The sequence below is a fragment of the Undibacter mobilis genome (genome assembly GCF_003367195.1).
In the GTDB taxonomy this organism is placed as follows: Bacteria; Pseudomonadota; Alphaproteobacteria; order Rhizobiales; family Xanthobacteraceae; genus Pseudolabrys; species Pseudolabrys mobilis.
In genome coordinates, this window is the sequence record NZ_QRGO01000001.1 from 649,659 (window position 1) to 707,329 (window position 57,671).

General features: G+C 64.1%; 45 protein-coding genes and 1 pseudogene (1 of these 46 only partly in view). 22 read left to right on the forward strand and 24 right to left on the reverse strand.

Annotated features, from left to right (window positions below; genetic code table 11):
- Together tldD and lepB are read left to right on the forward strand one after the other, a co-directional pair.
- A protein-coding gene (tldD, locus tag DXH78_RS03090) for a metalloprotease TldD (protein ID WP_115515685.1) crosses the window boundary here: on the forward strand, positions 1-33 show its 3' end. The gene continues 1,389 nt to the left of window position 1, outside the view; 33 of the gene's 1,422 nt are visible here — the last part of the coding sequence; its start codon lies off the left edge, out of view; its stop codon occupies positions 31-33.
- Between the two features lie 4 nt (positions 34-37).
- Positions 38-814 carry a signal peptidase I gene (gene lepB, locus DXH78_RS03095; RefSeq protein WP_115515686.1) on the forward strand — a complete coding sequence of 259 codons (777 nt, stop codon included), beginning with the start codon at positions 38-40 and terminating at the stop codon, positions 812-814.
- 25 nt (positions 815-839) lie between these two features.
- Here lepB and DXH78_RS03100 read toward each other — a convergent pair whose 3' ends face one another.
- Entirely contained in the window at positions 840-1,382 is a 543-nt protein-coding gene (locus DXH78_RS03100) for a PAN domain-containing protein (protein ID WP_115517692.1), read from the reverse strand.
- Positions 1,383-1,658: 276 nt separating this feature from the next.
- On the opposite strand from DXH78_RS03100, the gene DXH78_RS03105 reads away from it, so the two are divergent.
- Complete coding sequence (locus DXH78_RS03105; RefSeq protein ID WP_115515687.1) at positions 1,659-3,326, forward strand: glycosyltransferase family 39 protein; 1,668 nt, start codon at positions 1,659-1,661, stop codon at positions 3,324-3,326.
- Positions 3,327-3,497: 171 nt separating this feature from the next.
- Here the strand turns inward: DXH78_RS03105 and DXH78_RS03110 are convergent, their stop codons facing one another.
- Positions 3,498-3,857 carry a DUF1127 domain-containing protein gene (locus DXH78_RS03110; protein ID WP_115517693.1) on the reverse strand — a complete coding sequence of 120 codons (360 nt, stop codon included), beginning with the start codon at positions 3,855-3,857 and terminating at the stop codon, positions 3,498-3,500.
- A gap of 237 nt (positions 3,858-4,094) precedes the next feature.
- On the opposite strand from DXH78_RS03110, the gene DXH78_RS03115 reads away from it, so the two are divergent.
- Positions 4,095-4,976 (forward strand): LysR substrate-binding domain-containing protein, encoded by an 882-nt coding sequence (locus tag DXH78_RS03115; RefSeq protein ID WP_115515688.1) that lies wholly within the window; start codon positions 4,095-4,097, stop codon positions 4,974-4,976.
- A gap of 16 nt (positions 4,977-4,992) precedes the next feature.
- Here DXH78_RS03115 and DXH78_RS03120 read toward each other — a convergent pair whose 3' ends face one another.
- From DXH78_RS03120 to DXH78_RS03150, 7 genes are all read right to left on the reverse strand, one after another.
- Positions 4,993-5,928 (reverse strand): DMT family transporter, encoded by a 936-nt coding sequence (locus tag DXH78_RS03120; RefSeq protein WP_245416715.1) that lies wholly within the window; start codon positions 5,926-5,928, stop codon positions 4,993-4,995.
- A gap of 88 nt (positions 5,929-6,016) precedes the next feature.
- The gene (locus tag DXH78_RS03125; RefSeq protein ID WP_115515689.1) at positions 6,017-6,898 is read right to left on the reverse strand and encodes a DMT family transporter; all 882 of its coding nucleotides are present in this window, start codon (positions 6,896-6,898) and stop codon (positions 6,017-6,019) included.
- A 142-nt stretch (positions 6,899-7,040) separates the two neighbouring features.
- Entirely contained in the window at positions 7,041-7,511 is a 471-nt protein-coding gene (gene ybaK, locus DXH78_RS03130) for a Cys-tRNA(Pro) deacylase (protein ID WP_115515690.1), read from the reverse strand.
- A 58-nt stretch (positions 7,512-7,569) separates the two neighbouring features.
- Complete coding sequence (locus tag DXH78_RS03135) at positions 7,570-8,940, reverse strand: glutamate--cysteine ligase (RefSeq protein ID WP_115515691.1); 1,371 nt, start codon at positions 8,938-8,940, stop codon at positions 7,570-7,572.
- 101 nt (positions 8,941-9,041) lie between these two features.
- Entirely contained in the window at positions 9,042-10,271 is a 1,230-nt protein-coding gene (arsJ, locus tag DXH78_RS03140; RefSeq protein ID WP_115515692.1) for an organoarsenical effux MFS transporter ArsJ, read from the reverse strand.
- 5 nt (positions 10,272-10,276) lie between these two features.
- Entirely contained in the window at positions 10,277-11,320 is a 1,044-nt protein-coding gene (locus tag DXH78_RS03145; protein WP_115515693.1) for an ArsJ-associated glyceraldehyde-3-phosphate dehydrogenase, read from the reverse strand.
- Positions 11,321-11,338: 18 nt separating this feature from the next.
- Complete coding sequence (locus tag DXH78_RS03150; protein ID WP_210209501.1) at positions 11,339-12,202, reverse strand: metalloregulator ArsR/SmtB family transcription factor; 864 nt, start codon at positions 12,200-12,202, stop codon at positions 11,339-11,341.
- A gap of 573 nt (positions 12,203-12,775) precedes the next feature.
- Here DXH78_RS03150 and DXH78_RS03155 point away from each other — a divergent pair.
- Both DXH78_RS03155 and DXH78_RS03160 read left to right on the forward strand, forming a co-directional pair.
- Positions 12,776-13,894 carry an ATP-dependent DNA helicase gene (locus DXH78_RS03155; RefSeq protein WP_115517695.1) on the forward strand — a complete coding sequence of 373 codons (1,119 nt, stop codon included), beginning with the start codon at positions 12,776-12,778 and terminating at the stop codon, positions 13,892-13,894.
- Positions 13,895-14,039: 145 nt separating this feature from the next.
- Positions 14,040-14,927 (forward strand): amidohydrolase family protein, encoded by an 888-nt coding sequence (locus DXH78_RS03160; RefSeq protein ID WP_115515695.1) that lies wholly within the window; start codon positions 14,040-14,042, stop codon positions 14,925-14,927.
- A gap of 45 nt (positions 14,928-14,972) precedes the next feature.
- Here DXH78_RS03160 and DXH78_RS03165 read toward each other — a convergent pair whose 3' ends face one another.
- From DXH78_RS03165 to DXH78_RS03185, 5 genes are all read right to left on the reverse strand, one after another.
- Positions 14,973-17,183, reverse strand: a complete 2,211-nt coding sequence (locus tag DXH78_RS03165; protein WP_115515696.1) for a 3-hydroxyacyl-CoA dehydrogenase NAD-binding domain-containing protein — start codon at positions 17,181-17,183, stop codon at positions 14,973-14,975.
- Between the two features lie 28 nt (positions 17,184-17,211).
- A complete protein-coding gene (locus DXH78_RS03170; RefSeq protein ID WP_115515697.1) occupies positions 17,212-17,673 on the reverse strand; it encodes a cupin domain-containing protein in 462 nt (153 codons plus the stop codon).
- A gap of 103 nt (positions 17,674-17,776) precedes the next feature.
- Positions 17,777-18,988, reverse strand: coding sequence for an acetyl-CoA C-acetyltransferase (locus tag DXH78_RS03175; RefSeq protein ID WP_115515698.1), 1,212 nt, complete (start codon positions 18,986-18,988; stop codon positions 17,777-17,779).
- Positions 18,989-19,116: 128 nt separating this feature from the next.
- Entirely contained in the window at positions 19,117-20,274 is a 1,158-nt protein-coding gene (locus DXH78_RS03180; RefSeq protein ID WP_115515699.1) for an acyl-CoA dehydrogenase family protein, read from the reverse strand.
- A gap of 159 nt (positions 20,275-20,433) precedes the next feature.
- The gene (locus tag DXH78_RS03185) at positions 20,434-21,600 is read right to left on the reverse strand and encodes an ABC transporter substrate-binding protein (RefSeq protein WP_115515700.1); all 1,167 of its coding nucleotides are present in this window, start codon (positions 21,598-21,600) and stop codon (positions 20,434-20,436) included.
- Between the two features lie 115 nt (positions 21,601-21,715).
- Between DXH78_RS03185 and DXH78_RS03190 the strand changes: the two genes are divergently transcribed.
- A complete protein-coding gene (locus DXH78_RS03190) occupies positions 21,716-22,729 on the forward strand; it encodes an LLM class flavin-dependent oxidoreductase (RefSeq protein ID WP_168192691.1) in 1,014 nt (337 codons plus the stop codon).
- A 49-nt stretch (positions 22,730-22,778) separates the two neighbouring features.
- Positions 22,779-24,017, forward strand: coding sequence for an MFS transporter (locus DXH78_RS03195; RefSeq protein ID WP_115517696.1), 1,239 nt, complete (start codon positions 22,779-22,781; stop codon positions 24,015-24,017).
- Positions 24,018-24,073: 56 nt separating this feature from the next.
- Here the strand turns inward: DXH78_RS03195 and DXH78_RS03200 are convergent, their stop codons facing one another.
- Entirely contained in the window at positions 24,074-25,864 is a 1,791-nt protein-coding gene (locus DXH78_RS03200) for an acyl-CoA dehydrogenase C-terminal domain-containing protein (RefSeq protein ID WP_115515702.1), read from the reverse strand.
- 393 nt (positions 25,865-26,257) lie between these two features.
- On the opposite strand from DXH78_RS03200, the gene DXH78_RS03205 reads away from it, so the two are divergent.
- The 3 genes from DXH78_RS03205 to DXH78_RS03215 all read left to right on the forward strand — a co-directional run bounded on the left by DXH78_RS03205 (position 26,258) and on the right by DXH78_RS03215 (position 31,592).
- Positions 26,258-29,650: a tetratricopeptide repeat protein gene (locus DXH78_RS03205; RefSeq protein ID WP_115515703.1), complete on the forward strand. Its 3,393-nt coding sequence runs from the start codon at positions 26,258-26,260 to the stop codon at positions 29,648-29,650.
- 242 nt (positions 29,651-29,892) lie between these two features.
- A complete protein-coding gene (locus DXH78_RS03210) occupies positions 29,893-30,816 on the forward strand; it encodes a sulfite exporter TauE/SafE family protein (protein WP_245416716.1) in 924 nt (307 codons plus the stop codon).
- Positions 30,816-31,592 (forward strand): TIGR02186 family protein, encoded by a 777-nt coding sequence (locus tag DXH78_RS03215; RefSeq protein WP_115515704.1) that lies wholly within the window; start codon positions 30,816-30,818, stop codon positions 31,590-31,592. Before DXH78_RS03210 ends, DXH78_RS03215 begins: the two co-directional genes overlap by 1 nt.
- A 140-nt stretch (positions 31,593-31,732) precedes the next feature.
- Here the strand turns inward: DXH78_RS03215 and pdeM are convergent, their stop codons facing one another.
- From pdeM to DXH78_RS03230, 3 genes are all read right to left on the reverse strand, one after another.
- On the reverse strand, positions 31,733-32,437 hold the full coding sequence (pdeM, locus tag DXH78_RS03220) for a ligase-associated DNA damage response endonuclease PdeM (protein WP_430727488.1): 705 nt from the start codon (positions 32,435-32,437) through the stop codon (positions 31,733-31,735).
- 107 nt (positions 32,438-32,544) lie between these two features.
- Positions 32,545-35,082: a ligase-associated DNA damage response DEXH box helicase gene (locus DXH78_RS03225; RefSeq protein WP_115515705.1), complete on the reverse strand. Its 2,538-nt coding sequence runs from the start codon at positions 35,080-35,082 to the stop codon at positions 32,545-32,547.
- Entirely contained in the window at positions 35,079-35,996 is a 918-nt protein-coding gene (locus DXH78_RS03230) for a methyltransferase domain-containing protein (RefSeq protein ID WP_115515706.1), read from the reverse strand. Before DXH78_RS03230 ends, DXH78_RS03225 begins: the two co-directional genes overlap by 4 nt.
- A 43-nt stretch (positions 35,997-36,039) precedes the next feature.
- On the opposite strand from DXH78_RS03230, the gene DXH78_RS03235 reads away from it, so the two are divergent.
- Genes DXH78_RS03235 through DXH78_RS03250 form a run of 4 tightly spaced genes read left to right on the forward strand, consistent with a single transcriptional unit; the run spans position 36,040 to position 40,478 of the window.
- Positions 36,040-37,104 (forward strand): ligase-associated DNA damage response exonuclease, encoded by a 1,065-nt coding sequence (locus DXH78_RS03235; RefSeq protein WP_115515707.1) that lies wholly within the window; start codon positions 36,040-36,042, stop codon positions 37,102-37,104.
- Entirely contained in the window at positions 37,101-38,801 is a 1,701-nt protein-coding gene (locus DXH78_RS03240; RefSeq protein WP_115515708.1) for a cisplatin damage response ATP-dependent DNA ligase, read from the forward strand. The genes DXH78_RS03235 and DXH78_RS03240 overlap by 4 nt, the downstream gene beginning before the upstream one ends.
- Positions 38,802-38,837: 36 nt before the next feature.
- Complete coding sequence (locus DXH78_RS03245) at positions 38,838-39,146, forward strand: DUF6460 domain-containing protein (protein WP_115515709.1); 309 nt, start codon at positions 38,838-38,840, stop codon at positions 39,144-39,146.
- Between the two features lie 12 nt (positions 39,147-39,158).
- Complete coding sequence (locus DXH78_RS03250) at positions 39,159-40,478, forward strand: MATE family efflux transporter (protein ID WP_245416717.1); 1,320 nt, start codon at positions 39,159-39,161, stop codon at positions 40,476-40,478.
- A gap of 6 nt (positions 40,479-40,484) precedes the next feature.
- Here the strand turns inward: DXH78_RS03250 and DXH78_RS03255 are convergent, their stop codons facing one another.
- Complete coding sequence (locus tag DXH78_RS03255; RefSeq protein ID WP_210209502.1) at positions 40,485-41,594, reverse strand: quinone-dependent dihydroorotate dehydrogenase; 1,110 nt, start codon at positions 41,592-41,594, stop codon at positions 40,485-40,487.
- Positions 41,595-41,873: 279 nt separating this feature from the next.
- On the opposite strand from DXH78_RS03255, the gene DXH78_RS03260 reads away from it, so the two are divergent.
- Both DXH78_RS03260 and DXH78_RS03265 read left to right on the forward strand, forming a co-directional pair.
- On the forward strand, positions 41,874-42,503 hold the full coding sequence (locus DXH78_RS03260) for a S24 family peptidase (protein ID WP_115515710.1): 630 nt from the start codon (positions 41,874-41,876) through the stop codon (positions 42,501-42,503).
- 229 nt (positions 42,504-42,732) lie between these two features.
- Positions 42,733-43,485, forward strand: a complete 753-nt coding sequence (locus tag DXH78_RS03265) for a carbonic anhydrase (RefSeq protein WP_115515711.1) — start codon at positions 42,733-42,735, stop codon at positions 43,483-43,485.
- A gap of 37 nt (positions 43,486-43,522) precedes the next feature.
- Here the strand turns inward: DXH78_RS03265 and DXH78_RS03270 are convergent, their stop codons facing one another.
- Positions 43,523-45,172 (reverse strand): lysine--tRNA ligase, encoded by a 1,650-nt coding sequence (locus DXH78_RS03270; protein WP_115515712.1) that lies wholly within the window; start codon positions 45,170-45,172, stop codon positions 43,523-43,525.
- A 77-nt stretch (positions 45,173-45,249) separates the two neighbouring features.
- On the opposite strand from DXH78_RS03270, the gene DXH78_RS03275 reads away from it, so the two are divergent.
- A complete protein-coding gene (locus tag DXH78_RS03275; RefSeq protein ID WP_115515713.1) occupies positions 45,250-46,491 on the forward strand; it encodes a BaiN/RdsA family NAD(P)/FAD-dependent oxidoreductase in 1,242 nt (413 codons plus the stop codon).
- Here DXH78_RS03275 and DXH78_RS03280 read toward each other — a convergent pair.
- The 3 genes from DXH78_RS03280 to DXH78_RS03290 all read right to left on the reverse strand — a co-directional run bounded on the left by DXH78_RS03280 (position 46,478) and on the right by DXH78_RS03290 (position 49,713).
- Positions 46,478-47,401, reverse strand: coding sequence for a transporter substrate-binding domain-containing protein (locus tag DXH78_RS03280; protein ID WP_115515714.1), 924 nt, complete (start codon positions 47,399-47,401; stop codon positions 46,478-46,480). The genes DXH78_RS03275 and DXH78_RS03280 overlap by 14 nt on opposite strands.
- A 99-nt stretch (positions 47,402-47,500) precedes the next feature.
- Positions 47,501-47,944 carry a host attachment protein gene (locus DXH78_RS03285; RefSeq protein ID WP_115515715.1) on the reverse strand — a complete coding sequence of 148 codons (444 nt, stop codon included), beginning with the start codon at positions 47,942-47,944 and terminating at the stop codon, positions 47,501-47,503.
- A 95-nt stretch (positions 47,945-48,039) separates the two neighbouring features.
- A complete protein-coding gene (locus DXH78_RS03290; protein ID WP_115515716.1) occupies positions 48,040-49,713 on the reverse strand; it encodes an acyl-CoA dehydrogenase family protein in 1,674 nt (557 codons plus the stop codon).
- 1,169 nt (positions 49,714-50,882) lie between these two features.
- Between DXH78_RS03290 and DXH78_RS20335 the strand changes: the two are divergent.
- Positions 50,883-51,929 (forward strand): annotated as a pseudogene (locus DXH78_RS20335) (methyl-accepting chemotaxis protein); the annotation flags it as partial.
- Between the two features lie 108 nt (positions 51,930-52,037).
- Positions 52,038-52,931: a YihY/virulence factor BrkB family protein gene (locus DXH78_RS03300; protein WP_115515718.1), complete on the forward strand. Its 894-nt coding sequence runs from the start codon at positions 52,038-52,040 to the stop codon at positions 52,929-52,931.
- A 15-nt stretch (positions 52,932-52,946) separates the two neighbouring features.
- On the opposite strand, the gene ccrA is transcribed toward DXH78_RS03300, so the two are convergent.
- Entirely contained in the window at positions 52,947-54,227 is a 1,281-nt protein-coding gene (gene ccrA / locus DXH78_RS03305) for a crotonyl-CoA carboxylase/reductase (RefSeq protein WP_115515719.1), read from the reverse strand.
- Between the two features lie 208 nt (positions 54,228-54,435).
- Between ccrA and DXH78_RS03310 the strand changes: the two genes are divergently transcribed.
- Positions 54,436-55,596 carry a glycosyltransferase family 87 protein gene (locus tag DXH78_RS03310; protein WP_168192693.1) on the forward strand — a complete coding sequence of 387 codons (1,161 nt, stop codon included), beginning with the start codon at positions 54,436-54,438 and terminating at the stop codon, positions 55,594-55,596.
- A gap of 37 nt (positions 55,597-55,633) precedes the next feature.
- Positions 55,634-57,619: a protein meaA gene (locus DXH78_RS03315; protein ID WP_115515721.1), complete on the forward strand. Its 1,986-nt coding sequence runs from the start codon at positions 55,634-55,636 to the stop codon at positions 57,617-57,619.
- The last annotated feature ends 52 nt before the right edge of the window (positions 57,620-57,671 follow it).

The following is a 57,671-nucleotide window of genomic DNA, read 5'->3' on the forward strand; positions in this document are numbered from 1 at the left end:
ATGGACAAGATCACAGTCGGCGGCACGGCGTAACGCCATGAGCGAGACGTCGCAGGCCGGCACAAAACCCTCGCGAGCGCGCGCGCTCGCCAAAGGCATTGTCGATATCGTGTCGATCCTGCTCGTGGTGACGGTCGCCAAGACTGCGCTCGCCGAACCGTTCTATGTGCCATCGGGTTCGATGGAGCCGACGCTCATGATCGGTGACGAACTGCTCGCCACCAAGTTCGCCTATGGCTACAGCACGGCGTCGCTGCCCTCTTTCGTCTCGCTGCCGCAGAGCGAACGCCTGTTCGGTGCGCTGCCCAAGCGCGGTGACGTGGTCGTGTTCCGCTGGCCCGGCGACCGCAGCCAGGCCTGGGTCAAGCGCGTCATCGCTCTTCCCGGCGATCATGTGCGGCTCGAGCGCGGCACCGTCTTCATCAACGGCGAAGCGGCAACGCTGACACCGGACGGCATCGGCCAGGCCGAGAACGAGGACGGCTCGCAGGCCCCGGCCGCGCGCTATATCGAGACGCTGCCCGGCGGGCGCAAACACATCGTTTTCAAGCTGACCGCGTTCAATCCGCTCGACAACATGTCGGACACCGTCGTGCCGGCCGGCCATGTCTTTGTCATGGGCGACAACCGCGACAACTCCGCCGACTCGCGCGTGGCGCTCAAGGCCGGCGGCGTCGGCATGCTGCCGACCGCCAATCTCATCGGCCGTGTCGATGCCATCGTCGGTTCATGGGATCTGGGCATGAAGAACCAGCCGGTCTGGACCTGGCCGAAGGGTCTGCGCCTGTCGCGGTTCTTCAGCGGCGTGGAGTAACGGCGCGCCGCTTCGGGATGGCGGATTACCTCACCACCCCTGAAATGCAGCACGGTTTCTGCCGCGGCCGGGTGATCTTATCCTTCAGGAAACAGCGCGCCGACGCGCCGATATAACCGGGCCGCACATAGGTCCAGGCCCGGCATTTGTTGTCTGCCGAGCAGGCCTGCCCGCAGGCCGCGCCGACCGGATCCGCCGGCAGTTCGAAATCGCGATAGTCACCGCCCAGACGATCGATGGAAAATTCAGTGGTGCCGAGGCGCGGTTCGACGACGCCGGCACCCTTCACGCCGGAAACGCAGCAAGCGTCATCATTGCGCGGCGGCACCTTGTTCTTGAGCCAGCAGGTCGCCATGGCATTGGCCGTGCGCGGATAGGAAAAACTCCAGGCTAGACAGCGGGAATCGCGCTCGCAGCGCGCGGCGCAGACTTCCGGATCGCCGGTCCTGATCTCGAACTTGGAATAGTCGCCGCCGCGCCGGTCGAAGCCGGACTGGGCCTGTACGGCTCCCGATGACAGCAACGCAACGGCCAGCGCGGCGAACAAAACGGCCGCACGCCACATCATCCCGGTCGGTTTGAGCCACAGTCTCATGCCGGCCTGCAATCTACGTGCCCCACCTGGAGTATCGGCTTCCGCTGTCTGCGTTGCCAGCGCCCGCGCAACTAATTGTGCAGGTGCAGCATGACAGATGCCACAGAACAAGACAAAATCCTCATCACGACGATGGGAGGACGTCCTGCCGGGTACCCGCCTGTCGCCGCGGCCGATCATCGCGGCCGGACCGTGCGAACCAACGCATGGCCTGACGCGAGCCTGGCGCTGCGGCGTCCCGAGGCCCCAATGATGCATGCCCTTGCCGATCGCTCATGGAGCCCATGGGCGCGCGTGGCGCGCTTGCGCGACCATATGGCGGCGATGGATCGTTACGATCTCGCCTCCTTTGTGTTGTTCGCAGGGCTGCTGGCGCTGGTCTTCACGACCCTGCACGCTTACGCCATCACCAACGACGAAGACGTCCAGCAGCGCTACGGCGAGATGATCGTCGCCTATTACACCAGCGGCTTCAAAGACCGTTCGTTGTTTCACTTCGTCAATCTGTATCTCTATGGCGGCCTGTTCGATGTATCCGCGGTGCTGACGCAGCGCCTGTTGCCGATGATGGACCCCTACACCGTCCGTCATGTGCTCTGCGCGATTATCGGCGTCGGCGGTATCATCGCGGCCTGGGCAAGCGCGCGGCTTGTCGCCGGTCCACGCGCTGCGGCGATCGCCGCTTTCGCGCTCGCCGTGTGCGGGCCCTGGTACGGCTCGATCTTCAATCACACCAAGGACATTCCCTTTGCCGCGGCGATGATGACGTCGACCTTTTTTCTGTTGCGGCTGAGCCGCGACCTGCCGCGGCCGCGCTGGGGCGATGTCATCGGCTTCGGTCTATGCCTCGGCTGCGCACTCGGCATCCGGGTGCTCGGCCTGCTGCTTATCGGTTACACGGCACTCGCAATCTTCGTCAGTTGTCCGCGCTGGCGTGGCAATTGGCGTGACGCTTTCGAATTCTTTGCCCGTTCGGTGACGGCGCTGCTGCCGGCGTTTCTCATCGGCTACGTCATTATGCTGCTCGCCTGGCCCTGGTCGGCGCTGTCGCCGCTCAATCCGATCCGCGGCCTCATCGACTTCGGCGCATTCCACTATCAGATCCGCACGTTGCTCGACGGCCAGGTTTATGAAATGGCCAACGTACCGCGCTGGTACATCCCTGCTTATCTCCTCTACAAGTTGCCGCTGATCATGCTCACCGGCGCCATCGTGTCGCTGGGCTTCATTCTGTGGCCGCGCGACGGCAAGTCGGCTGCGGCGCTGCGACGGCGCAATGAAATGCTGCTGCTCGCCACGATTGCCGTGTTTCCGGTGCTCTGTCAGGTGATCGATCGCGGTCCCGCTTTCTGCGGCCTGCGGCATTTCCTGTTCGTTGTGCCGGTGCTCGCGGTGCTGGCCGGCATTGGCTTCGACGCGGCGTTGAGCCATGTCGCGCTCTGGCGGCCCTGGCTGGCCCGTACCGGCGTGATTGCCATCGTCGCGGTGTTCGGCTGGAACGCAGCCCAGCTCGTGGCGCTGCATCCCTATCAGTACCTTTTCTACAATCCGCTGGTCGGTGGATTGCCCGGTGCGTCGGGACGTTATGAGGGCGATTACTGGGTCACCATCATGCCGGAGGCGGTGACCGATCTCGAAAGCTACATCGCGACGCTCGACACCATCGGCGATCATACACGCCGCTATACGGTCGCGGTGTGCGGTGACCGTCTGCCCTTCGAGAAGGAAGCGAACGCCCGTCTGCAGTGGGTCTCGGACTGGAGCAAGGCGGAGTTCTTCATCGCGCCGACGCACATGAACTGCGACCGCGCGCTCGGCGGCCACGAGATCGTGCAAATCAAACGGCTGGGCGTCACGATCGGGGTCGTCAAGGACCGCCGTGGGCTGCTGACAGCCGAACTCGCAGGCCTGCCGTAAAAATATCTGCTTGAAAATTAAAGCGCCCGCCGGAGGGGCCAGCGGGCGCTTGTTGATCCGGGCGCGAGAGGGGAATTTCGCGTTAGCCTCGGATCGACGGCCGATGAGAGGGATCGGCCGTTTATCGGGAGTGCGCCGCTCAGGCGCGCTCGCTGTTCCTTTGGCGCCCGATCAAACCGCCTGACGCGCAGGTCGATTGGTCGGCGGGCGACGGAAAGCCTTGTTGTCGCCGTCCCAGGCGATGGTACGCAACCGGGCGCGATTCATCCGCCGTTCGATGGCGCGCTCCGAGAGCAGCGTCGTCGGGTCTTCCCACAGCGGCGCCGCAAAGGCGTCGTTCACGTCGGAGCGGGTGATGCCGATATCGGCCAGCATGCGACTGTCGAGACCGGCCAGCATACGGGCATCGCGGCGATGGCGGATGGCGCGGGTGGCGGCTTTGACCGAGACGACAGCGAAATTGAGGACGTTACCCAGGACGCGAGCCAGGGTTCCGGCGGCAAGCGGCAAAACGGGGTATGCGGTCGTCATGGTCAGCTCCATTTCATGCGTACGATCAAAGCGTTAATCGCCCTGATCGGACCGGCAGAACACCCGGTTCCTGCACCCGATTCCTTGCCGGCAGGGTCAATATGCGCCTGCGGTATTGATTAGTGAAACGAATGTTTTTAATCTGACCGATCAGAAACCGTGATGTGATACCGGGCCCCACGAAAACGCCCGGAATCCGTCAGCACTGCTTCTCGAGATTTGGCCCAGGAGTCGCCCATGACCGCGTTGCTCGACGCCGACCAGTTGCGCACTTTCATCGCCATCGCGGAAACCGGCAGCTTCACCAAAGCCGCCGAAGTCGTGAACAAGACGCAGTCCGCCGTGTCCATGCAGATGAAGCGTCTGGAAGAGCGTATCGACCGCCCGGTGTTCGTTCGCGACGGCCGCGCCTCCAAGCTGACCGAGGACGGCCAGCGTCTGCTCGATTACGCGCGGCGCATCATCAAGCTGAACCTGGAGACGATCGCCGCGTTCGGCGATGAGGAACTGTCCGGCCGCGTACGGCTCGGCGTGCCCGACGATTACGCCGACCGCTATTTGCCCGAGATCATGGCGCGGTTCTCGCGCGCCTATCCCGGTGTCGAACTGTCTGTGACGTGCGAGCCGTCGGTCGAACTGTGGGAGCGGATCGACGGCAACGAAATCGATCTTGCCATCGTCACCAATTGCGAATCCCAGCGCGCCGCTGAAACCTTCCGCCGGGAACGGCTGCTGTGGGTGACATCGAACCGCCACCCCACGCATACCGAAGAAATCATTCCGCTGGCGCTCGGCCGGCCGACCTGCGCGTGGCGTCGTACCGCCATCGAGAGGCTCGATGTCATGGGCCGGCCTTATCGGCTGCTTTATTCCAGCTCGAATGCCGGCGCTGTCGCCGCTGCCGTGCTGTCCGGGCTGGCTGTATCGGTGCTCGCCGAGTCGGGGCTGCGCCCCGGCATGCGCGTGCTGACGCCGGCCGATGGCTATCCCGACCTGCCGAGCTGCCAGATCGGGCTGGTGCGCAACGCGCATGAGAGCTCGACGCTGGCCAATGCGCTGGCCGAGCACATCATCTCTTCGCTCGACAACCTCTCGGAAGCGGCGATCGCGGCGGAATAAGGTCGTGAACCGCCCGCTATCCTTTCGGCGTGCGCAAGATCAGCACATTGCCGAGCAGCACGGCGGCAAGACCGCAGGCGCCCAAGAGACTCCAGCGATAATCCTCGGCAAAGGTCGAGACCATTAGCGCGACCACGGGATACATGACCGTGGTGTAACCGGTGCGGGCCGCGCCGATGCGGCCAAGCAGGGTGAAATAGACGCCGAAGGCGACGAACGAGCCCAAGATCGATAAATAGGCGAGACCGCCGAGATAAGTGACGCTCCAGTCGATCGTGAACGTCTCGCCGCGCGCCAGCGCCAGCACCGTCACGAAGCTGACGCCATAGGTCATGCCCCACGCCGCCGAGGCGAAAACCGGCAGCCGCCGCCGCTGCGCCGCAACCGACACCATGTTGGCGCTGCAGAACGACAGCGTGCCGCCGAGCGCCAGCAGCAGCCCGAGCATCGCCGTGCCATTGAAACTGAGCCCGCCCAGTTCCGGATAGAACATCGCTGCGACACCGGCGACGCCGAGAACACCGCCGACAACGATGCGGCGCTCGACCCGGGTGCCGAACACCAGCGCACCGAGAATGACGTTGCCGACCGAGGCCAGCGAAAACACGATCGACAGCAGCCCCGACGCCACATGTTGCGCGGCGTAATAAAACAGGATGAAGTTGGTCGAGAAGATCGCGGCGCCGAGCGCAACGAAATAGCGGTGATCCGCGAGCGGAAACCGCAGGCGCTCGCCGCGGGCCATCGCCAGCATGAACATCAACGGCGCGGCAATGGCAAAGCGCCAGATCACCGACACTTCCGGCGCGACCTTGCCGACCTGATAATGCATGGCGATCCAGGAAAAGCCCCAGATCAGCACCGAGGCCGCATAGAGGCCGTAGTCGAGCGGCGTCAACGCCCGCGCGTGAGGCTCGCGAGCAACGGCCGGTTTGCTGATGTCTTGCGGCACAGGTTCAATCTCACAGCGAGGGAATGCCGCTTGTGCCCGTCCTGGCGCCACCGCACAACCCGATTCCCGCGAGCGCGGTGCAAGGCGATCAGGCAGGCCGCGGCCGCAGTACGAGGAATACGCCAATCATGACGCTGACGAGCCCTGCGACGGCCAGCGGCGTCCAGCGATATCCCTCGAGGACCGTCGAGGCGGCCAGTGCCACCACCGGATAAAGCACGGTGCTGTAGCCGGCGCGCGCCGGGCCGATGCGGCCGAGCAGCGTGAAATAGATGGCGAAGCCGGCGAACGACCCAAGCAAGCTGATATAGGCCAGCGAAATCAGATAGGGCGCGCGCAGGTCGATGGTGAATGTCGCGCCCTTGAAGAAAGCCACCACGGCGACAAGGGCAGTGCCGTAGGTCATCGCCCAGGCCAGTGTGGCGAACATCGGCAGCTTGCGGCGCTGTGCCGCGAGCGAGATCATGTTGCCGCCGCAGAACAACAGCGTCGCCAGCAGACCGAGCATAAAGCCGAGGACCGCGCCGCCGTCGAGCCGCAGACCTTGCACCTCCGGAAAGAACATGGCGGCGACGCCGGCCATGCCGAAAAGCCCGCCAACGACGACGCGGCCCTGGATCCGGGTCCGGAAGAAGATCGCGCCCAGCGCGGCGTTAAAGATGGCGGCGAGCGTGAACTGGATCGAGAGCAGCCCCGACGGCACGTGCATCGCCGCATAATAGAACAGCAGATAGTTCATCGAGAACACGGTCAGGCCCAGACCCGCGAAGAAGGCGTGGTCGGACAGGCGGTAGCGCAGACTTTCGCCACGCGCGATGGCGAGAGCGAACATCATCGGCGTGGCGATGAGATAGCGCCAGACGATCGAGACCTCCGGGGCGACCACCCCAACCTGGAAGTGCAGGCAGATCCAGGACAGGCCCCATATCAGTATCGAGGCCGAATAGAGACCGTAGTCCAGTGGCGTCATGGCGTTCTGATATGACGCCGGCCTGGGTTCTCTGTTCTGGGACATCGGATGGGTTTTCGCGGCGAGGACCTGAGCCTTGTGCCGACTTCGCCGGCGTTCGGCAACCCGCCCGTCCCGACAACAGCTATGCGCCGCGGATATCTCAGCAGATATCTGCCGCCGTCGCGCCAAGCACGCGGACGAGATCGGCCGGCGCAAGTTCCACCTGCAGGCCGCGGCGGCCGCCATTGCAGAGAACGGTCGGGAATTGCAACGCCGATTGCTCGATGAACGCCCGCGCTCGTTTCTTCTGGCCGAACGGCGAAATGCCGCCGACGTGATAGCCGGTGATGCGCTCGGCCTCGACCGCGCCCAGCATCGCAGCGCTCTTGGCGCCGGCGGCCGACGCCAACCGTTTCAAGTTCACCTCGCGGTCGGACGGCGCCAACACACAGACGACGTCGTTGCCGGCTTTCGCCATCAAGGTCTTGAGCAGCCGCGCCGGCTCGATGCCCAGCGCTTCGGCCGCCTGCATGCCGATACGCTCGGCATTCGGATCGTACTCATATTCGTGCAGCTTGAAGGCGACCTTGGCCTTCTCAAGCGCGACCGTCGCAGGCGTGGATTTGGCCATCTGAGCAACCTATCTCGGCCTCATCCTGAGGAGCGCTGCTCCCCACCATGAGACGGAGCTAATACATATACTCATCGTAAATGTGATCGACGGAGCCGCCCCACTCGCCGTGGTACTTTTCCAGAAGTTCCTCGGCCGGCGTGATGCCGCGCGCGATCGATTCTTCCAGCGGGCGCAGATAGCGCGTCTCGTCGCGGCCGTTGCGGTCCAATCGTTTGCGGCGGGCGAGCCCGCGCGCCGACACGCGCAGCGTTTCCTGCGCCAATGTCAGCACATTGCGATTGCGGATCTCGGCCTTGAAGCCGAGCTTCGGCACATCGTCGCGCAGCTTCTGCCGCTCTTCGGCCGTCCAGTCCTTGACCATTTGCCAGCAGGCGTCGAGCGCATCGTCATCGTAGAAGATACCGACCCAATAAGCCGACAATGCCGGCAGCCGGCGCCACGGACCGCCATCGGCGCCGCGCATTTCGAGATAACGCTTGAGCCTGACTTCCGGGAAAATCGTCGAGAGATGGTTGGCCCAGTCGGAAATGGTCGGCCGCTCGCCCGGCAGGGCGTCGAGCTTGCCGGCGAAGAAATCGCGGAACGACTTGCCGGAGACGTCAATGTAGCTGTCGCCGCGCTTGACGAAATACATCGGCACGTCGAGCGCGTAATCGACATAGCGCTCGAAGCCCATGCCGTCTTCGAAGGCGAAAGGCAGCATGCCGGCGCGATTGTTGTCGGTGTCGCGCCAGATTTCCGAGCGCGCCGACAGATAGCCGTTCGGACAGCCCTCGGTGAACGGCGAATTGGCAAACAGCGCTGTCGCGACCGGCTGCAGGGCCAGCGACACGCGCAGCTTTTTCACCATGTCGGCTTCGGATGAGAAGTCGAGATTCGATTGCACCGTGCAGGTGCGATACATCATGTCGAGGCCGCGCGTGCCGACCTTCGGCATGTAGTTCGTCATGATCTTGTAGCGGCCCTTCGGCATCACCGGCATGTCGGCGCGCGACCAGGTCGGCGTCATGCCAAGACCGATGAAGCCGATGCCGAGCGGCTTGGCCACCTCGCGCACCTGCGCCAGATGCGCGAACAGCTCAGCGGCGGTCTGGTGGACGTTGTCGAAAGGCGCACCGGAGAGTTCGAACTGGCCGCCCGGTTCCAGCGAGATGGCGCCGCCGCCGGTGACGTCGAACATGCCGATGATGTTATCGCCCTCCATGATCGGCTCCCAGCCGAGCAGACCATGCATGCCGTCAAGCAGCGCGCGGATCGACTGGTGCCCGGCATAGGGCACGGGCTGGTGATCCTTCAACGTGAAGACGAATTTCTCGTGCTCGGTGCCGACGCGGAACTGGCTTGGTGGCTTGCAGCCCGCCTCCAGCCAGGCGACGAGTTCGTCGCGCGTCTCGAGGGGAGTCATGTCGATCTGGTCACGCGCCATCAGGGTAGGTCCGGCAAATTGGGCCGCGAACTAAACATGAGCCGCGCCAAAGGGCAATGTGGAAGGCGGAAGCGAGCCATGCATGGCCGGTTGCGGCCTGCTCAGGCCATCCGCTTGACAGGCGCCGATGACGCCACGCTGGCCGGTAGCAGGAATGTGATGAGCCAGCAGACAACCAGCATAACCGCCGAACCGATCAGGCAGGCCGCGATACCGCCGACCTGATAGAGAAGGCCTGATAGTACAATGCCCATCAGCCGGCCTGTCGCGTTGGCGGCGTAGTAGAAACCGACGTCTTCCGCGGCCTTCTCGGATCCGGCGTAAGCCAGGATCAGGTAGGAGTGCAGCGATGAGTTGACCGCGAAGGGCAAACCGAACAGCGCCAGACCGCAAACCAGTACGATATCGGGGCGCCACAATCCCGGCGTTTGCATCACGACGATCAGGATGATCGGCACCGCGGCGAGAATGGCCGCCCACAGCCGGGCGGCGGGAATTTCACGACTCAAACCATCGGCGCTGCGCGCCACCAATGCCGGCGCGATGGCCTGAATGCCGCCATAGGCGATGGTCCAGGCGGCGAGAAAGCCGCCGACTTCAAGAAAGCGCCAGCCGCTGGCATAGAGAAAAACGGGAAGGCCGACGACGAACCAAACATCGCGCGCGCCGAACATGAAGATGCGCGCCGCCGCCAGGAGATTGACCCCGCGCGACTTGCCGAAAAGCTCCTTCATGCTCTTGGATGATTTGGCCTTGCCAAGCGTGCGCGGCAGCGACACCAGACCGACAACGAGAATGACCGCGAGCAGCGCAGCCATCAGCCAGAGCGCGGACCGGAAGCCGACCAGTTCAAGCAACAGGCCGCCCACGAAGAAGCCGACGCCTTTCATCGCGTTCTTCGAGCCGGTAAACCAAGCGACCCAGCGAAACAACTGACCGCTGCCCTCGGCGGAGGTCGCCTTGATCGCCGACTTCGATGCCGTCTTGGTCACGTCCTTGGCGACGCCGGCGATGCCCTGCGCGGCAACGACCCAGGCCACCGACGCGGCCGCGCTCCAGCCGGGATCGAGCAGCGACAGCATGATGAGGCCGGCAATCTGCAGCGACTGACCGACCGCAAGCATGCGCGGAATGCCGAACCGCGACGCCAGCCAGCCGCCCGCCAGATTGGCGGCAATGCCGGCGGCCTCGTAAAGCAGAAACAGGAAAGCAAGGGCGAACGGCGTGTATCCGAGCCTGAAGAAATGCAGAAGCACCAGCATTCGCAAGGCGCCATCGACGAGCGTGAAGACCCAATAGGACGCCGTGACGATGAGGTAGTTTCTGACCATCAGCCTCAGGCTCCGGCCCTGGACACGATGTTGGCAAGGTCCACCATGCGGCAGGCATAGCCGACTTCGTTGTCGTACCACGCATACACCTTCAGCAGCGTGTCGTCGGTCACCATCGTGCTCAAGGCGTCCACGATCGAACTGCGCGGATCGTTATTGTAATCGGCCGACACCAGCGGCCGCTCCTCAAAACCGAGGATGCCGGCAAGCGGCCCGGCCGCGGCGGCGGCAAAAAGATCGTTGACCTCGCGCACGGTGGTCGGCCGCGCCAGTTCGAAAACGCAATCGGTCAGGCTCGAGTTCAGCACCGGAACGCGGACGGCGTGGCCGTTCAGCTTGCCCGTCAATTCGGGATAGATCAGCGCGATCGCGGTCGCGCTGCCCGTCGTGGTCGGCTGCATCGACAGCATGGCCGAACGTGCGCGGCGCAGGTCCTTGTGCGGGGCATCGACGACAACATTGGTGTTGGTCGGATCGTGAATAGTCGTGATCTGTCCATGGCGAATGCCGATCGCCTCGTGAATGACCTTGACGACCGGCGCCAGGCAATTGGTGGTGCAGGACGCGGCGGTGAGCAGACGATGGCGCCCGGGATCATAGAGATGATCGTTGATGCCGACGACGACATTGAGCGCCCGCTCGTCCTTCACAGGAGCGGCGACGATGACGCGCTTCACGCCGCGATCGAAATAAGCTTGCAGTTGCTCCGGTTTGAGAAATTTGCCGGTGCATTCGAGCACGATATCGCAACCGAGATCGCCCCAGGCGATATCGCCGGGCTGGGCCGCCTCGCTGAAGCCCAGCCGCCTGCCATCGACGACGATCGCCTTCTCGTCTTCCACCGCGAAGGACGCGTGCCATCGGCCATGGATGCTGTCGAACTCCAGGAGATGCGCGGTCGCGGAAACGCCGCCCTTGAGTTCGTTGACATGCACGACATCGAGCCGGTTGTCGGCCCGCGGATCGTCGGGACCGCGCCGAATGCCGCCAAGCGCGGCCCGCAGCGCGAGCCGGCCGATGCGGCCCATGCCGTTAATTCCGATAGCCATGACACGAATCTCCCGGTCCTAGGCGCGCGCGGTGTCGCCGATTTCGTCGAGCCGGAGCCCGAGCGCGATCTTGTCCAGCGATGTGAACGGCAGGCTCGTGAAGGCTTCGAGGCGACGTCGGATCATGGCGTAGAGTTCGTTGAGCAGCGTCGCCCGCTCGGTCGCTGTACCGGTGAACTTGGCCGGATCCGGCAAGGGCCATGCGGCGGTCATCGCCTTGTTGCCGAAATCCGGACAGACCTGCCCTTGCAGCGTGTCGCAAAGCGCAATGACGAAATCCATGCGCGGCGCGTCGGGCCCGGTGAATTCGTTCCAGGACTTGCTGCGCAGATTGCTGACATCGTGTCCGAGCGCCTTCAGACGATCGATCACTTCGGGCATCGGATGCGCGGCCGGCTCAGAGCCGGCCGAATAGGCGTTGAAGCGCCCCTTGCCGATCTTTTGCAGCAAGGCCTCGGCCATGATCGAGCGGGCTGAATTCTGCGTGCAAAGAAAAAGCACATTGAACGCAGGCGTCTGTGTGTTCTGTTCCATGTCATCGACCTCTTCAGGAATGAGCCGCGCGAGATCGCCGCAGATTTCCGGCCGCCCGTTGCAGCAATCGGTGGCCAGAAATCGGATGAGTTCACGAAAGGTCCGAAGATCGGCTCGGTATTTCATCAATCGGCCGTCACGTTCGACGGTGACGAGGCCGGCGCGATGAAGAACCGACAGATGCGTGGACATCGTGTTGTGCGGCACCTCGCAGGTGCTGGATATCTCGCCGGCTGCCAGACCGTCCGGATGGGCGGCGATGAGCATGCGAAAAACCTTCAGCCGCGTCGTTTGCGCGAGCGCTGCGAAGACGGCTTCGGCTTCCTCAATATCCATATGTCGAGACATATCGACATATTATGACAGAGGCACGACAGGAGCAAGGCCCTGAAGTCACGAACGACCGATAACACGGTAAAGTACCGTCAGAACGTGCAAATCCGGCCCTGTTGTTTGATCGGCCCAGGCGGGCCGGCTTCCCCTTTTTCCATGTCCCCGAAGGGATGGAGCGCCGGGAGGCGCCAAGGGGTTTGCGAGACCCCTTTTTGGGCTTCCCTTGCGATCGGGAAGCCCGCACGCCGGACCGAAGCAGGTTTGCGAGACCTGCTCCGTGGCGCGCGCGCCGTGGCGCTTCGGGTTTGCGAGGCCCGACGCGGCGGCGCTGCGCCTCCCGGCGCTCCACCATCGGATCGGCAACGCGCCGGCCCGATTGTCACGAGGCGCACTGTCGGCGCCCCGCCCTTCCCGCCCGGCCCCGGCGCGTCATGACGGCGCCGGACCAAGCGGAGAGGGATTTAGGAAAATAGTCTATTGCTGCAGTCTATCAAGACTAAATTCCTTGACACGGGCCGCCAGCCTTTCCGCACAGCCAGTTCCCAATCTGTTCTTGCCATCGCGGCGGCATGCTCTATGCATCCGCCCATGCAGTTCACCCCCCATCAGGACGACGCCCTGAAGGCCGTCGCCGCCTGGCTCAAGGCCAAGCCGGGCACCGGCTCGACGCCGCAGATTTTCCGGCTGTTCGGCTATGCCGGGACCGGCAAGACCACGCTCGCCACCCATCTCGCCGACGCCGTCGATGGCGAGGTGAAGTTCGCCGCCTTCACCGGCAAAGCGGCATCCGTGATGCGCGGCAAGGGCTGCCGCGGCGCCACCACCATTCATTCGCTGATCTACCGTGCGCGGGAGAGCGGCGAGGAAATCCCCAGCTTCGATCTGTGGGACGAAGCGCCGGCCTCCAAGGCCTCGCTCATCATCATCGACGAATGCTCGATGGTCGATGCCGAGCTCGGCCGCGACCTGCTCTCCTTCGGCGTGCCGCTGCTGGTGCTGGGCGATCCAGCGCAGTTGCCCCCGATCACGACAGGCGCCAATGGCGGCGGCTTCTTCACCGAGCATGAGCCCGATGTGATGCTCACGGAGGTCCACCGCCAGGCGCAGGACAATCCAATCATCCGCCTGTCGATGGAAATCCGCGCCGGCGAATATCTCGAGCCCGGCCGCTATGGCGAGACCGAGGTGGTGCTGAAGGGCGAACTCGATCCGCAGCGCGTGCTGGACGCCGATCAAGTACTGGTCGGCCGCAACAACACAAGGCGCGCCTATAACCAGCGCATGCGCGAGCGCCGCGGCTTCAAGGATCCCATGCCGGAAGCCGGTGACAAGCTGGTGTGCCTGCGCAACAACCGCAAGAAAGCGCTGTTCAATGGCGGGCTATGGAGCGTGAAGGAGCGCGGCGGCCGCAAGACCGGCATCATGACCTTGCGCCTGATGCCCGACGACGAGACCGCGACGCGCGGCGTCAAGGTGTCGGTGCGGCCGGAATGCTTCACCGGCGGTATCGAGCAGATCGACTGGCCGCGCCGCAAGCCCTATGACGAATTCGACTATGGCTACGTGCTCACCGTGCACAAGGCGCAGGGCTCGCAGTGGGACGACGTCGTGCTGTTCGACGAGAGCTTTGCATTCCAGGAATCGCGCCAGCGCTGGCTCTACACCGGCATCACCCGCGCCGCGAAGCGGCTGACGGTGGTGATGTGAAAAGGCGGCAGCCTCGTCAAAAAATGAGACGCACAGCCTAGCCGTGTTCCTTTGACGACTTTTCCATCGCCGGCGCGGATGCCACGCTGTCCGCTGAAGAGCCTCCCGGCGATTCCACTCCGGTTGTTGTGACGAGGGCCCGCCCATGGAACCGATCATCGACGCGCATCACCACATCTGGCGCCACGCCGATCAGCCGTGGCTGCAGGGCCCGGCCGTGCCGCGCATCTTTGGCGAATACGAAAAGCTGCGGCGCGATTATCCGGTCGAAGATTTCCTTGCCGATCTCAATGGCACCGGCGTCGTCAAATCGGTTTATGTGCAGACCAACTGGCTGCCGGGCCGCGAGATCGAGGAAGTCGAATACGTGCAGGAAGCCGCCAGCCGCAGCGGCTGGCCGCACGCCATCGTGTCCTTCGTCAACTTGCAGAACGAGGATGCGCCGCAGGTGATGGCGGCGCAGGCCAAGGCGTCACCGCTGATGCGCGGCGTGCGCCAGCAACTGCACTGGCACGCCAACCCGCAATACAAATTCGCACCGACGCCAGACCAGATGAACACGCCGATGTTCCGTAAGAACTTCGCGCGGCTCGAGGAGCGTGGCTGGCTGTTCGAACTGCAGGTGTTCGCTTCGCAAATGGCCGACGGCGCGGCCTTGGCCAAGGCCTTTCCCGGCACCACCATCGTGCTGGAGCACGCCGGCATGCTGGAGGACCGCTCGCCGGACGGCCGCAAAACCTGGCGCGAAGGCATGAAGCGGCTGGCCGATCAGCCCAACATGCACACCAAGTTTTCCGGGCTCGGCACCTTCATCCGCAAGAACGACCCGCAGCACATCGCCGACATCGTCGGCGAGACGCTGGAATTGTTCGGCGCGCAGCGTTGCGTGTGGGGCTCGAACTTCCCGGTCGAGAGCCTGTGGACCGATTACGCCTCGATCGTCACCGCGATCCGCGCCGCGCTGGCTTCATCTTCGGAAGCCGACCGTCGCGCCGTGCTGCATGACACGGCGAAGCGGCTGTATCGGCTGTAGTCCCATTGTCATCCCCCGCGAAAGCGGGGGACGACGGCGTGAGAATTACGCCGCCTTCTTCTTCGGGGCGAAGCGGGTGTGGAAGCTCTCGCCCTTCTCGGCCATCTCGATGAGCTGCTTGCCCGGGGCGAAGCGCTTGCCGAACTTGGCTTCCAGCTTCTTGCACAAGGCGACGAATTTCTTCGTGCCCATCATGTCGATGTAGGACAGCGCGCCGCCGGTGAAGGGCGCAAAGCCCCAGCCGAGGATCGAACCAACATCGGCCTCGCGCACATCCGTCACAACATGTTCCTCGAACGTACGCGCGGCTTCCACCGCTTGCGCGACGAGAAAGCGCTGCTTGAGTTCCTCGACGTCGATGGCTTCGACCTGCTCGCGCGACAGTTTCTTCGGCGAGAGTTCAGCAAGGCCCGGCCACAGTTTCTTCGGCTGCCCTTGCGGATAGTCGTAGAAACCCTTGCCGTTCTTGCGGCCGAAGCGGCCTTCCTTCTCGACCAGATCCTCCAGCAGCTTCTTCTGCGCCGGCGGCACGATGCCGGCGCCAAGATCGGCTTCGGTCGCACGCAGAATCTTGAGGCCGAGATCGACGCCGGTTTCATCGTTCAGCGACAACGGCCCGACCGGCATGCCGGCCATGCGCGCGCTGTTCTCGATCATCGCCGCCGGGATGCCCTCGAGGAACATCAGGTGACTTTCCTGGATGTAGGCGAGCACGCAGCGGTTGGCATAGAAGCCGCGCGTGTCGTTGACCACGATCGGCGTCTTGCGAATGGCGCGGATGAAATCGAGCGCGGTGGCAAGCGCCGCATCCCCAGTCTCTTTGCCCATGATGACCTCGACCAGCATCATGCGATCGACTGGCGAGAAAAAGTGGATGCCGATAAAGCGCTTCGGCTCCTTGAATTCGGCCGCCAGCGAAGTGATCGGCAGGGTCGAGGTGTTGGAGGCGAAGATGGCCTTGTCGCCGATCACGGCCTCGATCTTCTTGATGACGTCGGCCTTGACCTTGCGGTCCTCGAACACGGCTTCGATGATCAGATCGCAGTCTTTCAGAGTCGCGTAGTCCGCGGTCGCCGTGATCTTCTCGAGCAACGCGTCGCGCTCGGCGCCCTTCATGCGGCCTTTCATGACGCGGTCCGACATCGCCTTGTGCAGGCCGGCCTTGCCTTTGTCGGCGGTTTCCTGGTCGCGATCGACCAGCACGACGTTCAGGCCGGCGGCGGCCGACACCTGCGCAATGCCGGCGCCCATGAAGCCGGCGCCGACCACGCCGATTTTCTTCAGGTTCGTCGCCGGCACATTGGCCGGGCGGCGCGCACCCTTGTTGAGGTCCTGCATGTTCACGAACAATGTGCGGATCATGGCTGCCGCTTCCGGCGAGCGCAGGATCTTGGCGAAGTGGCGCGACTCGACGCGTAGCGCGGTGTCGATGTCGAGCTGCAGGCCCTCATAGACCACCTGCATGATGGCGCGCGCGGCCGGATAATTGTCGTAGGTTTCGCGGCGATAAATGGCATTGGCCGGCGGGAAGGTCATCATGCCGGCCTTGGAGTAAACAAGCCCGCCGGGGAATTTGTAGCCTTTCACATCCCACGGCGCTTCCGCCTTGCCGCCGGCCTTGATCCACGCCTTGGCGGTCTCGACAAGCTTGTCCTGCGGCACGACATTGTCGACGAGCTTCATCGCCTTGGCGCGATCGACCTTGAGCTGGTCGCCCTTGAGCAGAAATTGCAGTGCGTCCGCCGGCGGCAGAATGCGCACGACGCGCTGCGTGCCTCCGGCGCCGGGGAACAGGCCGACCTTGATTTCCGGCAGGCCGAGCCGCGTCTTCGGGTTGTCGGCAGCGACACGATGATGACAGGCAAGCGCCAGTTCGAAGCCGCCGCCCATCGCCGTGCCGTTCAGCGCGCAGACCCATGGCTTGCCGCTTTTCTCGAGGCGGCGATACAGCTGCGACAGCTTCGAGCTCTCGTCATACACATATTGCGCGGCGGCAACCTCGCCTTCCTTTTTCACCTTGTCGGCGTAGATGGCGCCCATGCTCTCCAGCATGGTGAGGTCGGCACCGCCGCAGAAAGCCTCCTTGCCGGAGGTGATGACCGCGCCCTTGATCGCGGCGTCGCTCGCCACCTTGTCGACCAGCCCGGACAGCTCACCGATCACGTCGAGGGTGATGACGTTCATCGAACGGTCCGGCATGTCCCAGGTGATGAGCGCGATGCCGTCGCCGTCGATGTCGAGCTTGAAAGCGGTCATTGTGCGTTTCTCCGGGGTGGTCGTTTCGTCAGTACGGCGTGCCGTCGCGATGCAGGACGCGGACGGCGGTGCCGTCGCGTTCGAATTTCAGGTCGTAGCCGGGATAATGCGCGCGTTCGCTCGGCGCCCTAGTGCCGACTTCAAGCAGCACCACGTCGCTTTGCGAGCGGTTGATGATGGCATGGCCATTGGCAACGCCGGCCTTGAAGCCGGCGCAGTCGCCGGGGCCAAGAATGGTCTCGCCGGCGTTCTCGATCAGCACGCATTCGCCCATGAGGATAAAGACGAACTCGTCCTCGTTTTCGTGCCAGTGCCGCACCGAGGTCGAAGCGCCCGGTTCGAGCCGAGTCATGTTGACACCGAACTGGGTGAGGCCGGCGCCATTGCTCAGCGGCGTCTTGTGACGCCCGGCGCAGATGTGCTGGAACGCCGCCGGATACATCGCCGACCCCTTGCGCGTCTCAAGCTTCGACACATCGATCTTCGGCATTGCGTCTCCTCAGCCCCTGTTCGGGCAAGCTCGATATCGATCGGCCGCCCCATTCTTCGAGACGCGCGCCTGCGGCGCGCTCCTCAGGATAAGGCGGAATTCTCTAGACCCGCTCGATGATCGTCGCCGTACCCATGCCGACGCCGATGCAGAGCGTGATCAGTGCGGTTTCCTTGCCGGTGCGTTCCAGTTCGTCGAGCACAGTGCCAAGGATCATCGCACCCGTAGCGCCGAGCGGATGGCCCATGGCGATGGCGCCGCCATTGACGTTGATCTTGTCGTGCGGAATGTCGAAGGCCTGCATGTAGCGCAGCACCACCGAAGCAAAGGCTTCGTTCAATTCGAACAGATCGATGTCGCCGATCGACATGCCGGCGCGCTTCAATACCTTCTCGGTCACCGGCACCGGGCCGGTGAGCATAATCGACGGCTCGGAGCCAATATTGGCGAAGGCCTTGATGCGCGCGCGCGGCTTGAGGCCGTTCTTCTTGCCGGCTTCGGCATTACCGATCAGCACCGCAGCGGCGCCATCAACGATGCCGGAGGAGTTGCCCGGCGTGTGGACGTGGTTGATCGACTCGAATTCGGGGTAACGCTGGATCGCCACCGCATCGAAGCCGCCCATCTCACCCATCTGCACGAAGGACGCATTGAGCGAGGCCAGCGTCTGCATCGTCGTCGACGGACGCATGTGCTCGTCCTTGTCGAGGATGGTCAGCCCGTTGACGTCCTTGACCGGGATCACGGACTTCTTGAAGCGACCTTCATCCCAGGAGCGACCGGTGCGCTTCTGGCTTTCGACGGCATAGGCATCAACGTCGTCGCGCGAGAAGCCGTATTTGGTCGCGATCAGGTCGGCCGAAATGCCCTGCGGCACGAAATAGGACTTGAGCGCGATCGACGGATCGACCGGCCAGGCACCGCCGGAGGCACCGATGCCGACGCGGCTCATCGATTCGACACCGCCGCCGATGGTCATGTCGTGCTGGCCGGACATCACCTCGGCCGCGGCGAAGTTCACCGCATCGAGGCCCGAAGCACAGAAACGGTTGATCTGGATGCCCGGTACCTTGTCGCCGAAACCGGACATGATCGCGGCCACGCGGGCGATATCGCCGCCGGCCTCGCCGACCGGATCGACGCAGCCGAGCACGACGTCGTCGATGGCCTCGGGCGCGTCCAGCTTGTTGCGCTCCTTGATGGCGCTGAGCGCCTGCGCCGCCAGATTGAGCGCGGTGACTTCGTGCAGCGCGCCATCGGACTTGCCGCGGCCGCGCGGGGTGCGGACGGCGTCATAGATGAATGCGTCGGGCATTGCGTTCTCCCTTGTCATTCCGGGGCGCGCCGCAGGCGCGAACCGGAATCCAGCGACAAATCGTTGGCATTTCCTGCGGCTCTGGATTCCGGGCTCGCTCGCTGTGCGAGCGCCCCGGAATGACGGAGCTACAAACTGCGCGCGATCAGCAACTTCATGATCTCGTTCGTCCCTGCATAGATACGCAGCACGCGGGCATCGCGGTAGAGGCGCGAGATCGGATATTCGTCCATGAAACCGTAGCCGCCGAACAGCTGCAGGCAGCGGTCGAGCAACTGGCCGAGCGTGTCGGTAAGGCGATATTTGGCCATCGAGGCGGTCACGGTGTCGAGCTTGCCTTCGATGTGCTGACCAATGCAATGGTCGAGGAAGACCTTGGCGATGGTGGCGTCAGTTTTGCAAGCGGCGAGTTCGAACTGGGTGTTCTGGAACTCGATGATCGCCTTGCCGAAGGCCTTGCGGCTCTTGACGTAGTCAATCGTCAAGGCGAGCGCGCGTTCCATCATGGCGACGGCGTTGACGGCGACAATCAGCCGCTCCTGGGGCAATTCCTTCATGAGCTGATAGAAGCCCTGCCCGGTTTCGGTGCCGAGCAGATTTTCGGCCGGCAGCTTGACGTCGTCGAAGAACAGTTCGGATGTATCGGCCGCATCCATGCCGAGCTTCTGCAGCTTGCGGCCGCGTCGAAAGCCGGGTGCGTTGTCGGTCTCGACCACCATCAGCGACACGCCCTTCGAGCCGGCCGCCGGATCGGTTTTGGCGACGACAATGATGAGGTTGGCGTGCTGACCATTGGTGATGAAGGTCTTGGAGCCGTTGAGCACGTAGCCGTTGCCCGACTTCTCCGCCTTGGTGCGCACGCCCTGCAGGTCGGAGCCGGTGCCCGGCTCGGTCATGGCGATGGCGCCGATCATTTCGCCGGAAGCGAGCTTGGGCAGCCAGCGCTGCTTCTGCTCTTCGGTGCCGTAGTGAAGGATGTAGGGCGCGACGATGCCGGAATGCAGCGGCGCACCGAAGGAGTCGAAACCGCCGAGCGAGTATTCGCGGTAGATGACCGCCTCATGACCGAAATTGCCGCCGGCACCGCCGTACTCTTCGGGCATCGAAGCGCCGAGCAGACCGGCTTCGCCGGCCTTGGTCCAGACATCGCGCGGATAGATACCGGCCTCGTGCCAGGCATCGAGATGCGGGGCATATTCGTCGGCGACAAAGCGGCGGGCCTGCTCTTCGAGCAGGACCAGATCCTCCGTCATCCATGACGGGCGAGGCAGATTGAGCGCTTCCATGGGCAGCACGTCCCGGCGAGTCGTTATGTTTGCCGGAAAGAATAGAGGGCCGGACGACCGGGCGCGAGGGCATTCCGACCCCAAACATGCGCGAAAAATAGTTCGGGCGGAGACCCCAAGGCCCCCGCCCGAACGGTATTGCTTCGCGTTACCCGGTATTTACTTCGCCGGGTCCTTGACCTTGTCGACCTTGTCGAACTCGACGTTCTGGTTGACGCCGTTCACCTTCTCGACACGGCGGATGTAGACCGTCTGCACGATGTCGCGGGTTTCCGGGTCGATCGAGATCGGGCCGCGCGGGCTCTCCCAGGCCATGCCCTTGGCGGCGGCGATGAGGCTGTCGCCGTCGGCCTTGCCGCCGGTCTTCTTCAGCGCTTCGTAGATCAGGTGCATGCCGTCCCAGCCGCCGACCGAGAACATGTCGGGGTTGCGCTTGAACTCGGCATTGTAGGCCTTCACGAAGTCGTCGTTCATCTTCGACTTATGCTCCCAGCCGTAGTGGAGCACAGTGATGATGCCGAGCGCCGCATCGCCCATGTTCTTGAGCGTCACGTCGTCCATGGTGAGTTCGCCCTGGCCCATGACCTTGATCTTCTTGGGATCGACGCCGCGCTCCTGGAGCGCCTTGGCGATCGCAACCGGCTGCGCGCCGCCCGGAATGAAGATGAACACGGATTCCGGATTGAGATCCTTCATGCGCTGCACGAAGGCCGAGAAGTCCGGGTTCGCCACGGGCATACGCACCGAACCGACGATATCGCCGCCGGCCGACTTGAAGCCCTTGTGGAACCAGGTTTCGGCATCGATGCCCGGACCATAGTCGGAGACCATGGTGTAGGCCTTCTTCACGCCGTTCTTGGCCGCCCATTTGCCGAGCGTGTCTTCGAGCTGCGGAATGGTGACCGAGGTGCGGGCGATGTAGGGCGACTTGGTGGTGACGATCGAAGTCGCCGCGTTCATGACCACCATGAACTTCTTGGCTTCTTCCGAAGGACCGGCGGCGCCGAGCGCTTCCGGCGTCAGCGTGAAGCCGGCGATGATGTCGACATTGTCACGAACGATCAGTTCCTGCGCCAGACGCTTGGCAACATCCGGGTTCGGACCGCCAGTGTCCTTACGGATGATCTCGATCTTCTTGCCGGCGACCGTGTCGCCGTGCTGCTTGACGTAGAGCTTGACGGCATTGTCCATCTGCGCCGCGGTGTCGGCGAACTGACCGGAATAGGCCATGATCAAGCCGATCTTGACGGTGCCTTGTGCAGAGGCCGAGGATGCGGCCGACGCAGCCAGGAGCGCGGCCGCCAAAAGCAGACCTGTCTTCTTCATCAAAAAATCCTCCCCAAGAGCCGCTCGGTTGAAAGACGGCTTCCTCCCAAAATAGCGACCTTTCCGACGTTCGTCACGCCTTTAGCCGCGCGCCCACCTGATGGAATGCCCCAGCATGCTTAAATTCTCCGTCTTCGATCATCTCGACAGCAGCGGCGCACCGTTGGGCACGTTCTTCGAGGAGCGACTTCGGCTTGTCGAGACCATCGAACGGAGCGGATTTTCCGGCTATCACCTGGCCGAGCATCATTCGACGCCGCTCGGTCTCGCCGCGAGCCCCAGCGTTTTCCTGGCCGCAGCGATCCAGCGCACGCGAACGCTGCGGCTGGGGCCGCTGGTTTATGTGCTGCCGCTCTACCATCCGCTGCGGGTTTACGAAGAGATCTGCATGCTCGACCACATGAGCGGCGGCCGTCTCATGGTTGGAGTGGGCCGCGGCGGCGCGCTGGTCGAACATGAACGCTATGGGATTGATCCCACCAATGCCTCGGCACTCTATCACGAGGCTTTCGCGGTGTTGATGCGCGCCTTTGACAGCGACGTCGTCGACTTCGAAGGCACGTTCTTCACCTTCAAGGATTACGTCGTACAGGCCAAGCCTGTGCAACGGCCGCACCCGCCGCTGTGGTACGGTGCGCCGAGCCCGGATGCGATCGCATGGGCTGTGCCGAAATCGATCAATGTCGTCTCGCTCGGCCCGGCCGAGCGCGCCAAGGCAATCAGCGACCGATACCGCAAAGACTGGCACGCGCTGGGCCGCGATGATGCTGCACTGCCGCATATCGGCATCACGCGGCATGTCGTGGTTGCCGATACCGATGCGGATGCGCAGCGCATTGCCGAGGCGGCCTACGCCACCTGGCGGCAGTCCATGGACTGGCTGTGGCGGCACGCGGGCCAGGATTTCACGCTGAAGGCGATCTATCCGCAGACCTTTGCCGAGCTTGCCGCCATCGGCCACGGCATTGCCGGCTCGCCGACCACCGTGCGCGACTATATGGCGGAACTCGAGCGCGAGGCCGGCGTGAACTATGTGCTGTGCCAGATGGTGTTCGGCGATATGACTTACGCTGATGCAACCCATTCGATTGATTTGTTTGCCAAAGAAGTGATGCCGGCGTTTCGGTAAATTTATTCGCGTGCTAACACGCGTCATCGCCTTGCCGGGTGCCGACACCATGAATGCCATCGCAGACGCTGCAACTCACGGCGTCGAATCGCCTTACGCTTGGCGGCGACTTGCCGCCGGCCTGACGCTCAGCACGCTGGGCGGTGTCGGCATGTGGTCGGTCGTGGTGGCGCTGCCGGCGATGCAGGCCGATTTCGGCGTCGACCGCGCTTCGGCGTCGGTCCCGTTCACCTTGACCATGGTCGGTTTCGGCCTCGGCAACATCGTCATGGGACGGCTCGCCGACCGCTTCGGCATCGCCTTGCCGATGATGCTTGGCACGGTGCTGCTCAGCCTCGGTTACGTGCTGACCGGACTGGCCGGTGCGTTGTGGCAGGTCTCGCTCCTGCACGGTGCGCTGATCGGCTTCGGCTCCTCGACATTGTTCGGCCCGCTGATGGCGGACATGTCGCACTGGTTCTCCAAACGCCGCGGCCGCGCGGTGGCGATTGCCGCGACCGGCAATTATCTGGCCGGCGCGTTCTGGCCGCTGGTGGTCTCGCACTTCATCGAATCGAGCGGCTGGCGCGCCACCCATATCGGCATCGGCATTTTCCTCATCGTTGCCATGACCCCGCTGATCCTGGTGATGCGGCGCCGTCTGGTCGAAGGCCACAGCGACGCCACCACCAGCGGCGACGCCCGCCGCCGGGCCGAAAGTCCGTTCTCACCGCGCACGCTGCAGATCCTGCTCTGCATCGCCGGCGTTGCCTGTTGCGTGGCAATGGCGATGCCGCAGGTGCATCTCGTCGCCTATTGCAGCGATCTCGGCTATGGAGCGGCGCGCGGCGCCGAAATGCTCTCGGCCATGCTGGCGCTCGGCATCATCAGCCGTGTCGGCTCCGGCTTCATCGCCGACAAAATCGGCGGCGTGCGCACGCTGCTGATCGGCTCTCTGGCGCAGGGCGTCGCGCTATTTCTCTATTTGCCGTTCAACGGGCTTTACTCGCTCTATGTGATCTCGGCGATGTTCGGCCTGTTCCAGGGCGGCATCGTGCCGAGCTATGCGATCATCGTGCGAGAATATTTTTCGCCAAAGGAAGCGAGCACGCGCGTCGGGCTCGTCATCTTCTCGACCGTCATCGGCATGGCGGTCGGCGGCTGGATGTCCGGCAAGATCTTCGATCTCACCGGCTCATATCAGGCGGCCTTCCTGAACGGCATCGCGTTCAACGCGATCAATGTCACGATCATGCTGTGGCTGCTGTTCCGGTCGAGCCGCCCTCGGCCGGCATTGGCAGCCGCCTGACCGGGCGCCCCGGATAAAGCACCGCGCCAACCTGTTGGCTCCCCCGGAGCTGCAGCTCAGAACGCTTCCGCCGGCAATTCCATCGTCGAGGCGGCGCCCGCCTGAATGCGCGCGAGCCGCGTTGCCGTTTCAGGCATCATGCGTTCCATGAAGAAGCGCGCGGTCACGAGCTTGGCGTTGAAGCGCGCGGCATCGCCGCCGCTCTTCAGTTTGGCGTTCGCCGCATCGGCGATCTGGCACCACATATAACCCAGCGCGACAAGGCCGAAGAGATGCAGATAATCGGTGGCGCCAGCACCCGCATTGTCCGGCTTGGCCATCGCATTCTGCATGAACCACATCGACGCCTGCTGCAGGTGGCCTGACCCCTGTCCGAGCGCGGTGACCAAAGGCTTCATGGTCTCGTCGGCGCTCTTCTCCTTGGCATAGGCGCCGAGCTCGCCGAGGAAGGCCATCAGCGCGCGGCCACCATCCTTGCCGAGCTTGCGGCCGACGAGATCCATCGCCTGCACACCATTGGCACCTTCGTAGATCATGGCGATGCGGGCATCGCGCACGAACTGCTCCATGCCATGTTCGGCGATGTAGCCATGACCGCCATACAACTGCTGCGCCGACACGGTATTGGCAAACCCGACGTCCGTCATCACACCCTTGATCACCGGCGTCATCAGGCCGAGCGCGTCGTCAGCGGCCTGGCGTTCCTTCGCGTCGCCGGAGCGATGTGCGACATCGCTCTTGAGGCCGGCCCACAACACCAGAGCGCGCGCCGCTTCATTGAAGGCGCGCATGGTCATCAAGGTACGGCGCACGTCGGGATGCACGATGATCGGATCGGCTGGCTTGTCGGGAAACTTGGCGCCGGTGATGGCGCGGCCCTGCAGGCGTTCCTTGGCGTAGACGACGGCGTTCTGATAGGCGACCTCGGATAGCGCGAGCCCCTGAATGCCGACGCCGAGCCGCGCCTCGTTCATCATCACGAACATGGCGTTGAGGCCGCGATTCTCCTCGCCGACCAGCCAGCCCGTGGCACTGTCGTAGTTCATCACGCAAGTCGAGTTGCCGTGAATGCCCATCTTCTCTTCGAGCGAGCCGCAGGACACGCCGTTACGCGCGCCGATCGCGCCATCGTCGCCGACCATGAACTTCGGCACCACGAACAGCGAAATGCCCTTCGTGCCGGCGGGCGCGCCTTCGATGCGCGCCAGCACCAGATGGATAATGTTGTCGGAGAGATCGTGCTCGCCGGCCGAAATAAAGATCTTGGTGCCGGTGATCTTGTAAGAGCCGTCGCCCTGCTTCACTGCCTTGGTGCGGAGCAGACCGAGATCCGTGCCGCAGTGCGGCTCGGTGAGATTCATGGTGCCGGTCCAGACGCCCTCGATCATCTTCGGCAGATATTTCTGTTTGATCGCATCGTTGGCGTGGACGATCAGCGCGGCGATCGCGCCCTGCGTCAGGCCGGGATACATGGCGAAGGCCATATTGGCCGAGCAGAAATATTCATTGACGATTTCCGTCAGCGTCATCGGCAGACCCTGGCCGCCGAATTCCTGCGGCGCGGAGATGCCGATCCAGCCGCCCTCGACGATCTGCTTGTAGGCGTCCTTGAAACCGGCCGGCGTCGTCACGCTGCCGTCGGCTGAGCGCTTGCAGCCTTCCTTGTCGCCGACGCGGTTAAGTGGGGTCAGCACGTCCTCGGACAGCTTGGCCGCCTCGCGCAGGATCGCCTCGATGACGTCGGGCGAAGCGTCCGAAAAGCCCGGCAGATTGCCGTAGCGCTCGATGTGAAAGACGTCGTTGAGCAGGAACAGCGCGTCGTCGACAGGCGCTTTATAGGTCGGCATCGTAATCTCCCCAGCATTCGGCCGTGGGCGACACAGCGCCCTTGTGACATGGACCGGCTCGTTTCAGGTCGCTCAACGGCAGCTAAGTGTCGGCCCGGGCGGTGCCAAGGCGGAATCAGAAGGCGGAATCAAAACCCGTCACGGCCATTTTGCCGCAGCCGATTTACGACCGCATTAAAGGAACCGCCGGTCCGGAACCGGCCGGCTCGCCCGCGGCAATTCCTAACGAAAATCCAGCACTTCGACCGGATGTTAACCCGCTATTTACCGTAAGCGGCAAAAAGTCGGCAGGTGGCCCAAAGCGGGCCCGGTGGTCGTTCCCCGGCGCAATCCGGCTTTTGTCTCGACGAGAGCCGGTCCCCTTACGCCTCCACCTCGACGTTGGGTGTGAGAATGAAATTCGGTGTCCCGTGGAGTGTCAAAGGCATTCGCCCGGAAGCCCGCGAGACAGCCAAAGAGGCGGCTCGCCGGTCCGGCATGCCTTTGGGCGAATGGCTGAATTCGGTCATTCTCCAACAGGCGGGAGACTTTGACGACGAAGACGCCTATGGCGCCCAAGACATGTCCTCCGTTCATGAACGGCTGGACGACATCACCCGAAGGCTCGACCAGTTCTCCCGTAAAGGCCCCGAAGCCTATGCGCCGCGCCGCAATCGCGAGGCGGCCGCCGGCCCCAGCAACGACCAGCTCGTCCAGCTGATCTCCCGGCTCGACCAGCGAATCGAACAACTCGCCCAGCTGCCGCGCATAATGGCGCCCTACGCGCCGCCGCTCGCGCCGCAAGCCCCCGCCTGGCCCCATCCGCCGCAAATGCCGCCGCAGACGGCGCGGCCGGCAATGCCACAACAACCCGGGATGCCGCTCGGCCTCGACCGGGCCGCCGCCGATATTGCCGCCCGCCAGCGCAGCCTCAATAGCGGCGTCCCCGGCGCGCCGCGGCCGGCGCCGATGGCCCCGCCGGCCCAGCCGCTGCCGCACGTTGTCACCGCGCCGGCGGCGCCCGCTTACATGCCGCAGGTGCCGACGCAGGACCTGTCCGGCCTCGAAGAACATCTCAAGCAGATCACCGACCAGATCGAGACCTTGCGCCGCCCCGGCGTCGAGGACGCCATCAACGCGCTGCGCGCCGAACTCGGCGATATCGGCCGGGCGCTGAACGATGCCATGCCGCGCCAGGCGATCGACGCCATCGAGCGGCAGATCCAGGGCCTGACCCAGCGCATCGCCGAAGGCCGGCAGAATGGCGGCGATGCCGGTGCACTGGGCGGCATCGAACATGGCCTTGCCGAGGTGCGCGACGCGTTGCGCGGGCTGACCCCGGCCGAGAACCTGGTCGGCTTCAACGATGCGGTGGACGGCCTCACCCACAAGATCGACATGATCGTGGCCCGCCGCGATCCGGAAATGCTCGGCCAGCTCGAGCGCGCCATCACCACCTTGCGCGAGATGACCGGCCACGTCGCCTCGAACGACGCGATCAGCCGCCTCGCGGCGCAAGTTGCCGAACTGGGCGACAAGGTCGATCACTTCGCGCAAGGCGGCGCCAGCGACGCGCTCAACAGCCTCGAGCACCGCATCAGCGCGCTCGCCGATGCACTGGCCACGCGCTCGCAGAACGGCGCCGCCGTGCCGCCGCGCCTGGAAGCGCTGGTCGAGTCGCTCACCGACAAGATCGAGCTGATCCAGCAGTCGCGCGGCGACAACGTCGCCGTCGGTCATCTCGAAGATCAGATCGTCGCGCTGGTGAAACGGCTCGACGCGTCGGATTCGCGGCTCGGCCACCTCGAAGCCATCGAACGCGGCCTCGGCGACCTTCTCGTCCATATCGAGGAGATGCGCGCCAACAAGTCTTCCGGCGCAGTCCGCGAGGATGGCGAGCCTGCGGTCTCACAATTGCAGCAGCAGCTTGCGCGCACGCAGTCGGCGCTCGATGCGATGCATGGCACACTCGGCATCGTGGTCGATCGCCTGGCCACCATCGAGAAGGGCGTGCGCGAGCCGCGGCCCGCCGCCTATGACGAGACGATGGAGCTGACGCAGCCGGTCGGCCGCATCGCCGCCCGCGTCGTTGCCGACGACCCGGCGCCTGTCCCTCAGCCTGCCCCGCCGCACGCCCCACAGCGCATGGAAGCGCCGCAACAGCAGGAGCCTGCGCGGCTCCCGGCACGGCCCTATCCGCAGCAGCCGGCCGCCGAACTGGCCGCCGCCCTCGCGCCACAGCCCGCCGCCAGACCCGCGCCGCAACCGCCCCAACAGCCGGCCCCGCAACAACCCGCCGCCCGCCGCCTGCCGCAGGCGCCGCGCCTGCCGATCAATCCCGATCTGCCGCCCGACATGCCGATCGAGCCAGGATCGGCGCCGCCGCGTTTCGCCGCCAGCCATGCCGCGCGCATTGCCGCCTCCGAGGCCGCTCTCGGCGGCGCGCGCCCGAACGCCAACGCCGAACCGGACGGCAAATCCGGTTTCATTGCCGCCGCCCGCCGTGCGGCACAGGCCGCGATGAAGTCGTCCAAACCGCGGGCGCCCGAGCCCGACCTGCAGGAATATGCGGCGGCCGACGAAGAAGCGGCGCCATCGCTGCGCACCTCGGTGATGAAGAAGATCAAGTCGGTCTTCATCGCCGCCAGCCTCGTCGCCATCGTCATTGGCGGCATCCAGATCGCCAGCAAGTTCTACGATTTCGGCACGTCGTCGCACACCGCGCAGAATGCCGCCAAGCCGAGCGCCAATCCCGGCGATGCCGCGCCGCCGCAGACGGCCGCCGAGGACCCGCTGGTCACGCATTCACTGACCGCGCCGATCAAGCCGCTTGATGGCTCGGGCTATGTGACCGGCACGACGCCGAGCACCGGTCCGATCCGCAATGTCACGCCGGGTTTGATGCCCGGTAACAACGGTTCGCTGTTCTCCGCGCCGCTGCTCAATCCGCCACCGAGCACCGCGCCGGGCAACGACGTCACCGGCAGCATTCCGCCGCGCGCGCCCAAGGCGAAGGCCGTGAGCCCCTATGGCGACGCCGAGCTGCCGATCGCCATCGGCAGCACCCGGCTGCGCGAAGCAGCCATGGGTGGCGACGCGGCTGCGGCCTACGAAGTCGCACAGCGCTTTGCCGAAGGCCGCGGCGTTGCCGCCAATGCCGAGGAAGCTGCACGCTGGTTCGAGCGTGCCGCCGGCAAGGGCCTCGTCCCGGCGCAATTCCGCTTTGCCAGCATGCTGGAGAAGGGCCACGGCGCTAAAAAGAACCTCGGCCAGGCGCGCAAGCTCTACCTCGCCGCCGCCGGCAAGGGCCACGCCAAGGCCATGCATAACCTCGCCGTACTGTACGCCGAAGGCATCGACGGCCGGCCGGACTACGCCACTGCGGCGCAATGGTTCCGCAAGGCGGCCGACCTCGGCGTCGCCGACAGCCAGTACAATCTTGGCATTCTCTGTGCCCGCGGGCTCGGCATGGAAAAGAGCTTTATCGACGCCTATCAGTGGTTCGCGCTGGCCGCCGCGCAGGGCGACCGCGAAGCCGCCAAGAAGCGTGACGAAATCGCCAGCCGCCTCGAACCGGACGAACTCGCCACCGCTCAGGCTGCGGTCAAGACGTTCACGGCCAAGCCGCAGCCCGCCGAAGCGACCGCCGTTCCAGCGCCGCGCGGCGGCTGGGACGACAACGGCAATGCCGAAAGCCCCGCTGCCGCTCCGGTCCCCGGTCCGGTGAGCAAGCCTCAACCCAAGCCGCCGGCCTCGCGCGCCGCGGCCGCCGGTCCGCTCAACCTCGGCAGCATGGGACGGAATTAAGTTTAAATCCGCGAAAGCAGTGACGTCGCAGCGCCAGGGGTGTTCAATCGCGACGAATCGCGCGAAGACGTGCGCGTGTCACGAAACATCGTCACGATGGATCCGGGCCCCGGGACCGCACCGCGCGCCTCACTTAGACCCGGATCGAAAGCTACGCGTGCCTGGCACGCGATCCGCGGCGGCGACGGCCGCCGGCGCGGAGCTCGCTTCCGACCAACGCCCTGAACGCCGGACGACGTCGCTTGCAGATCTACCTCCCGATCGCCGACCTGCCCGTCAACATCTTCCTGGTTTTCGGGATGGGGCTGGCGGTTGGGTTCATCTCGGGCATGTTCGGAATCGGCGGCGGCTTCCTGATGACGCCGCTCCTCATTTTCATCGGCATCTCGCCCGCCGTCACGGTGGCCAGCGTGTCGACTCACATTGCCGCTTCGTCCTTTACCGGCGCCATCAATTACTGGCGTAAGCGTGCGGTCGACATTCCCTTGGCCTTGATGCTGCTGGCGGCCGGCATCGTCGGCACGGCGGCCGGCGTCTGGCTGTTCACCATGCTGCGCGCGATCGACCAGCTCGACCTCGTCATCGGTCTTTCCTACGTCACCTTGCTGACCACCGTCGGCGCGCTGATGATCAATGAAGGCGTGCAGGCCGAACTGCGGGCCAGGCGCGGCGGACCGGCGATGCTGCGGCGGCCGGGCAGCCACACATTTGTTCACGGCCTGCCGCTCAAGATGCGCTTCAAGCGCTCCAAGATCTATGTGTCGGTCATTCCGGTCTGGGGCATCGGCTTTATGATCGGCTTTATCGGCGCCGTGCTCGGCATCGGCGGCGGCTTTCTTCTGGTACCGATGCTGATCTACTTCCTGCGGGTGCCGACTGCGACCGTGATCGGCACCTCGATGGTGATGACGCTGATCACCATGACGTCGGCAACGGTGATGCACGCCGCCACCAACCATCTGGTAGACGCCGTGCTGGCCTTGATCCTGATGGTCGGCGGCGTCACCGGAGCGCAGTTCGGTGCGCACACTGGCCAGCGCATGCGCGCCGAACGGCTGCGCCTGCTTCTCGGCATGCTGGTGTTCATGGTCGGCATGCGCTTTGCCTACGAGCTGATCGTCCAGCCCAACGAACTTTATTCGATCCGCATGGTGAGGTTCGATTGATGCCTCATTTGGCTCTCATCGCCGCAATTCTCGGTCTCGCTGCGCTTCTGTCGCCGGCGCGCGCCGAAAAACTGGTGTTGTCGCTGTCGACCCATCGTGTTGCCGTAACCTCGAGCTTCGTTGGCGCCGATCTCGTGCTGTTCGGCACCGTCGAGCCGGATGCGCCGCGCCTGGCGCTACGCAACGCCTACGATATCGTCGTTACTGTGACCGGACCGCGCGCCACCTTGCGCACGCGGCGCAAGGAGCGCGTGCTCGGCATCTGGGTCAACGTCGATTCGCGCGAATTCATCCGCGTGCCGTCCTATCTCGCCGTGCTCAGCAACCGGCCGGTCGCCGAGATCACCAATGCCGAAACGGCACAACGCATGCAGCTCGGATTGAGCCAGGTGATCCTGACTCAGCGCATCGGCGCCGACTTCGCAGACACCGTGCCAGATGATCCGTTCCGCGTGAACTTCATCAACCTGAGGAAAGAAGCGGGCCAGTATCGCGAAACGCCGAACGGCGTCACGTTCCTCACGCCGACCGTGTTTCGCGTCGCCATTCCGCTGCCCGCCGACGTCGCCACCGGCGGCTATACCGTGGACGTCAAACTGTTCGCCAACCGTCAATTGGTCACGCGCAACAACACCGCGCTGGAAGTAATCAAGACCGGCTTCGAGCAATATGTCTACGAGGCTTCGCAGCACCACGGCCTGATCTACGGCATCGTCTCGGCCATGATGGCGCTGTTCATCGGCTGGGCCGGCAGCGTGGTGTTCAGGAGAGATTAGGCACTTGTCCCGGACGCGGCGCAGCACGAAGTGATGCGACGCAGATCCGGGACCGCCTCAAGCTCCGCGTTCGCGAAGGTCCTGGTTCTGCGGCGCATCATTCGCTGCGCTCACGCTACACCGCGCCCGGGACAGGAAGATCAATCCCCCAGACACCGCTTGGCAGCGAAAGCATAAAGCCGGTCCGGGCCCAGCATATGCGCGGTGAAGGCAAGCGTACCGAACAGATCGGCAAAGGCGGCATCGCGAATGTTAAGTCCGCCGGTGTATTCGCCGAAGGCCGGCATCACCATCCGCGTTTGATCGGCAACGAAACAGCGGCGGCGCACCGAACGGCCGCGCTGTGAAATCTTCGCCACCGGATGCAGATGGCCGGCGATTTCGCCGGCCGCGCCAGTCGGCAAATGGCGGAAAGTGAGCGCGCCGATCGTCACGGTATGCCTGAATTCGCCGCCAATGCCATCGGCTGGCTCCGGATCATGATTGCCGGTGATCCACACCCAGTCGCGCCCGCGCTGCAGCGCGACGATGCTGTTCCGATCGTCGACAGCAAGACGAGACGGGCCTCCGCCGTCGTGAAAGCTGTCGCCGAGCGCGATGACCATGCGCGGCGCATAATGCGCAACCAGCTTCGTCAGGCGCGCCAGCGTCGCGGCGGTATCGTAAGGCGGCAGCAGCATGCCGCGCCGCGCAAAGCTCGAGCCCTTCTCCAGATGCAGATCGCTGACAACGAGCACGCCGTGCTCGGGCCAGTACACTGCGCCGCAGGGGTCGGCGAGGAGGGCGATCGAAGAAATAACAACGGTGTCATTCCGGATGCCGCGCAGCGGCGATCCGGAATCCAGCGGCAACGCGTTGCCTTGTGTCTGGATTCCGGGTTCGCGCGCCTTAAGCGCGTTTACGCGCGTCTTTGACGCGCTATGGCGCGCGCTCCGGAATGACGATAGATCACTCAATTCATCGCCTCTTTAATCAACTCATCCGCGGCTTCCGCCAGAAGCGTGTCCGCAGCCTCGCCATAGACCGTTTCGCGGCCGATCTCCAGCATCACCGGAACCGCCAGCGGCGAGACGTGGTCGAGCCGTTTATGGATGATTCGACCCTGCACGCGCGACAGCATTTCCGACAGCCGCTTGATGTCGAGCAGCCCGGTCGCGGCATCGGCCCGCGCTGCACGCAGCAGAATGTGATCGGCCTGATGCTTGCGCAAGACATCGTACACGAGATCGGTCGATATCGTGAGCTGGCGTCGGGTTTTCTCCTCACCGGGGAAACGGCGCTCGATCAGACCGGCGATAATGGCGCAGGTGCGGAAAGTGCGCTTCATCAAGGCCGATTCATCAAGCCATTCTTCCAGGTCGTCACCGAGCATATCCTCCGCGAAGAGTTCCGCGAGCGACAGGCCGCCTTTGGCAATGCGCAGTCCCATGTCGCCGAGGCCCCACACCGCAAGCGCGTATTCATTGGCGACGAAGCCGAGCGGCTTGAGACCGAGGCGCTCCAGCCGCCGCGTCAGCAACATGCCGAGCGTCTGATGCGCGAGACGGCCTTCGAACGGATAGCACACGAGATAATTCTTGGCGGCGCGGGGAAAGGTTTCGACCAGCAGATCGCCGGCCGGGGGCAGCTGCGAGCGCCACGCTTGAATCTCCAGCCACTCGCGCACCTGATCGGGCAACGCGCGCCACGCTTTCGGGTCGGCGAGAATGCCGCGCACCCGCGCGGCAAGGTATGTCGACAGCGGAAACTTGCCGCCCTCGTAAGCCGGCACCTTCGGATCGGTGGCGGTCGAGCGCGACACATAGACTTCGTTCTCGACCAGCGCTTCATATTTCAGGATCTCACCGGCGAAAACGAAGGTGTCGCCCGGCGTCAGACCTTCAATGAAATATTCCTCGACCTGCCCCAACACACGGCCGCCGCGCGGGATTAGCGTAGTCGAACGACGCGAGCGCACGAGGCGCACCTTCAGCATATCGGCTTCGACGATGGTGCCGATATTCATGCGATAGCGCTGCGCAACATTGGGATGGGTAATGCGCCACTTGCCGTCCTTTCCGAGCCTGATCTTGGCGAAGCGTTCATAGGCCTTGAGCGCATAGCCCCCGGTGGCGACGAAATCGACCACAGCATCGAACTCGCTGCGCGCCAGTTTGGCGTAAGGCGCGGCGGCGCAGATTTCATCGAAGAGCTCATCGGCTGTGAAAGGCTCGCCGACGGCGCGGCCCAGCACGTGCTGGGCCAGCACGTCGAGCGCCCCGGTGCGTAGCGGCGGCGTGTCCTGCGCGTTCTCCGCGACGGCATCGATCGCCGCGGTGCATTCCAGCACCTCGAAGCGGTTGGACGGCACCAGCACCGCCTTCGACGGTTCATCGAGCCGGTGATTGGCGCGGCCGATCCGTTGCAACAGCCGCGACGAACCTTTCGGCGCGCCGATATTGACGACCAGATCGACATCGCCCCAGTCGATGCCGAGGTCGAGGGACGAGGTGCACACCACCGCGCGCAATTTGCCGGCAGCCATGGCGTCCTCGACCTTGCGGCGCTGCGCGACGTCGAGCGAGCCGTGATGCAGCGCGATAGCGAGATTGTCGTCGTTAATGCCCCACAGCGACTGGAACATGAACTCGGCCTGGCTGCGCGTGTTGACGAAGATGAGCGTAGTCTTGTGGCGCTTGATCAGATCGTAGACTTCGTTCAGCGCGTGGCGCGCCGAATGTCCCGCCCAGGGCAGTCGCTCGGTGGTATCGAGCATCGATACGTCCGGCTGCGCGCCGGGCGCGGCGACAACGAGATCCGCGCGCGCTTCGGCGCCCGGCGGCTGCGGCACCAGAAAGCGACAAAGCTCATCGGGCGCGGCAACGGTCGCCGACAGCCCTACAGTCGCAAGACCCGGCGCCAATGTGAACAGCCGGGCCAAACCGAGCGACAGCAGATCGCCGCGCTTCGACAACACCAGTGAATGCAGTTCGTCGAGAATGACGCGCTTCAATGAGCCGAACAGAAAAGGTGCGTCGGCGGAGGCGAGCAGCAGCGCCAGTTGTTCGGGCGTGGTGAGCAAAATATCCGGCGGGTCGCGGCGCTGGCGCTGGCGCTTCGATGCGGGCGTATCGCCGGTGCGGGTTTCAAGGCGGATCGGAAGTTTCATCTCGGCCACCGGCGCCTCGAGATTGCGCGCGATATCGACGGCGAGCGCCTTCAGCGGCGAGATGTAGAGCGTGTGCAGTCCGCCCTCGCGGCGGATGCCGCGGCCGGTCGAGATGAGTTTCTTGTCCGTCGCCGCTTTGGGCTTCGTGGCCTGCTCATAGAGTTCCACCAATGTCGGCAGGAAACCGGCCAAGGTCTTGCCGCCGCCGGTCGGAGCAATCAGCAGCGAGGATTTTCCAGCGCGCGCTTTTTCCAGCAACGCCAATTGATGCGCACGCGGCTGCCAGCCGCGCGCGGCGAACCAGCGCGTGAAGACGTCGGGGAGGAGTGCGTTCTCATTCACCTCTTCGCCACCACCACCAACCCCGGAACCGGCACGCCTTTCTCAGTGCGCGTCGAAGCGCGCTCGCATATGAGCAGTTCAAGTCCGCCGCTGGCCACCGCCGCGCGCACATGCGCTTCCGAATGCGCATAGCGCAAGGTATCGCGCAGGATGACGCCGTCGCCGTCATGCGTCTCGACGCTGAAGGCCAGATAGCCGCCCGGCCTCAAAACGCGCGCAGTCGGCGCACCGATCTGCATCAGTTCGTGAAAATAGATAAAAACATCCGCGGCCAGAACGAGATCGAACGAGCCCGACACCGCGCCGCGCAGGTAGGTCATCACCTCAGCCTCGACGAGATCGTCGTACACTCCCTTGGTGCGCGCCACCGCCAGCATGCCGCCGGACAGATCGACTCCGGTCAACCGCCCGCACAGCGGCCGGAACAGATCGCCGGCGAGGCCGGTGCCGCAGCCGAGATCGAGCACGGCGTCGCACATCTCGGGCGCTCCGGCGCGCGTGAGCGCATCGAGCAGCAATTTCGGCCCCCGATAATTGAGATGTCCGGTGAGCGAGGTCTCGAACTTCGGCGCATAGCCGTCGAACAGCGACTGGATGTAGCCGATCGGCATGGCAACCGGCGGCAACGCACCGAGCCGGGCGAGCCGGGCGAGCCGCACGGCGGCGCCATGGGTGTCACGCGGATCGGCGTCCCGCGCCTTCTCAAAAGCCGCGACCGCGCCGGCTTGGTCGCCCAGTTTTTCACGCGTGTCGCCGAGCGCGAACCAGGCCGCGGCAAAGCCGGGCGCCAGCGTCACCACTTCGGCCAGCAGGTCGGCGGCGGCGGCATGGTCGCCCGCGTCGATCAGGCCGCGGGCCCATTCGAATCGGCGATCGGCGATCAGGTCGCCGGAGGTCTGGTGGATGGCACTCAAGGGTTGCTCGCGCGTTGCCGTATCGATGCCTATCTAGACCGTCATGCGGCCCGAACAAATCCTCGCCCCCAAAATCCTTGCGCCCATGCCGTCCGGCCTGTGCAGCAAGGCCGGAGGCTTTCATATCGACCCGACTCGGCCCGTGGACAAGGCCCTCATTACCCATGGTCATTCGGACCATGCCCGGGCCGGCCACGGCCATGTGCTGGCGACCCAGGAAACCCTGGACATTATGCGCCTGCGCTATGGCGAAAACTTCGCCGGCTCGGTGCAGGCGGTCGGCTACGGCGAGACCATCGACCTCAATGGCGTTCGCGTCAGCTTCCACCCGGCCGGCCATGTGCTCGGCTCGGCGCAGATCAGAATCGAGCACAAGGGAGTCCGCATCGTCGCCTCCGGCGACTACAAGGACGTTGCCGATCCGACCTGCCTGCCGTTCGAACTGGTGCCCTGCGATGTGTTCATCACCGAGGCGACCTTCGGCTTGCCGGTGTTCCGGCACCACGACGCCGCAGGCGAGATCAGGAAACTTCTACATTCAGTCGCGGTGTTTCCCGAACGCGCGCATCTGGTCGGCGCTTATTCGCTCGGCAAGGCGCAGCGCGTCATCGCCATGCTGCGCGCCGCCGGTTACGACAAGACCATCTATCTCCACGGCGCCATGGAGAAGATCACGGCCTATTATCAGGAACGCGGCATCGATCTCGGCGCGGTCGAACTCGTCCGGGGGGCCAAGAAGGCCGAACTCGCCGGCACCATCACCATCTGCCCGCCGACCGCGATGTCGGATTTATGGTCGCGGCGCTTTCCTGATCCGGTGCTCGCATTCGCCTCGGGCTGGATGCGCGTGCGCGCCCGCGCCCGGCAACGCGGCGTTACGCTGCCGCTGGTCATTTCCGATCACGCCGACTGGGACGGGCTGACCAAAACGATCACCGCGACCGGCTGCTCGGAGGTGTGGGTCACCCATGGCGAGGAAGAAGCGCTTGTCCACTGGGCGCACATGCAGGGGCTGAAGGCCAAGCCGCTGGCCATCGTCGGCTACGGCGATGAAGAGGAGAGTGAAGATCCGGCGCCGGCAGAAGCCGGTTCAGAGGCGGACGCATGAACCGCTTTGCCGAATTGCTCGACCGCCTCGCCTACGAGCCGGGGCGCAACAACAAGATCAGACTGATCGCCGCCTATCTGCGGGAGACCGAAGATCCGGACCGCGGCTATGCGCTCGCCGCCATGACCGGCGCGCTTGCGTTCCGCAACGCCAAGGCCGGCATGATCCGCCAGTTGATCGCGGAGCGCACCGATCCGGCGCTGTTCGCACTTTCATATGACTATGTCGGCGATCTGTCGGAGACGGTGGCGCTGATGTGGCAGCCCAAGGTGAGCGACCCCTCAGCGCCGGCGATCGAGGACTTCCCGACCGATCTGTTCGCAACGCCGCGCGACGAAACAAAACTGCTTCGCAACGATCCCTCTCCCACGCTCGCCGAGGTCGTCGAAACGTTGTCGACACTGAACAAGGCGCAACTGCCGGCGCAGATCGCGCGCTGGCTCGACACGCTCGACGAGACCGGCCGCTGGGCACTGCTCAAGCTCGTCACCGGTGGCTTGCGCATCGGCGTATCGGCGCGGCTGGCCAAGACCGCAGCAGCTTTGCTAGGCGGCAAGGAGCCTGACGAGATCGAAGTTATCTGGCCGGGCCTCGCGCCGCCTTATATCGAGCTGTTCGCATGGCTCGAAGGCAAAGGCGACAAGCCGGTGAACCGCGATCCCGCGCCGTTCCGTCCGGCAATGCTGGCGCATGCGATCGAGGACGGCGATCTCGAAACGCTCGATCCGGCCGATTTCACAGCCGAATGGAAATGGGATGGCATCCGCGTGCAGGCTGTCGCGGGACGCGACGAGCACGGCGCGCTCGTGACACGACTTTATTCGCGCACCGGCGAAGACATCTCGCAAAGTTTTCCCGATCTGCTGCCGTCATTGCGCAAAGCCGGCGCCATCGACGGCGAACTTCTGGTTCTGCAGGAAAGCCGGGTGCAGTCTTTCAACGTTCTGCAGCAGCGGCTCAACCGTAAAGCCGTGACACCGAAGCTGATCGCAGACTTCCCGGCACATCTGCGCGCCTACGATCTGCTTGCCGATGAAACGGGTGACCTGCGCGATCTCGGCTTTGCCGAACGCCGCGCCCGGCTCGAGACCTTTGTCAAGAAGCTCGACACGCCGCGCGTCGATCTCTCACCGCTGATCGCCTTCGGGACATGGGATGAACTGATCGCCGCGCGCGCCGACCCGGCGCGCGGCGGCGCCGGCGAGGATGCCGAAGCGGTCGAGGGCATCATGCTCAAGCGGCGCGATGCGGCTTACGTCCCCGGTCGACCGAAGGGGCAATGGTGGAAGTGGAAGCGCGACCCGATGACGGTCGATGCCGTCCTGATGTACGCCCAGCGCGGCCACGGCAAACGCTCGTCGTTCTACTCCGACTACACCTTCGGCGTCTGGAATGGCGCCGACGAACTGGTGCCGGTCGGCAAGGCCTATTTTGGCTTCACCGACGACGAACTGACCGAGATCGACCGCTTCATCCGCCGCAACACCGTGGCCAAATTCGGCCCGGTGCGCGAGGTCACCCATGAGCCAGATACAGGGCTGGTGCTGGAGGTCGCCTTCGAAGGCTTGCAGCAATCCACCCGGCACAAGTCCGGCATCGCCATGCGGTTTCCGCGAATCAGCCGTCTGCGCTGGGACAAGCCACCCCGCGAAGCCGACCGGCTCGAAACGCTGGAGAAGATGCTGGGAAAGGCATAACTTGACCGCTACCGGAACTTCGCATCAGGTACCGCCATGCCGAATGAACTGGAGCCCGTGGAGCGCCGCATGAGCAACGACACCGCAACCCGCATTTTCGGCGGTTCGCCGCTCGGCGTCCTGGTGCGCCTGATTCTGGTGTCGATCCTGGTCGGCGTCATCCTGTCGGCGCTCGGCCTCAATCCGCTCGATATTTTCGAGAGCCTGCGGCGACTGATCCGCAACATCTGGAATATGGGTTTCGACGCCATCCGCTGGGTGTGGGGTTATTTCCTGCTCGGCGCCGTCATCGTCATCCCGATCTGGCTGATCATGCGCATCGTCAACGCGCCGCGCGGAAAGTAATACGGCGACCGGGTGAATCCTTCCGTCCAGGTCAATACCGCCCGCATCTTCGCGATCGCGGGTCCGGCGATGCTTGCCAACATCACCACGCCGCTGCTCGGCGTCGTGGCGACGACCGTTATCGGCCGGCTCGGCGATGCGGCGATCCTCGGCGGCGTCGCCATGGCGTCGCTTGTATTCGATTGCATCTTCTGGCTGTTCGGCTTCCTGCGCAGCGGCACGGTGGCGCTGACCGCGCAGGCCTTCGGCGCCCGCGACCACGGCGAGCAGCGCGCGGCACTGGCACGGGCGATGATGATGGCCGCCGTGTCAGGCGTCGCGCTGATCGCCCTGCGCGGCCCGCTCACATCGTTCGTCTTCGACCTGATGGGCGGCAGCGCGGAAGTTTCGGCCGCAGCCCGCCACTATTTTCTCTTGCGCAGCTGGGCGGCGCCCTTCGCGCTCGGCAACTACGTCATGCTTGGCTGGTTCATCGGCCTCGCGCGTCCGATGCGGGGGCTGGCGGTGCAGATCACCGTCAATGTCATCAACATGGCGCTCACGATCATTCTGGTGCTCGGCGCCGGCTGGGGCGCGAGTGGTGCGGCAATTGCCGCGGTGATCGCTGAAATCTGCGGCCTTGTCCTCGGCCTGGCGATGGCGTGGCGCATGCTCGAAGGCCGCTTCGAATGGGGCAGCACGGCGCATTACAACCGCGAGAAACTGTGGCGCATGCTGCTCATCAACCGCGACATCATGTTGCGCACCGCAGCGCTGGTCAGCGTCTTCCTGTTCTTCTCGGCGCAGGGCGCGCGCGCCGGCGACGTGACCTTGGCCGCCAATGCGGTGCTGCAGAACGTGGTGTTCCTCGGCACGTTCTTCCTCGAAGGCCTGGCCAATGCCGCCCAGCAGCTCTGCGGCGCCACGGTCGGCGCGCGCGACCGCGCGGCCTTCGCTCATGCCGTCCGGCTCATCATGGGTTGGGGCGTCGTCTTCGGCATCTGCGCCGCGGTGTTCTTTTACGTCGCCGGCCCGGCAATCATCGCCATGATGTCGGCCAGCGCCGACGTGCGCCACATCGCCAACGAATTTCTGCTTATGGCGGCGCTTGTGCCGTTGATCGGCGTGCCAGCTTTCATCATGGATGGCGTCTATGTCGGCGCGACCTGGACACGCGACATGCGCAACCTGATGGCCGTGGCGCTGGCGATCTATCTCGTGGCCTGGTGGGGGATGCAGTCGCTCGGCAATAACGGGCTATGGCTGGCGTTGCTGACCTTCTACGTGTTCCGCGGCAGCCTGCAGGTGCTGCGCTATCGGACACTCGTCAAGCGACCGTTCGAGAAATACTGACGCGACCTAGGTCGGCCAACTTTCCGCGGTGATGTCGGCGGCATCAACGCCGACCATGGCCGCGAGCGAATCGCGATTGCCCCGCTTGAGCGCCGCGGCGATATCGGCCTTCATTCGCCCGACCAGCCCGATGCCCTGATAGACAAGACCGGTGTAAAGCTGCACCAAGGTGGCGCCGGCCTTGATCTTGGCGATCGCGGTGGCACCGGAATCGATGCCGCCGACGCCGATCAGCGGAAACGCATTCTCGGTGCGCACATAGGTTTCCGCCAGCATGCGCGTCGCCAGGCGAAACATCGGCTTGCCGGACAGGCCGCCGGTCTCTTTCGCCTTCTCGCGGTCGCGCAAGGACGACGGCCGCGAGATCGTGGTGTTCGACACGATCATGCCGTCAATGCGATGCTGGCGCGCGACCCCGACGACGTCGTCGAGTTCGGGCAACGTCAGGTCGGGCGCGATCTTCACCAAAATTGGCGTCTGGCCCGAGCGTGCGCGCACGCGCTCGCGGGCCTCAATGACGCGGGAGAGCAGTTCGTCCAGCGCCTCGGCCTGCTGCAGGTTGCGCAGGCCTGGCGTATTGGGGGAGGACACGTTGACGGTGAAATAGCTCGCCACCGCCGAGAATGTCTCGATCAGCCGCACATAGTCCTCGGTGCGGTCCACCGAATCCTTGTTGGCGCCGATATTGACGCCGACGATCCCACCCTCGCGGGAACGCGCAGCAAGCCGCGCCAGCGCCACAGCAGCACCGCCATTGTTGAAGCCGAGCCGGTTGATGACACCGCCATCGGCCTCGAGGCGGAACAGGCGGGGGCGCGGATTGCCGAGTTGCGGCCGCGGCGTCAGCGTGCCGATCTCGACGAAGCCGAAACCGAGCCGCAACAGCGCATCGGGTGCCGATGCGTTCTTGTCGAAGCCGGCAGCGAGCCCGATGGGATTGGGGAAGTTCAGACCGAAGGCGCGCACTTTCAGTTCCGGTGGATCGGGCTCAGGCCGGCCACGCGGCATCAGGCGCAACGCCTTCAGAGCCAGATTGTGGGCATCCTCAGGGTCGAGAGCCCGCAGAAAAGGGCGCGACAGGCGATCCAGGAAGCCGATCACCGGCAAACTCCACATCAACTATCCGGCGGCGGCCGCCACCGCGATTCCAAAACGTCGCCGAGACATAAGCCCCGGAGCCGGCAAAAGCGATGGTCTTGCTGGCCTGCGCCGGCGATTTCCCATGGCGTTATCCCGTGCCGCTTCTTTGACGGATTTTCTTGCGGGAATCAGCAGACAAGGCCACCGAAACACTTGCAGCAACACCCCGATTCAAGGCTATAATTCCTAAATAATGCCCGATAACCGGGGCTACCGGATCCTGAGCGGGCCGGTGCCGAAACGTTGAGGCTTTTCATGCTGACCCATTCGCAAATCTGGAATGCCATCGACCGCCTGGCGGCTCGCTCCGACCTCACGGCTTCGGGTCTGGCCAAGAAAGCCGGCCTCGACCCGACCACCTTCAACAAGTCCAAGCGCATCACGCCCGAGGGCCGCCCGCGCTGGCCCTCGACCGAGTCGGTGGCCAAGGCGCTGGCAGCGACCAACACCAAGGTCGATACCTTCGTCAGCCTCATCACCGACGGCGGCAAGCAGGCAATCTCCAGCGTGCCGCTGATCGGCTTCGCCGAAGCCGGATCCTCCGGCTATTTCGACGATGCCGGTTTTCCGGTCGGCAAAGGCTGGGAGAAGGTGAGCCTCCCCACCATTACCGACGAGCACGCTTATGCGCTTGAGGTATCCGGCGACTCGATGAAACCGGCTTATCGCGAAGGCGACATCATCATCGTGTCGCCATCGGCACCCGTGCGCAAAGGCGACCGCGTCGTGGTCAAGACCCGGAAGGGTGAGATCATGGCCAAGGAGCTCAAGCGCAAGCAAGCCAAGTCGATCGAGCTCAAGTCGCTCAACTCCGAGCACCGCGACCGCACGTTGCAGATGGCTGACGTCGAGTGGATCGCGCGCATCCTTTGGGCCAGCCAGTAAGCCGGACGGAAATATACAGCGTTGGTAACGTTGTATAGTTACGCAACGCAGTGGCCACCGGATACCGGGTGTGTCGTTAAATCGATATAACCCGCTCGCGCGAGCGCTGATTATAAACTGGATAGAGAGTAGGTTTAACCAATCGCCGATTCTCGGCGATTAGTGTCTGGAATCACCGGCACTTGCCGGAGGGCAAACCGGTCCACTCTTTTCTATCCAGGGGCAATACATGAATCGTCGACATGCATTAAAGGCGCTCGCCGCGATGGCGCTTTGTCCGTTGTGTTCGCCGCCAGGCTTTGCCGCCGAGGGCGCACACTGGAGCTACGAGGGCGAACACGGGCCTACACATTGGGGCGACATGGATGCCGCGAGCAAAGCCTGCTCAATCGGCGCGCAGCAGTCCCCGATCGATATCCAGGGCAGCATCAAGTCGCAATTGCCGGCCTTGAAGATCGGCTGGACGAAAAAGCCGGACATGATCGTCAACAACGGCCACACCATTCAGGTGAATGCCGACCCCGGCAACGGCCTGACGGTCGGTGCCAGCAAGTACGAACTGCTGCAGTATCACTTCCACCATCCGAGCGAACATCTCATCGGCGGCAAGGCCTATCCGATGGAAGTCCATTTCGTTCACAAGGATGCGGCCGGCAATCTGGCGGTGATCGGCGTGCTGATGGCCGCCGGCAAGGCCAATCCGGCTTTCAACAAGATCGTGGCGTCCATGCCCGGCAAGCAAGGCCCTGCGGTCAAACTGGCGGCCGCGGTCGATCCGAACCAGATGCTGCCGGCCGGTCGTGGCTACTATCGCTACTCGGGTTCGCTGACGACGCCGCCCTGCAGCGAAGTGGTGAATTGGCTGGTGCTGCGTGAGCCGATCCAGGTCGCGCGCGCCGACATCGACGCCTTTGCCAAACTGTTCCCGATGAACGCCCGCCCGGTACAGAAGGACAACCGTCGCTTCGTCCTGAGTTCGTAAGGCATCCTATCCCTCCCCGCTTGCGGGGAGGGATCACTCACGCACTTCGCGCCAGCGCGCCGTCGATCATATCGACAGTGTTCTTGATGCCGTAGACGGCGACGAAAGAGCCGAAGCGCGGCCCCTTCTCCTGGCCGAGCAGCACCTGATAGAGCATATTGAACCAGTCCAGCGACACGCCGGGACGGCCGTCTTTGGCCTTCTTGGCGTGATCGAGGAACGGCTCGCGGCGGCCGATTTCATAGACCACGTTCTGGATGTCTTCCGCCGTCGACTCCGGCTTGAGATTAGCGAGTGTATCGCGCAGGTCGGACAAAGCCTTGCGCTCGACCTCACTCGGCTCGCGGAATTTCTTTTCCGGCAGCACGAAGTCGCGGAAGTAGTGGATGGCATAGCCGACCATCGCGTCGAGCTTGGGATGCGTCTGCGGCGTCACACCCGGGCGATAGCGGCCGATAAAGCCCCACAAGGTTTCCGCGTTCTCGGCATTCGATGACGACACCAAGGTGAGCAGCATCGAGAACGAGATCGGCATGTCCGCCGCCGGCGGCTTGCCGGAATGGATGTGCCAGACCGGATTGCCGAGCTTCTGCTTCCAGTCCTGCTGGCGCGGATAGCCTTCGAGAAACTGCTGATAGTCGTCGACCTGACGCGGGATCACGTCGAAATACAATCGCTTCGCCGACTTCGGCTCGCGGTACATGAACAGCGACAGCGATTCCGGCGACGCATAGCGCAGCCATTCATCGATGGTCAGGCCGTTGCCCTTCGACTTGGAAATCTTCTGCCCCTTGTCATCGAGGAACAGTTCGTAGTTGAAGCCCTCCGGCGGCTTGCCGTCGAGCGCCTTGCAGATTTCGCTCGACAGCTTGACCGAGTCGATCAGGTCCTTGCCGGCCATTTCGTAATCGATGCCGAGCGCGACCCAGCGCATCGCCCAGTCGGGCTTCCATTGCAGCTTGCAGGCGCCGCCGGTCACCGGGACCGTCATCGGCTCCTTGGTGTCGGGATGTTCATAAGTAATGGTGCCCGCCTTGGCATCGTGGCCCGTCACCGGCACCTGCAGCACGATGCCCGTGACCGGGTCGATCGGCAGGAACGGCGAATAGGTCGATGCGCGCTCCTCGCGCAGCGACGGCAGCATGATCGCCATCAGCTTGTCGAAGCGCGCCAGCATCTTCAGAAGCGCGGCGTCGAATCGGCCCGACTTGTAGCAATCGGTCGACGACATGAACTCGTAGTCGAAGCCGAAATGATCGAGGAAGGCGCGCAGCCGCGCATTGTTGTGCTCGCCGAACGAGGGATGCGTGCCGAACGGGTCGCGCACCTGCGTCAGCGGCTTGCCGAGGTCGAGCGCCAGCGCATCCTTGTTCGGCACATTGTCCGGCACTTTGCGCAGGCCGTCCATGTCGTCCGAAAATGCGATCAGCCGCGTCTTGACCTTGTCGGCTGTGAGCACGCGGAAGGCATGGCGCACCATGGTGGTGCGCGCCACCTCGCCGAAGGTGCCGATATGCGGCAGGCCGGAGGGGCCGTAGCCGGTCTCGAAGATGACCTCGTCCTTGGGCTTGGATTTGAGCCGCGCCACGATCTTTTTCGCCTCTTCGAACGGCCAGGCGTTCGACTGCTCGGCGAACTTCTTGAGCTCCTCGGGCGTAATTTGCGGCGCAATTTCGGCAGTGGTCATCGACATTCCGGCCTCCGGCGGGCAGACATAGGCAACAGGCGGAACGCCGTCAATTCAAGCCACGAAAAGCAGCCATCTTGAGCCCTTCCAGCGCACCAAAAAGCAAAAATGCCGCCGTTATCGGCGGCGGTCCCGCCGGGCTGATCGCGGCGGAAACCCTGGCCAGAGCGGGCATCGCCGTCACGGTCTACGACCAGATGCCGTCGCTCGGCCGCAAGCTTCTGATGGCGGGGCGCGGCGGGCTCAACCTGACCCACAGCGAGCCGCTGCCGGACTTTCTCAAGCGATACGGCGACGCCGACGAACTGCTGCTCGCTGCCGTTTCGGCATTTCCACCGGCGGCGCTCCGCGCCTGGGCCGATGAACTCGGCGCCGATACCTTCGTCGGCTCAAGCGGCCGCGTCTTCCCTAAAGCGCTGAAGACCTCGCCGCTGCTGCGAACCTGGCTGCTTCGCCTGCGCAATCTCGGCGTCACCGTGAAACTACGGCACCGCTGGGAAGGCTGGGATGACGACGGCCAGCTCCGTTTCAGCACCGGGGGCGAGGAGATTTCTGTGAACCCGGATGTCATCGTGCTGGCCACCGGCGGCGCCAGTTGGCCGAAGCTCGGCTCCGATGGGCGCTGGGTGGACATTCTGCGCGAGCAGAAGGTCGCGGTGGCGCCGCTGCAGCCGGCCAATTGCGGCTTCACGGCATCATGGTCCGATGTGCTTCGCGGCTTTGCCGGTCAGCCGCTCAAACGCATCGCCATCACCTTCGGCGAACGGAGCGCGCGCGGCGAAGCCATGATGACGCAATCGGGCATCGAAGGCGGCGCGATCTACGCGCTGTCCTCGCCAATCCGCGACGCCATCACCAAGGATGGCGCAGCAACCATCACCGTCGACTTGTTGCCCGACGTGACCGTGGCCAAACTCACCGAGCGCCTCTCCGCACCGCGCGGCAAACAATCGCTGTCGAATTTCCTGCGCAAGAACACGCATCTCGCCGCCGTCGCGGTATCGCTGCTGCATGAGGCGGCGCTGGCCAAAGGTGCGCAATTATCGGCCCTGCCCCCTGCCAAAATCGCGGCGCTGATCAAGGCCGTGCCGGTTAAGCTGACCGGCGTGCAGCCAATCGAGACGGCAATCTCAAGCGCCGGCGGCATTCGCTTCAGCGAGCTTGACGCGCATTTCATGCTGAAGAAAAGCCGCGGCGTGTTCGTCGCCGGCGAAATGCTGGACTGGGACGCGCCGACCGGCGGCTATCTGCTGCAAGCGAGTTTCGCCACAGGCGTCGCCGCGGCGACGGGGGCAATCGCGTTTCTCAGAAAGGGCTGATCGGAAAATACCGGAGCCACAAATCGGTGAAGCGCCCCTGCTCCCAGAGCCGGAACAAAGCCCAATTGATGGACTGACGCACGAGGTCATTGCCGCGCCTCACCGCGATGCCGACGCCCTCGCCGAAAAAACGGCTCTCCGTAAAGGGCCCGCCGACGAAGGCGCAGCAGCCGCCCGAATCCGTGCCGTTGAGCCAGAATGCCAACGAGATGCCGTCGCCGAACAGAAGATCGATATCACCCTTCTTCAGCGCGTCGCGCGCTGCCGCCGCATCGGCGAACGGCTTCAACTCGGCCTCGGTAAACAACGTTTTGATATAGGCCTCATGCGCGGTGCCGGCGACGACTCCGACCTTCTTGCCTTCGAGCGCCTGCGGCCGCACGTCGACAATGCTGGCATTGCGCCGCGCCACGAAACGCGCCGGTGTGCGGTAATAGGGATCGGTGAAATCGACACGCTTGCGCATGGCCGGCGTCGCCGCAAACGACGCGATCACCGCATCGCCCTGATTGGCATTGAGGCTGTCGATCAACGTGTCGTAGCGGCGCATCTGCACCGTGCAGGCGACCTTGATCTCCTCGCAAATCATCCGCGCCAGATCGACATTAAGACCGACCGGTGCGCCATCCGGTCCGGCAAAGTTGAACGGCGGATAGTCGGTCTCAGTCAGAAAGCGAATCACAGTGAGGCGCGACAAGTCCGGGCGCTCGGGGCGACGACGCGGGTCCCAGAAACCGGGCACGTCAGTCGGGGTACGGACCGGGTTGGTGTCAGGCGCGTCGACAGGCGGCTGCTCGCGCTGCTCGCCCGGGCGCGGAACATGCGCCTGCGGCCAGGCCGCCGGCACGGTCACGATGAGCATCAGCGCCGCAAATGCCGCGCGCCCCGTCAGCTTTTGGAAGAAGCCCATCGGCCGTCCCGACTTCGATCAGATTCGGGCGGACCATAATGCGTTTTCAAGCGAAGTGGAAACCGGTTCGTCCGGCCGAAGTCGGTTCGCGGCAACGGCTCAAACGGTGAGGTGTTTCTCGATTTCGTGAACCGGCAGCTTGACCAGATCCTTGTCGATCTCGGCGCGCACCGCCGCCTTGAGGCCGTGGCCATAAGCCTGGCGCAGGAAGCCGAGCGCGCGCGGCGGCGCCACCACGATCATCGATTTCACCTGGTGCGTATTGACCGCGTGATCGAGCTTGGAAGCGAGATCGGCGAGAAAGCTCTCTTCTTCCTGGGTGTGCCAGTCGGTCTGCCCGACGGCAGAGCGGCTATGACCAACGGACGAGAACGAGCGGCCGGGCGCATCGGTGCCCAACTCGTGGGTGTTCAGCGCTTTATGCTCGAAGACCTCACGCATTTTCAGGTTGGGGAACTTGGCGTCGCCGACGTTCTCGAGAATGAGCGCCTTGGCGCCGTCGCAGACTACGACCCACTCGCCCTGATTGATAGTTAGCGCCATGAGAACCTCCCTCGGTGACCGGCATTAAAGCGCGGGCGCCGCCGCGGCAATTTGCGGCAGATCAACGCCGGAGGCAGGTATTTGTTGCGGGAGGCTTAATTCGTGCCGTCGAGCAGGCGGCGAGCGATCACCTGCGCCTGGATTTCCGCCGCACCCTCGAAGATGTTGAGGATGCGGGCGTCGCACAAAATGCGCGATACGGGGAATTCCAGCGCGAAACCGTTGCCGCCATGCACCTGCACCGCATTGTCGGCGTTGGCCCAGGCGACGCGGGCGCCATAGAGCTTGGCCATGCCGGCTTCGAGGTCGCAACGGCGGCCGGAATCCTTCTCGCGCGCGGCGTGATAGGTGAGTTGCCGCGCGATCATGATCTCAGCCGCCATCATCACGATCTTGTCCGAAACACGCGGGAAATCTGCGATCGGTCGCGAGAACTGCACGCGCTGCTGCGCGTAGGTCATCGCCTGCTCCATCGCCGCTTGCGCCACACCAATGGCGCGCGCCGCCGTCTGGATGCGCGCGGATTCGAAAGTCTGCATCAATTGCTTGAAGCCGAGACCCTCGACACCGCCGAGCAGGTTCTCCGCTTTCACTTCGAAGCCGTCGAAAGCGATCTCGTATTCCTTCATGCCGCGATAACCGAGCACCTCGATCTCGGTGCCGGTCATGCCCTTGGCCGGGAACGGATTGGCGTCGGTGCCACGCGGCTTTTCGGCGAGCAGCATCGACAGGCCGCGATGACCCGGCTCCTTCGGGTTGGTGCGGACCAGAAGCGTCATCAAATCGGCGCGCACAGGATGCGTGATCCAGGTCTTGTTGCCGTAGACCTTGTAGACATCGCCGTCGCGCACCGCGCGCGTCTTCAAGGAGGCCAGGTCCGAGCCGGTATTGGGTTCGGTGAACACCGCGGTCGGCAGCACCTCGCCGGAAGCGATCTTCGGCAGCCACTTGGCCTTCTGTTCCGGCGTACCGCCGCCGAGAATAAGCTCGGCGGCGATTTCCGAGCGGGTGCCGAGCGAGCCGACGCCGATATAGCCACGCGACAACTCTTCGGAGACGACGCACATCGATTCCTTGCCGAGCCCCATACCACCGAACTCTTCCGGGATGGTCAGCCCGAACACGCCCAGCTCTGACATCTGCGCGATGATCTCGAGAGGAATATAACTGTTGGTGCGGTGCCAGCCTTGCGCGTGCTCGATCACTTCGGCATCGGCGAAGCGGCGCATTTCCTCACGGATCGACTCCAGCGTCTCGTCGAGCCCGGCAGCGCCGATGGTGGCGCCGTGATGCGCGCGCATCAGCTCCATCAATCGGGCGCGGCGCTCAGCGGTGTTGCCGTTCGCGATCAACGCCTCGACACCCGGAGTCATGCGTGCAGCGACCTGCGCCATCGACAAGCCCATGTCGGCGGGCCGTACGATCTCGCTTTGGCTCATGGGAATGCCGCCGATCGCCTGCGCCAGCAATTCGCCGAGCCCGACCCAGGTAAGGTGCTCTTCCATCTCGCCGAAAGCGTCGGCCGCGACCATGCGCTCGGCATAGGCGACAAGCTGCCTCACCGCTTCGGCATAGGTCGCGAGCCAGGCCAGCCCATGGGTGGCGCGCTGCTCGCGATCGAACAGCTTGGCCACGCCATGACCCTCCACGACGACCTTGCCACGCACGCGCACGGTGGCGTCCGCCAGCAGCGCCTCCATGGCCATGGCCGCTTCACGGCCAAGTTCAACAAGGTCCTGGTCGGAAGCGCGGGAAGCGGCATGCGGCATGAGGGTCCTCGGAAGGTCTTTACAAACAGCCGGATGGAGGCCGGCCAAGACTATGCGTGCAGCGCACAAAAGCAAAGGGCAGGTGCCGCCCTGGCCTGCTCATGGCTCGGAAATACCGAAAAATTAACCAAATAAGGCTCTTGTCAGGGTGTCGGAAAGTGCGTGCGGCACTCCCTCCCCACGTCGAGCCCGAACCGGTCATGCGCTTCAGAACCCGGCTTTTTTCGGCGCTGTCCCTGAACCGGCTGCTGACCCGGTTTTCGGTTCGGACCCGCGTCATTGTGCTGGCCCTGGCGCCCCTGGTCGGTTTCGCCGCCAATACCTTGACCTACACCGCCGGCGAGCGCGAGGTCGGCAGCGCCTTCGAGACCGTGGACAGAGCGCACCGCCTGGCCGACGCCAGCCGCGACCTCCGGAACGCCATCGCCCTGATGCGGATTGCCGTGAAGGATTTTGCCCGCGAGCGCGGCTCGTCGCTCGAGGCCTTCCCGCAATCGCTCGATCTCGCCAATCGCAGTCTCGACACCATCGCCCTGCACGCCAGCGCAGACGCCGCGGCGCAAATGCTGACACTGCGCGACGACCTGATGACCATCGGCCGCAACTATGCTGACCTCCATAATATCCAGCGCGTGCTCGGCCTCACCGATAACGAGGGGCTGCGCGGCGCACTCAAGACCTCCGGCAACAGGATCGAAGCGGCCATCAACGACAGCCTGAGCTGGCTTGCCGATGCCGAAGCGCGGCGCATCATGGTGATCCTGCTCAACATGCGCCATCACGAGGCCGAGTACCGGCTCATTTCGAGCGAACTGACGCGCACTCAATTCGAAGCAACCTACCGCGAATTCGTCCAGGTCTCCGAGCGCATCGAAGGTGCGCCGGGTAGAAAGGACAAGCTCGTCGGCGAAATCAGGGATTATCACGACGCCTTCATGGATTGGGTCGCGCTGAATGACCGCACCGCTCCGCTGCGCGCCATCATCGACATAGATAGCCAGAACCTATTGCCGCGCGCGGCGGCGATCATCGCTGCGGCGAATCGCGCCGCAACAACCGCCAGCGACAGGCTCGCGGCAGCACAGGTCCGCACCCGTGAGGGCATCATCCTGGCGGGCCTCGTCATGGCCATCCTCGGCCTCGCCTTCAGCTGGTACGTCGGCCGCAGTATCACCGGACCGCTGCACGATCTGGCCGGCGCGATGAAGCGGCTGGCGGCCGGTGAGACGGCCGCGCGAATCCCGAGCATCGATCAACGCGACGAAATCGGCGGCATGGCGCGTACCGTTCTGGTGTTCCGCGATTCCATGATCGAACGGCAAGAGCTGGCGGAGACACAAAGCGAACATAGCCGCGCCCGCGAGGCGCGAAGCGACAGCATCGCCGCTGCGATCCACCGCTTCGAAGCTTCGAGCGGCGACGCACTCGGCAAGCTGCGCGCCGCCTCGCTCGACCTCGAGCAGAGCTCGACGGTGCTCAACAAGACTGCCGACATCGTCTCGGCCGAAGCGCAAGGTGCCCAGCGCGGCGCCACCGCGGCCTCCAGCAACGTCGCCAGCGCCGCCAACTCGATCGAAGAACTGGCAACGTCCATCGAAGCCATCGCCGCCCAGGCCAATCATTCCAACGACGTCGCCGCGCGTGCAGTGTCGGAAGCCCAGCGCACCGTCAAGACCATGGCCGATCTCGATCAGGCCGCCACCCGCATCGGCGAGGTGGTCGGACTCATCCAGGCGATCGCCGGCCAGACCAATCTGCTGGCGCTCAACGCCACCATCGAAGCGGCGCGCGCCGGCGAAGCCGGCCGCGGCTTCGCCGTGGTCGCCGCCGAGGTCAAATCGCTGGCCGCGCAGACTGCGAAGGCCACGGAAGAAATCGCCGACCAGGTGGGCGGTATACAGACCGCCGCCGCCGGCACGGCCATGGCCATCGAGCAGGTCAACACCATCATTGGCGACATGGCCGCAATCGCCACCGCGGTCGCCGCCACCGTCGAGCAACAGAACGCCGCAGTCGCCGTCATTGCCGAAGGTGTCAGCCGCGCCTCCGATGAAGCCCGTACCGGCGCAGAAGCCATGAGCCGTGTCGCCGGGGTCACGATCGATGCCCGCTCGACCGCCGCCGGGGTGAAGGAACTTGCCGACGCCGTCGCCGTTGAAGCCGGCAGCATCGACGATGAAATCCGCCGTTTCCTGAACGACGTCCGGGCGGCCTGACGGTCCGCGGAAGGGCCGTCCTCGCCGCAACTCGCCCGTGACCACTTGCCAACAACCTGCCCGCTCGCCAACTCTGCGGACACCGACGCAGCTCAGGATCCAAGCGCTTTGCGCATTCTAAAAATTTCATTTCGCGTTGTTCTGGATGCCGGCCGGCAATTCCTCGCCGACGACGGCTGGGCCATCGCCAGCCATATCGCGCTGTCCTTGTTGATGGCGATGTTTCCCTTCCTCATCGTCTGTACCGCTCTGGCTGCGGTATTCTTCGGCTCCGAGAGCTTGGCGGACGAAGCGGCGCGTATTCTGCTGGAGGCATGGCCGGAGCAGGTGGCCGGCCCGATCGCCGCCGACATTCGTGGCGTGTTGACCGGCAGCCGCGGCAATGTGCTGACCTTCGGCGTTTTGTTCGCGCTGTACTTTGCTTCGAGCGGTGTCGAAAGCCTGCGCATCGCGCTCAACCGCGCCTATGGCATGGCCGAGCGGCGGCCATGGTGGCTGCTGCGCATCGAGTCGATCGGCTATGTGATCGTCGGCGCGATTTCGCTGCTGGCTTTCTCGTTTCTGGTGGTGCTGGCGCCGCTGATCTGGAGCCGCATCGTGCGCTACGTGCCGACGCTTGAGCCCCTCAGCGATCTCGTCACTTTCTCGCGCTTTGCCACAGCGGCGTTCGTACTCATCATTTCGCTACTGATCGTGCATCGCTGGCTGCCGGCGGGCCGCCGCAGCTTCATGGAGATCGCACCGGGCATCGTGGCGACGTTGCTGCTGTGGCTGATCGGCGGCGCCGCCTTCGGCCGCTATCTTGCCGACTACGCCTTCGCCTACGTCAACATGTATGCGGGCCTGGCGTCGGCGATGATCGCGTTGATCTTTCTCTATGTCTGCGCGTCGATCTTCATCTTCGGCGGCGAACTGAACTCGGTGGTGCAGAAAATACGGCTCGGCCGCATGGCGACGGCCGACACCGAACCGGTTCATGAAGATCAGGCAAGCCTACCTTGAGCGCGCGGGGCGCTTCTAGGACTGGCCCGCCACTTCCAGCACGTCCTCGAAGCTCTTGAGCCCCGTCGTCGTGGCGTTCACCAGACAGGCCATGTTGCCCGGCGGGTGCTGGTTCTTCCACATCATGGTGTGCGCCTTCGGGATTTCCGTCCACGGGAAGGTCTTGGACAGGCACGGATCGATGCGGCGCTCGAGCACGAAGCGGTTGGCCTGGCTGGCCTGCTTCAAATGCGCGAAGTGCGAGCCCTGAATGCGCTTCTGCCGCATCCAGACGTAGCGCGCATCGAAGGTGATGTTGAAGCCCGTGGTACCGGCGCAGAACACGACCATGCCGCCGCGCTTCACCACCATCGACGACACCGGGAATGTCGACTCGCCCGGATGCTCGAATACGATATCGACATCGCGCTTGCCGGTGATGTCCCAGATCGCCTTGCCGAAGCGGCGCGCTTCCTTGGCCCACTCGTTGTATTCCGGCGAATTCACCTGCGGCAGCTGGCCCCAGCAGTTGAATTCCTTGCGGTTGATGGCGCCCTTGGCGCCGAGATTGAAGACGTATTCCATCTTCGATTCATCGGACACGACGGCGATGGCGTTGGCGCCGGAGGCCGCGACGAGCTGCAAGCCGAACACGCCAAGGCCGCCCGAGGCGCCCCACACCAGAACATTGTCGCCCGGCTTGAGTGTGTGCGGCGGATGGCCGAACAGCATGCGATAGGCGGTGGCCAGCGTCAGCGTGTAGCAGGCCGCCTCTTCCCAAGACAGATGCGCCGGCTTGACCATCAACTGGCGCGACTGCACGCGGCAGAACTGCGCGAACGAGCCGTCCGGCGTCTCGTAGCCCCAGATGCGCTGCGACGGAGAGAGCAGCGGGTCACCGCCATTGCAGTCCTCGTCGTCGCCGTCATCCTGATTGCAATGAACGATGACTTCGTCGCCGACCTTCCAGCGCCGCACCTTCGAACCCACCGCCCAGACGATGCCCGAGGCGTCGGAGCCGGCGATGTGATACGGCTGCTTGTGGACGTTGAAGGGGGTGATGGGCTGACCAAGCCCCGCCCAGATGCCGTTGTAGTTCACGCCGGCGGCCATCACCAGAACGAGCACATCCTCCTCGCCGATCGGCCAGGTCGGCACCGCTTCGATTTGAAACGACTGCTCGGGCGGCCCGTGACGGTCCTGCCGGATCACCCACGCATACATCTTCTCGGGGACATGACCGAGAGGCGGGATTTCGCCAATGTCATAAAGGCTCTTGAGCGGCCCCACCCGCTCCACCTTCGCAACCGCCGGCATCGGCTCGTCTCCTTGGATAACGGCTTGTTTTATTTTTCCGAAGTGAGTGTGACCCAACTCATGCTGCGACGCAATATATCGTCGCGCGCGTTTAAGAGTTCCGCAAGCCGGCACGGATAGGTTCGCCATCTCACAACCGGCGGCGAACATGGCGGTTTCCAACAGCGAAAACACGGCCCGGCCTCGCCAAGCCCTCCTGACGCGACCGGTGGAACTCGTCAGCGTCGGCCTGCTCGTCCTCACGGCGTCCTATCTTTTAGCCAGCTATTTCAACCATTTGTGGTTGATCGGCGCGGACGGAAATGGCCTTCCGGACGACTTCGTCAATGTCTGGGCCGCCGGCCGGCTGGTGCTCGAAGGCCAGGCGCCATCGGTTTACGACTGGCCCACTCACAAGGCCATGGAGCAGGTCGCGCTCGGCCGGCCCTTCGACGGCTATTTCGGCTGGCACTATCCGCCGAACTTTCTCTTTGTGGCGGCGGCGCTCGCCCTTTTGCCTTATCTGACGGCTTACTTGCTGTGGCTGGCCGTCACCTTCCCGATCTATCTCGCGGCGATCCGGACGATCATTGGCGAACGCAGCGGCTATTTGCTGGCAGCCGCTTTCCCCGGCGTGCTGTTCAACGCGATCGTCGGACAGAACGGTTTTCTGAGCGCGGGATTGATGGGCGCCGGTCTCGTCCTGCTGGCCGAACGGCCCGTCATCGCCGGCCTTGCGTTCGGTATCCTCACCTACAAGCCGCAGCTCGGCATTCTCATCCCGATCGCCCTGATCGCCGGTGGCCATTGGCGCACGATTGCCGCAGCAGCCATCGTGACGATCGCATGGTCGGCGATCTCGCTCGCCGCGTTCGGGTGGCCAACGTGGCAAGGCTTCATCGGCAATATCAGCCATACGTCGGATGCATTTCTCTCCAATGGCTGGGCTAATTTCGGCAAACTACAGACGGCCTTCGGTTTGATCCGTTCGATGGGTGGCAGCGAAACGCTGGCATGGTCGGCACAGGGCGTCATCATCGTGCTCGCGGCTGTCGTCATCGCCGCGCTATGGCGCAGCCGCCTGCCTTATGATGTCAAAGCCGCCGCGCTTGGTGTCGCATCACTCCTGGCGACTCCCTATCTCTATGCCTACGACCTCACCGTACTGGCCGTGCCGCTGGCTTTTCTGTTTCGCCGCGCCGGTCAAACCGGCTTCCTGCCTTACGAACTGGCGACGGTCGGCGCGGCTTGCCTGCTGCTGTTGATTTTCCCCTTCGTTGTTCTGCCTGTGGGCTTCATTGCCGTCGTGCTGATCGCGGGCCTCGTGGCACGCCGCGCCGTGGTGGAGGGCGGCATCGGTACAGTCAGAATTCATATTGCGTTGCAATAAAAAACACGGCACGTTGTGATATTCCACGAGTGCCGCCATGACCGCCGACAAGCAAAAGCGCGATAAACCCTGGATTTTCCGCACTTATGCGGGTCATTCCACGGCTGCGGACTCCAACGAGCTGTACCGCAAGAACCTCGCCAAGGGACAAACCGGCCTGTCGGTCGCCTTCGATCTGCCGACGCAGACTGGTTACGACAGCGACCATGTCCTGTCGCGTGGCGAAGTCGGCAAGGTCGGTGTGCCGATCTCGCATCTCGGCGACATGCGGGCCTTGTTTGATCAGATCCCGCTCGGCTCGATGAACACGTCGATGACCATCAACGCCACCGCGGCGTGGTTGATGGCGCTTTACATCGCGGTTGCCGATGAAACCGGCGCGCCCCGCACGGCGCTGACCGGCACCATCCAGAACGACATCATCAAAGAATACTTGTCGCGCGGCACCTACGTATTTCCGCCGAAACCATCGCTGCGCCTGATCAAGGACGTCGCCATCTTCACCACATCGGAGCTTCCGAAATGGAACCCGATGAATATTTGCTCCTATCATTTGCAGGAAGCCGGCGCGACGCCAGTTCAGGAACTGGCCTACGCGCTCGCCACCGCCATCGCCGTGCTCGACACGGTGCGGAATTCCGGCGAAGTCGATCAGGCCAAATTCGGCGAAGTCGTCGGCCGCATTTCGTTCTTCGTCAATGCCGGACTGCGCTTCGTCACCGAAGTCTGCAAGATGCGCGCCTTCACCGAACTGTGGGACGAGATCACGCGCGAGCGCTACGGGATCACCGATCCGAAGCAACGCCTGTTTCGTTATGGCGTGCAGGTGAACTCCCTGGGCCTCACCGAGCCGCAACCGGAAAACAACGTCGCCCGCATCCTCATCGAAATGCTGGCGGTCACCTTGTCGAAGAACGCGCGCGCCCGCGCCGTGCAATTGCCGGCCTGGAACGAGGCGCTCGGACTGCCGCGTCCGTGGGACCAGCAGTGGTCGCTGCGCATGCAACAAATTCTCGCTTACGAAACCGACCTCCTGGAATACGGCGACATTTTTGATGGCTCGGCCGAGATCACCCGCAAGGTGGAAGAGCTGAAATCCGAGGCCCGTGAAGAGCTCAAGCGTATCGAGGACATGGGCGGCGCCGTCGCTGCGGTCGAAACCGGCTACATGAAGCAGCGCCTCGTCGAATCCAACACCGCGCGGCTCGAGGCCATCGAGCGCGGCGATCAGATCGTCGTTGGCGTCAACAAGTATCTCGAAACCGAGCCCTCGCCGCTCACCGGCGGCATCGCCTCGATCATGACCGTGTCGGAAGAAGCCGAGCATGACCAGATCGAGCGGCTGAATGCCTGGCGTGCGCAGCGCGACAACAAGGCGGTCGCCGAGGCGCTCGCCGCGCTCAAGCGCGCCGCAACGGAGGGCAGCAACATCATGCCGCCGTCCATCCAGTGCGCGAAGGCCGGCGTCACCACCGGCGAGTGGGGCTGGACCCTGCGCGAAGCCTTCGGCGAATACCGCGCGCCGACCGGCGTCGGCAACGCCATGCGCAACGATGTCGAAGGGCTCGATGACATCCGCGCCGATGTCGATCGCGTGTCGTCGAAGCTGGGACGCCGCCTCACCTTCCTGGTCGGCAAGCCGGGTCTCGACGGACACAGCAACGGCGCCGAGCAGATCGCCGTGCGCGCCCGCGACGCCGGCATGCAGGTGGTCTACGAAGGTATCCGCCTGACGCCCGAAGAAATCGTCGAAGCCGCGCGCGACAACAAGGCCCATGTCATCGGCCTGTCGATCCTGTCCGGCAGCCATCTGCCGCTGGTCAAGGATGTGGTCGCGCGCATGAAAGCCGCGGGGCTCGATGTGCCGGTGGTCGCCGGCGGCATCATACCGCCGGAAGACGCCGCCGAACTGGAAAAAGCCGGCGTCGCTGCGGTCTATACGCCGAAGGACTTCGAACTCAACCGCATCATGGGCGACCTCGTCCGCATTGTTGAGCACAAGAACAGCCTGACGAACGCGTAGAAAACGCGCTCATTCCCGCGAAGACAGGATCCGGCTTGCGACCTGGCCTGGG

Coding starts and splice junctions, on each gene's coding strand:
- DXH78_RS03110 (WP_115517693.1), bottom strand. CDS start 3,857: ATGACGACCGCATACCCCGTTTTGCCGCTTGCCGCCGGAACCCTGGCT.
- DXH78_RS03185 (WP_115515700.1), bottom strand. CDS start 21,600: ATGAAGAAGACAGGTCTGCTTTTGGCGGCCGCGCTCCTGGCTGCGTCG.
- DXH78_RS03235 (WP_115515707.1), top strand. CDS start 36,040: ATGCGGCCCGAACAAATCCTCGCCCCCAAAATCCTTGCGCCCATGCCG.
- DXH78_RS03260 (WP_115515710.1), top strand. CDS start 41,874: ATGCTGACCCATTCGCAAATCTGGAATGCCATCGACCGCCTGGCGGCT.
- DXH78_RS03170 (WP_115515697.1), bottom strand. CDS start 17,673: ATGCCGAAGATCGATGTGTCGAAGCTTGAGACGCGCAAGGGGTCGGCG.
- DXH78_RS03315 (WP_115515721.1), top strand. CDS start 55,634: ATGACCGCCGACAAGCAAAAGCGCGATAAACCCTGGATTTTCCGCACT.
- DXH78_RS03290 (WP_115515716.1), bottom strand. CDS start 49,713: ATGCCGCATGCCGCTTCCCGCGCTTCCGACCAGGACCTTGTTGAACTT.
- DXH78_RS03155 (WP_115517695.1), top strand. CDS start 12,776: ATGCAGTTCACCCCCCATCAGGACGACGCCCTGAAGGCCGTCGCCGCC.
- DXH78_RS03270 (WP_115515712.1), bottom strand. CDS start 45,172: ATGACCACTGCCGAAATTGCGCCGCAAATTACGCCCGAGGAGCTCAAG.
- DXH78_RS03280 (WP_115515714.1), bottom strand. CDS start 47,401: ATGGGCTTCTTCCAAAAGCTGACGGGGCGCGCGGCATTTGCGGCGCTG.
- DXH78_RS03205 (WP_115515703.1), top strand. CDS start 26,258: ATGAAATTCGGTGTCCCGTGGAGTGTCAAAGGCATTCGCCCGGAAGCC.
- ybaK (WP_115515690.1), bottom strand. CDS start 7,511: ATGGCCAAATCCACGCCTGCGACGGTCGCGCTTGAGAAGGCCAAGGTC.
- DXH78_RS03125 (WP_115515689.1), bottom strand. CDS start 6,898: ATGACGCCACTGGACTACGGTCTCTATTCGGCCTCGATACTGATATGG.
- lepB (WP_115515686.1), top strand. CDS start 38: ATGAGCGAGACGTCGCAGGCCGGCACAAAACCCTCGCGAGCGCGCGCG.
- DXH78_RS03165 (WP_115515696.1), bottom strand. CDS start 17,183: ATGACCGCTTTCAAGCTCGACATCGACGGCGACGGCATCGCGCTCATC.
- DXH78_RS03135 (WP_115515691.1), bottom strand. CDS start 8,940: ATGGCGCGTGACCAGATCGACATGACTCCCCTCGAGACGCGCGACGAA.
- DXH78_RS03200 (WP_115515702.1), bottom strand. CDS start 25,864: ATGCCGACCTATAAAGCGCCTGTCGACGACGCGCTGTTCCTGCTCAAC.
- DXH78_RS03115 (WP_115515688.1), top strand. CDS start 4,095: ATGACCGCGTTGCTCGACGCCGACCAGTTGCGCACTTTCATCGCCATC.
- DXH78_RS03265 (WP_115515711.1), top strand. CDS start 42,733: ATGAATCGTCGACATGCATTAAAGGCGCTCGCCGCGATGGCGCTTTGT.
- DXH78_RS03240 (WP_115515708.1), top strand. CDS start 37,101: ATGAACCGCTTTGCCGAATTGCTCGACCGCCTCGCCTACGAGCCGGGG.
- DXH78_RS03255 (WP_210209502.1), bottom strand. CDS start 41,594: ATGTGGAGTTTGCCGGTGATCGGCTTCCTGGATCGCCTGTCGCGCCCT.
- DXH78_RS03150 (WP_210209501.1), bottom strand. CDS start 12,202: ATGTCTCGACATATGGATATTGAGGAAGCCGAAGCCGTCTTCGCAGCG.
- arsJ (WP_115515692.1), bottom strand. CDS start 10,271: ATGGTCAGAAACTACCTCATCGTCACGGCGTCCTATTGGGTCTTCACG.
- DXH78_RS03190 (WP_168192691.1), top strand. CDS start 21,716: ATGCTTAAATTCTCCGTCTTCGATCATCTCGACAGCAGCGGCGCACCG.
- ccrA (WP_115515719.1), bottom strand. CDS start 54,227: ATGCCGGCGGTTGCGAAGGTGGAGCGGGTGGGGCCGCTCAAGAGCCTT.
- DXH78_RS03175 (WP_115515698.1), bottom strand. CDS start 18,988: ATGCCCGACGCATTCATCTATGACGCCGTCCGCACCCCGCGCGGCCGC.
- DXH78_RS03160 (WP_115515695.1), top strand. CDS start 14,040: ATGGAACCGATCATCGACGCGCATCACCACATCTGGCGCCACGCCGAT.
- DXH78_RS03285 (WP_115515715.1), bottom strand. CDS start 47,944: ATGGCGCTAACTATCAATCAGGGCGAGTGGGTCGTAGTCTGCGACGGC.
- DXH78_RS03145 (WP_115515693.1), bottom strand. CDS start 11,320: ATGGCTATCGGAATTAACGGCATGGGCCGCATCGGCCGGCTCGCGCTG.
- DXH78_RS03245 (WP_115515709.1), top strand. CDS start 38,838: ATGCCGAATGAACTGGAGCCCGTGGAGCGCCGCATGAGCAACGACACC.
- DXH78_RS03180 (WP_115515699.1), bottom strand. CDS start 20,274: ATGGAAGCGCTCAATCTGCCTCGCCCGTCATGGATGACGGAGGATCTG.
- DXH78_RS03100 (WP_115517692.1), bottom strand. CDS start 1,382: ATGATGTGGCGTGCGGCCGTTTTGTTCGCCGCGCTGGCCGTTGCGTTG.
- DXH78_RS03195 (WP_115517696.1), top strand. CDS start 22,779: ATGAATGCCATCGCAGACGCTGCAACTCACGGCGTCGAATCGCCTTAC.
- DXH78_RS03105 (WP_115515687.1), top strand. CDS start 1,659: ATGATGCATGCCCTTGCCGATCGCTCATGGAGCCCATGGGCGCGCGTG.
- DXH78_RS03215 (WP_115515704.1), top strand. CDS start 30,816: ATGCCTCATTTGGCTCTCATCGCCGCAATTCTCGGTCTCGCTGCGCTT.